Source organism: Tenebrionibacter intestinalis (assembly GCF_016632365.1).
GTDB classification, from domain to species: domain Bacteria; phylum Pseudomonadota; class Gammaproteobacteria; order Enterobacterales; family Enterobacteriaceae; genus Tenebrionibacter; species Tenebrionibacter intestinalis.
Genome location: NZ_JAEPBH010000029.1, coordinates 1 through 57,671, shown reverse-complemented (window position 1 = coordinate 57,671; position 57,671 = coordinate 1). Strand labels below are relative to the sequence as shown.

Genomic DNA, 57,671 nt, shown 5'->3' with positions numbered 1-57,671 from the left:
GGCATCCTCCGGGCCGTTAGCCGTTACGTCGGCCTGGAGTAACACTGTGTCTCCCAGCGCTTGCCGCACCGCCTGTGCGCTGAAGGTGTACTTTTCGAACTCTTTACAGGCGATGCACCAGTCGGCGTACAGGTCGAGCATGACGGGCTTTCCCTTTGCGTTTGCCAGCGCCTGCTCAAGTTCCGCTACGTTGCCGATGCGCGTAAAATTCAGGTGTGACTGCTTTAGCGCTGCCGGCGCGCCAAATGCCCAGTCCTGTAACGGGCGGGCGCAAACCAGCGCTGCGCCGAGCAGTAAAATTTGCGCTATGCGCACTGTGCGGCGCGGGCTGCCGAGGCTGACAATAAATGCCCAGCCGAAAAATGCGACGCTTAGCGCACTCCACATTCTCAGCCCCCAGGTTTCACCCAGCACGCGTTCCAGCAGGAATACCGGCAGCGCCAGGATCACAAAGCCGAATGCGATTTTCACGTTCTCCATCCACGGCCCGCTTTTTGGCAACAGCCTGTTGCCAAAGACAGTAATCAGGATAAGCGGCAACCCCATACCTAATGCATAAAGATACAGTGTGCCGCCGCCCAGTCCTAAATTCCCACTTTGAGCAATGTAAAGAAGAATGGCGCTCAGCGGCGCGGTGGTACAGGGAGAGCAAATTAACCCGGAAATGGCTCCCATCGCGAACACGCCGCCAGCAGAACCGCCCTGCTGGTGATTGCTTATCTGCGTAAGGCGCGTTTGCAGCGAAGAAGGAAGTTGAAGCGTAAATAGCCCAAACATTGACAGCGCCAGCAGAATAAAAAGCAGCGACAGACCAGCCAGTACATAGGGATGCTGTAGCGCGGCCTGGAACTGTAGCCCGGCTGCGGCTACAACCAGGCCAAGCGCAGTATAGGTAAGCGCCATGCCCTGTACGTAAATAAAGGCAAGCAGCAGCGCTCGGGCAGTGGACAGCCGTCTGCGGCCGCCAAGAACGATACTGGAAATTAGCGGATACATCGGCAGTACGCACGGCGTGAAAGCGACGCCGATACCGATAAGCAACGCCCAAAACGCGGAGAAGGGAAGCGTCGCCGTGGCAACTGGCGCGGCGTGTGGGGGATTTACTGGCGTGCTTTCGCTGTTGTGCGCAGAGGCGCTGGCATCGGCGTGTGAGCCTGGCGCGTTTGCCCCGGCGCGCCCGGTTTGCGCGGCTATAACACTCAACGGTACGGTTTTGGTTTCCGGCGGATAGCAGAAGCCCGCTTTGGCGCAACCCTGATAGGTGACGCGCACGTTAGCGCCTGCGTCGGCGCTCAGTAGCCGCAGCGTCAGGCCCGGCGATTGGGTGTAAATTTCGCTTTTACCGTAAAACTCGTCCTCATGCCATTCGCCTGCGGGTAGCGTAAAGTCAGCAAGCGTTGCCCCAATGGGGTCAATATTAATCTGTTGACGATATAGGTAATACCCCGGTTTGATCTGCCATTTCAGCGTGAGTTGCTCTCCTCGCTGTTGAAAATCAAATGCAAATGCCTGGTCAACCGGAACAAACAGGCTTTCTCCCGGGCGGTCAAACAACCCGGCGAACGCCGGAGTGGTGAACAACAGAAAAATTAACGTAAAGACGCGTAGAGCCATGAGAGGTATTCACTATTTCCTTGAATGACGGGAAGCGCCAGCAGTTCCGGCGTTTGATACGGATGGTTCGCTTTCAGATAAGCCAGAAGCCTGTCAAGATTATCTTTGTCTGTTTTGATAATCATCTGCACTTCATATTCCTGCTCCAGTTTGCCCTCCCAGTAATACATTGAAGTGGCGCCAGAGAGCAGCGTGGCGCAGGCGGCAAGCTTTTCTCTGAGGATCTGCGAAGCCAGCTCCTGGGCCGTAGGTTCATCAGGCGCGGTACAAAGCACGACAACAGCATCAGGTGTAGCCATCGCGAATCTCCATATCAGCTTATTTCGTGCGCTGACTATATCACGAGCATCCGAAGTACGGCGAAACGATGATGTAAACGCGGGTAACCTGAACGCCTTCTTCTTTGAGGGGGAGGGGAGAATAACAATCTTTGGTCCGAAACATCAGGAAAATGAATTATAAAAATCAAAGTATTGCTTTCTTGCTGATGGTTGCGAAGAGGACAAAACCGCGTTTTGCCCTCTGAGTTTGCTGACAAAACCTATCCTGTCGCAAACAGGATGGATGAAACACAACAAAAAAAGGAAAATCAACGCATTGATTTTCGCCTGCTTACCACAAAGAAGAAAAAACCCCGTTTTTTCCTTCATTGACAACACGCTGAGAGGACAAAACCGCGTTTTGTCCTCTTTGTCACCCTATCCTCTTTTGTAGGGGAGGCGGATTAAATCAGGATACCGCCAACGATAAAGCCGAAAATAACGCTCAGGGCAATAGCTATGACGCCCGGAATCAGGAAGGAGTGGTTAAACACATACTTGCCGATGCGCGTAGAACCGGTATCGTCCATCTCTACCGCTGCTAACAGTGTTGGGTAGGTTGGCAGCACGAACAGGGCGGAAACGGCGGCGAATGACGCCACGGCGGTAAGCGGCGTTACGCCAAGCATCAGTGCGGCAGGCATCAGCGCTTTAGCGGTAGCGGCCTGAGAGTAGAGTAATGTAGCAGCAAAAAACAGCACGACCGCCAGCAACCAGGGGTAGTTATGCAGCAGATCGCCCGCCACGGCCTGGATGTCGCTGATGTGGTGCTTAACGAAGGTGTCGCCCAGCCAGGCCACGCCGAGTACGCACACGCAGGCGCTCATGCCGGATTTAAACGTTGGCGCATTAAGAATTTCACCGGTATCAGCCTTACAGGTCAGGCAGATAAGCGTAGCGATAGTCAGCATGAATACGACGATTGCTTCATTACGCGGCAGCACCGGATTGGTGATAAGGCCAACGGTATCGCTGATGGCGGTGGCATAGAACATCACCGCCACTATTCCGACCAGGAAAAGTAATACCGCCCGGCGCGCGTGGGGCTTGATTTCAAATTTGCGAGAGCCGCGCAGGGTGACTTCGCCTTTTGCCAGACGCTCCTGATAAACCGGGTCGTCTTTCAGCTCGCAGCCGAGAAAGTTACACACTGCGGCCGTCAACAGGATGGCGATGAGCGTTGTTGGTATGCAGATAGCCAGCAGCGTCAGGTAACTTACGCCCAGCGGCTCCAGAATGCCGGCGAAAAACACCACGGCCGCAGAGATTGGCGAGGCGGTAATCGCAATTTGCGAGGCCACCACCGCAATCGATAGTGGGCGTGACGGACGGATGCCCTGCTCTTTCGCCACTTCCGTAATGACCGGCATGGTGGAAAACGCGGTATGGCCGGTACCGGCCAAAATGGTCATAAACCAGGTGACCAGCGGTGCGATAAACGTGATGTATTTGGGATGACGACGCAGCAGGCGTTCGGCAAGGCTTACCAGGTAATCCATACCGCCTGCAACCTGCATGGCGGCGATGGCGGCAATGACCGCCATGATTATCTCAATGACGTCGAAGGGGATAGCGCCGGGGGGGATTTGAAAAAACAGCGTCAACGCCAGTACGCCCAGGCCGCCGGCAAAACCAATACCGATACCCCCCAGGCGAGCCCCAAGGTAGATCGCCAACAGAACGACGACGAGTTCTGCACCAAACATAATGAACGTCCTTAAAATTTAATAGGTTGAAAATAAAATGTTGAAGTTTCGTATCCGCAGTAAATAAAAAAGGCACGTCACTTTGGACGTGCCCTGGCGTTATTCGGTATGTCGTTTACTGTTCGCTTTCATCGGTATAACGTTTTGCTTTGTAGGCAGGATGGCGTAGGTTATCAACAGAGAATATATCATCCAGCTCGGTCTCAGTTAGCAGGCCGCGCTCAAGCACCACTTCACGCACGCTCTTGCCGGTTTCGGCGCAAATTTTTCCCACGATATCGCCGTTATGGTGACCAATAAACGGATTCAGATAGGTAACGATACCGATAGAATTATACACATAACCTTCACACACTTCTTTGTTTGCCGTAATGCCGTTCACGGTTTTTTCCAGCAAATTGTAGCAGGCGTTGGTCAGGATATGGATAGATTCAAATAGCGCCTGGCCGATAACCGGCTCCATGACGTTCAACTGTAACTGTCCCGCTTCGGAGGCCATCGTTACCGTGGCGTCGTTGCCGATAACTTTAAAGCAGACCTGGTTAACCACTTCCGGCACGACCGGATTGACTTTGGCGGGCATGATGGATGAACCTGCCTGCAGTTCCGGCAGGTTAATTTCATTCAGGCCAGCGCGCGGGCCGGAAGAGAGCAGGCGCAGGTCGTTGCAAATTTTGGAGAGCTTGACCGCCAGGCGTTTGAGCGAGCTGTGGACCATAACGTAAGCGCCGCAGTCGGAGGTGGCTTCAATCAGATCTTCTGCCGGCACCACCGGTAAGTTACTTACCTCCGCCAGCTTCTGAACCGCCAACTGCTGATAGCCATCCGGGGTGTTCAGGCGGGTGCCGATAGCGGTAGCGCCGAGGTTAACCTCAAGCAGGAGTTCAGCGGTGCGTAACAGGTTTTTAGTTTCTTCGTTAAGTAATACGCGAAATGCATGGAATTCCTGGCCCAGGGTCATCGGCACGGCATCCTGTAACTGCGTGCGGCCCATCTTCAGGATGTTATCGAACGCCTGCGCCTTGCGGCCAAATCCTTCTCCCAACTGCCCAATGGCATCGACAAGCTTAACAATAGAGGCATAGACCGCGATGCGAAAACCGGTTGGGTAAGCATCGTTGGTGGATTGACATTTGTTTACATGGTCGTTTGGATTGAGGTATTGATATTCGCCTTTCTGATGGCCCATGATCTCCAGACCGATATTTGCCAGCACTTCATTGGTGTTCATATTTACAGAGGTGCCGGCGCCGCCCTGATAGACATCGACCGGGAACTGATCCATACATTTGCCGTTATTCAGCACTTCGTCACAGGCGCAGATAATGGCGTCAGCCACGCTGCGGGGAATGGTTTGCAGCTCACGGTTTGCCAGAGCGGCGGCCTTTTTAACCATGACCATGCCGCGCACAAATTCAGGGATATCGCTGATCTTGCTGTTACTGATATAGAAGTTTTCAATCGCTCTCAGAGTATGGATGCCATAGTAAGCGTCCGCCGGTACTTCCCGGGTACCCAACAAATCTTCTTCGATACGAATGTTATTTAGCATGTGAACCTTCTCATTGAAAGCTGCCGAAAATAATACCAGTACGCACAAAGTATATGTGGTTGTGCGGCGATTGGACCGAGGATTATCCCCATGACTGGCCCGTTTTTCACGATCATATTCTGTTGGCGCTGAAAAGCAGTAATCTGGATCACTTATTTTCCCGGTCGCCTTATCAGCGTTACTGATATGTGATACGTATCACTGAGCATGAAAGTAATATTAATGTTTTACTGCGTCAGGACTTGATTTCAGGTTAATGCGCCACCACTACCCGAACATGCTGTAATGCAAACTGATATTTTTTGCGGTCGCCGCGCGGCCGCCCCGATGACCTGGAGCTGCTGGTGCGCTGGATTCCTCTTCTTACAATTTTTCTCTATGTCTACATAGAGATTTCAATCTTTATACAGGTAGCGCATGTGTTAGGCGTGTTGCTGACGCTTATCCTGGCGATCTTCACCTCGATTCTGGGCATGTCGCTGGTGCGTAACCAGGGGCTGCGCAACTTTATTCAGATGCAGCGTAAGATTGAGGCGGGTGAAAGCCCGGCTAACGAGATGGTGAAAAGCATTTCGATTGTTATCGCCGGCGTGCTGCTGCTTTTGCCCGGTTTTTTCACCGACTTTATCGGGCTGCTGTTTTTACTGCCCCCGGTTCAAAAGCTGCTAACGCTGCGTCTGCTTCCTCATTTGCGCTTTACTATCCGCACGCCTGGCGGTTTTAGCAACGACCGCGGGAATACCTTTGACGGGGAATTTCAGCGCAAAGACGATGGGCCGAACCGGCTTAACGATAGCGATCGTGACGATCGCTAAAAAAAATGAAAAATTTTTCGTTATCCCCCTTGAAGCGAGAAATATACAACCCCATAACTCCCGTCACCTGTCGGGCGCATAACGCGCCCGCTGTGACCAACACTACTGATACGGACTTTCTCATAGGAGAGCTATCAATGAAAATTCGTCCATTGCATGATCGCGTGATCGTCAAGCGTAAAGAAATCGAATCCAAATCTGCTGGCGGCATCGTTCTGACTGGCTCTGCTGCGGGCAAATCTACTCGTGGCGAAGTGCTGGCCGTTGGCAATGGCCGCATCCTTGAAAATGGCGAAGTGAAGCCGCTGGACGTAAAAGTTGGCGACGTCGTTATTTTCAACGATGGCTACGGCGTTAAAGCAGAGAAGATCGACAACGAAGAAGTGCTGATCATGTCTGAAACTGACATCCTGGCGATTGTCGAAGCGTAATTTCACGCGCGAATACACTGAACATACGAATTTAAGGGAAAGAAATCATGGCAGCTAAAGACGTAAAATTCGGTAACGACGCCCGTGTAAAAATGCTGCGCGGCGTTAATGTACTGGCAGATGCAGTAAAAGTGACCCTGGGTCCGAAAGGCCGTAACGTAGTGCTGGACAAATCCTTCGGCGCACCGAGCATTACCAAAGATGGCGTATCCGTAGCGCGTGAAATCGAACTGGAAGATAAGTTCGAAAACATGGGCGCGCAGATGGTGAAAGAAGTGGCTTCCAAAGCGAACGACGCGGCGGGCGACGGCACCACTACTGCAACGGTGCTGGCGCAGGCTATCGTAAACGAAGGCCTGAAGGCCGTCGCTGCGGGCATGAACCCGATGGATCTCAAGCGTGGTATTGATAAAGCCGTTATCGCCGCTGTTGAAGAGTTGAAAGCGTTGTCTGTACCGTGCTCTGATTCTAAAGCTATCGCTCAGGTCGGCACTATCTCTGCAAACTCCGATGAAACCGTAGGTAAACTCATCGCTGAAGCGATGGAGAAAGTTGGTAAAGAAGGCGTTATCACGGTAGAAGAAGGCACCGGCCTGCAGGATGAACTGGACGTGGTTGAAGGCATGCAGTTTGACCGCGGTTATCTGTCCCCTTACTTCATTAACAAGGCAGAAACCGGCGCCGTTGAGCTGGAAAGCCCGTTTATTTTGCTGGCGGATAAGAAGATCTCCAATATTCGTGAACTGCTGCCGCTGCTGGAAGCCGTTGCGAAAGCCGGTAAGCCGCTTTTGATCGTGGCTGAAGATGTGGAAGGCGAAGCGCTGGCGACGCTGGTTGTGAACACCATGCGCGGTATCGTTAAAGTGGCTGCGGTAAAAGCGCCGGGCTTCGGCGACCGTCGTAAAGCCATGCTCCAGGATATCGCTATCCTGACCGGTGGTACCGTTATCTCTGAAGAGATCGGTATGGAGCTTGAGAAAGCGACGCTCGAAGATCTGGGCCAGGCCAAGCGCGTTGTTATCAACAAAGACACCACCACTATCATCGACGGCGTGGGTGAAGAAGCGGCAATTCAGGGGCGCGTAACGCAGATTCGTCAGCAAATTGAAGAAGCGACCTCTGATTACGATCGTGAAAAACTGCAGGAGCGCGTAGCGAAACTGGCTGGCGGCGTTGCCGTTATCAAAGTAGGCGCCGCAACTGAAGTTGAAATGAAAGAGAAGAAAGCCCGCGTTGAAGACGCGCTGCATGCAACCCGCGCTGCGGTGGAAGAAGGCGTTGTTGCCGGCGGCGGCGTGGCGCTGGTGCGCGTGGCGGCCAAGATTGCCAGCCTGACCGGCCAGAACGAAGACCAGAACGTGGGTATCAAAGTTGCGCTGCGCGCAATGGAAGCGCCTCTGCGTCAGATTGTTTCTAACGCCGGTGAAGAGCCGTCTGTAATTGCAAACAACGTGAAAGCAGGCGAAGGCAACTACGGCTACAACGCTGCGACTGAAGAATACGGCAATATGATCGACTTTGGTATTCTGGATCCGACCAAAGTGACCCGTTCTGCGCTGCAGTATGCTTCTTCCGTTGCGGGGCTGATGATCACTACCGAGTGCATGGTGACCGACCTGCCGAAAGATGATAAAGCCGACTTAGGCGCTGCTGGCGGTATGGGCGGCATGGGTGGCATGGGCGGCATGATGTAGTGCGACGAGAGTCGCATTCCTCTGCGTAACTAACTGAATAAATTGAGAATTTACCTCTCTAACAGTTAACTTACGCGCCCTTGGTGAGCGGGGCTTGCCCCGCTCCCAAAACCCTTTAGCGTAGCATAAGGTGGAGTCGCTTCGGCGGCGGAATACGCACCCGTAGTTTGGGTTACCTTTCAGCAATGAACTGTGACGCGTTCATTGTCTTCACTCTGTCATCTGCGGCAGTTTACTCTGCGCGGAGTGCCCAGCAGGGCAGGCGTCGGTGACTCCAAAATCGACGTTACATCCTTAACGATTATGGCGCGGTTTGCCATACATCATCACTTCATCCTTTCATGGATTCATGAACAGGACGGGATCGTTTTGCTCGCGATCTTCACAAGAGGAATGCAGCGTAAGCTGTACGGGTGATTGTTCTGTTGCTTTTTCTTGAGCAGAAACAGCAAAGAAGAACCCATTGTTCAGCCAACGGTGAGGCTAATCCATATGATCCGGTTGACGAGTTGTACTTCGAACAGCGGCAGGTTAAGCGCTGGAAAGAAGGTAAAATGCAGCGAGGAAAACTGAGATTAATTTGGGAGCGACAGGGTCATCGATGTCCGATCTGCCACCAGATATTCAGAGATAATGATGATTGGGATATCCATCACATTATCAGACGAGTAGACGGCGGTGGTGATGAAATCGATAACTTAATGATGTTGCATCCTAACTGTCATCGGTTGGTGCACAATAATTGATAGTAAATAGGATGTTTATTATGATGAGTATTCAACCCTTTACGGGAAATTCAAGGAGGTGTATTTTGACCAAACTTTTGAATTTCCCCAAATTGCACTTGGCGTAGGCGCGCTGAGGCTTGGTCGAGAGGGGAGAATACGAGAGCTAGCAGGAAAAGGTTGCCCAAAGGGCTGGCAAAGAAGAGAGTGATTCAAATCTTAGCTCAATCCTTTACCTTGAGCGCCTACCCAAGGTTAGACTGTGATGGAGTTGGAGTAAGACCAAGATAGCGTATTCCCCGCGCGTGCGGGGACTAGCGTGAATGCAAAATCTTCGCTCCGCTCTCACCTCTATCAACATAGGATAGTTGTTAGATTCATCATATAGACTCGCGTTACTGGCACTAGCTAACTCTAACGTTGTCGGCCCAAACAGTAGTGCGGGCTTATAAAGGCTTGAGCCGTATGCGGGGAAACTTGTATGTACGGTTCTTAGGGGGCGGCGGCGCAGTAATGCGCTGCTGCTACCCAACATCATTGCCCGAATCCCCCCTCCCCTGGGGGGATTGCGCAAACCCGAGGTCTTGCCTGGCTTTGACCGTTAAGTTTGTGAAGGAAGCCGTAACGCGTAGCGCTGCGGCTTCTTTTTTTACCACGTAGTATTGTTTCTTCCCGGGGCCGCCGGCACAACGTTGCGCGCTATCGCTATTAGCGCATTTGATTTTTCCAGGGGCGGGGGAGAGCGCAGGTTGCAGCCTCAGTTATGCCGCCAGATACCGTTTGCCTGACTGAACCCGGGCTGTCAGCGGACTCGCTTTTCAGTCTGTAAACCATTCGCGCTAACGTCAAACGCAGCAGATTAAACGTCAGCCTCCACCACGGCGATTTTCCAGCGCTATCCGTACCGCACGTACTTTTTTGCCTGCGCATATCCGTTACGCACGCGGTATGCTTTACCTGCGGCGCATTTTCCTCATGTCTGGCGCTGCGCCGTACGTATGTATAATTGTACGGTGTAGCATGGTATAAGGTCGTATCGTCTGGGCAAAGTTTGTGATTAAGAGGAATAACATGCACGTTAAACTTTCAGCAGGAATGGTTGCTGCAGCGCTGCTGCTGGCAGGATGTAGCAGCAGCAACTCGCTGACGGCAGCAGGCAAGAACGTTCGCTTTGTTGAAGAACAGCCGGGTAAAGCGTGTACCCTGCTGGGGCAGGCTGTTGGCGAGCAAAGCAACTGGTTCTCCGGGCCGAATGGCGAAATGGGAGGATCAATGCGTGGGGCGGCAAATGCGTTGCGTAATCAGGCCGCTGCGATGGGAGGCAATGTTATCTATAACGTTAACAGCCCGTCGCAAAACTTGCTTTCAAGCTTTGTGCCGACCGCCAGCAAAATGACGGGTCAGGTATACCGCTGTGCAAAATGATTTCGTTAAAATGCCGTGCATTGCCGCACGGCATTTTTTCTGCCTTAGTTCATCAAGCCGTAATGAGCTGTTGCTCATTCAGCCCCATACTGGCGCAGCCTACTAAAGTGATGGAGCACTCATCGTTAAAGGAGATGTACATATCGTCGCCTTTTACGGTAGCGTACTGCCACAAGCTGTTATCATCCTCGATTAGCGAGTTACCCATAAATACCAGCTTATCGTCGGCGCCGAACTCGTAAATAGTATCGTGGCCGAAGCTTTCGCCGGTAACCATGACAATATCGCTACCGCCGCCGGTATAGATGACGTCGTCGCCCTGGCCTGCGGCGAAGACCTCGTCACCTGTAGTGCCGATAAGCGTATCATCGCCTTCGTAGCCGAACAGGAAGCCGCTTTGTCCGGCCGCCGGTTTGGCAGCGGTGACCAGCGAGTCGCTATTAAGGCTTGCCTCTGACGTGGCGTCCCAGGCTTTAAAGCCCGTTTTGCCTGCGTAAGTAAAGGCTATGCCGCTATCCGTCACGGAGCCGTTAATCTCATGCCAGCCCAGGCCAAAAAGGCCGGTGTAGCCGCCTTTAATTTGTTCGACGCTGTTAAGCACAGAGACGTTACCGTCTTTGTCGCGTGCCCAGATATCGCCGTGGCTGTCCTGAGTCCATGACCAGAAGTCGAACTGCGCCTGCGTATCGAAGGTATCCGTGCCTTCCCCGCCGCTGATAAAGTTAAAGCCGCCTTTGTCGCGGAAGGTGTCATTGCCGGCGTTGCCTTCCAGGTAATCAATACCCTTACCGCCCTGGATTAAATCGTCGTGTTCGCTGCCGAGAATAAATGTAGGCCCGGTATGTTTCTCAGCGTATCGATTAAGATCCTGTACCCACGTAGACCCTCTTGTGGTATCCGACAGGGCCGAGACGACAATAGTGGAATCCTGATTCGTGTAATTGTAGAACTCAGAGTCCACAATGCGTGGGATAAGATCCTGATAGAGGAAAGGCAGGTGTGAGAGCCACGAGGGTATATTTAATATCGAAGCGGGCAGAACGTTCCACACATCTGAGGCGTAATAATCGTTAAAGTTAACGATATTATCGGTAGAGGATTCATGCGGCGCATCATGGGTAAACAGGGAAGAGAATTCCAGATCTGAACCGTTTAACACCCTGAATACCGGATCGTTCTCAAAGCCAATATTCAGTACTTTTCCGCCTTCTTCATACTGCGTGGGCGAAGCGTAGGCGACGTAGTTAGCCTGTGAGTAAAACCCACCCCACAGGCTGTCGCTCTGCGAGGCCAGGCTATTTACCGCCAGCCCCCCCAGGCTGTGACCGCTAACGACAACTTTGTCGTCCGTTAAACCGTTCTTATTGGCAAATTCCGCCACTTTCCCTAATAAATTACCGAAAGCTTTTATCGCATAGGTGTCAGAAAATTCGGCGGGGCAGATACCGGCCTGAAGGTCGTTGATAATATCCCCGACTAAATCAGATACCAGCACTTCACGCGGACCGCTGCTTCCGCGAAAAGCCACGCCGATTTGCGTCAGATTGCCCGCATCGTCATATTTACCCAGAATTTCTACCTGAGCCGTTCTGTAGCCGTCTGTTTCGCCATAAAATGTGCCGCGAAAGTCGGTTCTTCCGAAATAGCCCAGCTCCTCTGCGCTAATAGTAAACCAGCCTGCGTCGGTTGACTATTTGTTGGGCTTTAGCCTCTGAGTCGGGGTTCCACGGAATCCCGGGGATACCGCCCTGTGATTCCGTATTGCCAAACAATGCCGTAAGCAGCGTCAGCGGCAGCCCCAACCCAAACCCGGTATGTTGATAGCCGTTTGCAAAACCATCATCGAGATTATGGTAGGCATACATAGCTATTGCCAGCGCATCCTTAACCACTTCTCCTGATGCGTTGTTGTCTAATCCTGATAAGTTGAATATAGCCAAAATCTTTCCTTATATTAACTGGTTAATTCAAGAAATAATTGATGTGAGTTAAGTGCCTACTTAAAACAACGCTTATTACATGTATTAACACCTCCTGTTTAAGTCCTTATTTATTCGTATTCGTTTTTTTATTATTAAGCCATTTTTTTGCCAGACTCTTACGTATGAATTACGAGTGGGAATGCCTGAAAAAGCGAAAAGCATCATGCTCGTATAGCCGATTCGCCTGGAGATTTTCTCCTGGCGATAAAAGGGGAATGCTGAAATACCCTCCTGATGCGTCGTTATCAGAGATTATATTCAGTAAGCATAAAAGGGTATTGTTCGTATTGTAGATAGATGGCATCCCTTTCTTTAATTACCGGCTTCTGCAATGCCTGTATATGGCACAGATGCGTTATGTGTGACCCGCTAAAGAAGTGGTAAATATTAATCAGCGTTATTATTCTGTAGGCCCCTGGTGAGAGAGAATCAATGCCGGATTGCGTTCTTATTAATATTAAATAACAAGTCAGTAACGTCCGTGAGTATGGCATATTTAGCTCCTGGATAGGCTTTCTCTTTATGACTAAAGAAAATGCCTCAGCGCAGATAAGTTAGCCTGATATTAGCCTGTCAGGCGTTATTATGTTTGAATTTGTAAGCGATTGACGCTCGTCATTTTTTTAGTAATACTGCCGAATTTTTTATTATTCCATGTAATTGGTTTTTGTGTTTTAGCCGTTCACTTGCTGTCATGCACAAGGACCCGACAGGAGCGCTAACTTACTTGGTGTGAAACTTATTTTCGCGTTTCAAGAAATATAACGTAATAAAGCGCAAAGGGTGAAACTCAGAAGTGTTAATTTTTTCATAAAGTAAAAAATGATTATATATAGTGCGATCTTTTACGCTCACAGCTAAGCCGGGGAAGGAAAATAATAAATGCAATTATCTGATGTAAAAGTTATTAGTCGTGAAAAGGAGTGTTATTTTTATTTCTGTTGTTAACAGAAGTACCCGCAGTAACGGAGCGCGTCGGTCGTGCAACTGAAGTATGCTGACATAACAATGAAAACTGCGTGGGGTGCGCTACCTGCCGCCAGGAAAAGCCGCGCACTGCTGCGNGTGGGGTGCGCTACCTGCCGCCAGGAAAAGCCGCGCACTGCTGCGCGGCTCAGATTGTTGACAAAGAAGGAAAAAACGGGGTTTTTCCTTCTTTGTGGTAAGCAGGCGAAAATCAATGTATTGATTTTCCGTATTTTTTCTTGTGTTTCATCCATCCTGTCTGCGACAGGATGGGGTTTGTCAGCAGTCTCAGCCGCGCACTGCTGCGCGGCTGAACTACGTGTCGGACGAATACGGCCTGAAAAGCCTGTCAGCTATATCAGGAAAATTAAGCGGTTGATTTTCGCTGATTAACATCATTCTGGGCCGCGGCGCTGCCGGGCGGATTTTTCGTCAGGCGGCGATAAGTTGATTATCATCCAGGCCGGTATTGGCGCAACCTACCAGCGTGATGGAGCATTCGTCATTAAAAGAGATGTACAAATCGTTGTCCTTTGCGGTGACGTATTGCCACAGGCTATTTTGATCCTCAATGAGCGAATTGCCCATAAAAACCAGTTTATCGTCGGTGCTGAAGTTATAGATGGTGTCGTGGCCGAAATCTTCACCAAAAACCATCACGATATCCTTGCCGCCGTTGGTATAGATAATGTCGTCGCCCTGGCCGGCGGCAAATACCTCATTGCTGAGGGTGCCAACCAGTGTATCATTCCCTTCATAGCCAAAAAGGAAGCCGCTTTGATTGCCCTGTGTTAAGGTGCCGGCGACGTATGAATCACTATCCAGGCTTGCCTGTGCGGTGTTATCCCAGGCTTTAAAACCGGATTTGCCTTCATAAGTAAAAGCAATACCGTCCCGGGTGACCGTACCGTTAATTTCATTCCAGCCGATACCGAACCAACCGTGATAACCGCCTACAATTTGCTCAACGCTGTTAAGTATAGATACGTTGCCATCCCTGTCGCGCGCCCAAAGGTTGCCGTTACTGTCCTGTGTCCAGGACCAGAAATCGAACTGTGTCTGAGTATCAAAGGTATCGTTGCCTTCGCCGCCTGAGATAAAATTATAGCCGCCAGTATCGCGGAAGGTGTCGTCGCCGGCGTTGCCTTCCAGATAATCGATTCCTCTGCCGCCTTTGATAAGATCGTCCTTATCGGTTCCTACTATAAATGTCGGCCCTTCGTGCGGGCGAGCAAAATAATTAAGATCCTGCACCCAGGTACTGGCGCGCATTTCATCAGAGAGGCTGGCCACAATGATCGTTGAGTTCAGATTGGTGTAACCATAATATTCTGAATCCAGGATAGCATTCATGGTTTTTTCATACCATAACGGAGCATGGCCATTTTCCCAGAACCCAAAGTTTAAAATGCTATATATATTGTAGTGCGCGTAAAAATCATTAAATGAAACCAGATTATTCGTGCAGGTTTCCAGGGGCTTATCATGAATGAACAGGGATTCCGACGTCAGGCTGTCATTTTCCGCGAGGCGATAAACCGGATCGTTCTCAAGGCCGAAGTTCAGCACCTTATCGTCCAGATTGTTCTGCGTTGGCGAGGCGAGCGCGATATAGGCCGAATCTTCAAAGAAACCGCCCCATTTACCCAGCGCAGAGCCAGACGCCATTGAGTTTACGCAAAGGCCGCCCTGGCTGTGGCCAGAGATAATCATATCTTTACCGGTAAGGCCGTTTTCAGTGGCAAAGTTGACAATATCATTCAGCAATCCATTAAATGCGTGATAGATATAGCTGTGAATGGCATTTTCTGGCCCCAGAATATCAAGGCCATAAGTAAGCATGTCGCTGAGTGTATTCAGAAAAAGATTAGGATCGTCTGGCGAACCACTGGTGCCCCAGAAGCTCAGCCCAATATTCGTCAGCTTGCCCTGCTCATCATATTTGCCCAGTACGCTAACCTGTACGCCCCAGTTTACGAATAACTCGCCGTGATAGGTATGGTCAAAATCGGTATAATTAGTGCCGCTATAGCTGATCTCTTCCGGTTTAAGCATGCGCCAGGCGCCGTCCGGATTATAGGTTTCAGGCGTGCTGTCCATTTCCTCCGACAGGCCCAGCCCGTCGTACATAAAGTGATTAATCGCCATAACGTCCGTCATTAGCGACTTAGTGTCAAAATCGCGATAGGTGAGTATTCCCATGGTCCTTTTCCTTTTGGAATTAAATAAATATAAAGTTTGTACTTATTGTTTTTTTGGTGGTGAAAGCGATTTTATTAACTAAAGTAGCGGTCTATCTTTTTGAGTTCCTCCTGGGTTAAGCGCCCGGCGTGATAATGGAGCATCAGCCATGAGCGGATGTAGTTATATTTTTCGGTAATTAAGTCCTTACGCGCGCTGAAAAGCTGTTGCCGGGCATTAAGTATGTCCAGATTGACTCGCTGACCTGCGACGACGCCTTTTTGCGTGGCATTGAGCTGGAGTTGAGCGGCTTCAACGGCCAGGCTATAAGCCCGTAGCCTGGCGGCTGCGCCTGCGCTCTGTTTCCAGGCTTTATACAGCTCGTTGCTGGTGCTGCGTAGGGTGTTTTCCAGTTCATACTGACTGCGGCCAAGTTCAGCCCCTGCCTGTCGGCGGGCTGCGTTGGTGCGCCCGCCGGCATACAGCGACATGCTGACCTGTATGCCGACGCTGGTCGTGTCGTAATGCCGGTCGATACTGGTATCCGTTGCCGAATGACTTAACGCGCGTGAGGCATAAACGCTAACCTGGGGTAAATACTCTGCCTTTTGCGCTGACAGGTTATAACGTGATTGTTCAACCTGATGTCTGGCGTTGGAAACGGAAGCATTGTTTGTCAGCGCTAGCTTTTGCCAGTCTTCATAACTTGTCGGCAGTAATGGGAGTGGCGTGAAGCGGTCTGTCACTTCTGTTTTTAACTGAGACAGACGCGTCAGCGGGTGACCTACAACAGCGGCCAGCGCCCGGCGGGCAACGTCCAGTTCGTCCTGGCAGGCGAGCGTTTCCGTTTCAGCTATTCTCAGGCGCGTTTCGGTTTCCAGCACTTCTGTGCGCGTGCCTTCGCCGGTTGCGAGCAGGCGTGTATTCACTTTAAGCTGCTCGCGTAACGCCGCCTCGCTGTGACTGGCAAGTTCCCGTTTTTGTATGGCCAGACTCAAATCGAGATAGAGATTAACCGTGCGCACGGCAAGCTCCATCTCTTTATCACGCAGGCGCGCGTCGGCCATATAGCCCTGCTCAACGGCGGCACGGTAGCGTGACCATGCGCCGTAGTCAAAAACAGGCTGCGTAACGCCGATGGAGCCGTTATAGCTGTCGTAATGACGAACGCCAGTCGTTGTACGGGCGCGCCCGCTTGCCGTTGTCTGCGGTTCTTCCCTGATTTGCTTGTTGTATGGCGCATTCTGATAATTCAGGCGCACCTGCGGCAGCATTTCCGAACGGGCGATATTTTTACTCTGGCTATCAGCCTGCCACGCTTTTTGCGCTGCAAGCCAGGCGGGATCCTGCTCCAGCGCCATAGCGTAAAGCTCTTTTACGCCGACCCTGGGCTGCGCGACGGCAGGCGCAGGGGCGGCTGCAACGGCTGCCAGAAAAAGCAGCCATCCGCGCATCCTGTGTGACATTTTACTCCTCCGTGAGCGCCGTACTGGCCCGGTCGATAACGGGTTTAAACAGGTAGTTCAGTAGCGAACGTGTACCGGTACGGATCAAAATTTCTACCGGCATGCCGGGGCGGATCGTGTGATGTGACAGCAGCGCTTTACCTTTCCCGGTCGCCTCTACCTGGATCTGATACCAGACTTCGCCGCTTGCCCTGTCCTCCAGGCGGTCTGCTGAAACGAGCGACACCCGTCCAGGAATAACCGGCGTATCGTTTTGGTTGAAAGCGCTGAAGATCATGTTGACCTCAAGCCCCGGGTGCACTTTATCAATAAGGTGAGCAGGAAGTTTGGCATCCACTATCAGCGGGGCATTGACGGGGACGATTTCCATTAGCCTGTCGCTGGGGGTAACCGTATTGCCTGCGTTAAACACAGTAATGCCGATAACGCGCCCTGCCGTGGGCGCTGTGATGGCGGTATGCTGTAATTCAAACTGCGCCGTGTGCAGTTCGCTACGGTAATTGCTTAATGTCGTCTGCGTTTCGGCCAGTTGGCTTTGTATTTCCTGCTGATTGCTGGTAACTAAATGCTGAATGCGCTTTTGCAGCTCCGCCTTATGCTTTCTGGCCTGGCCTGCTTCGCCGCTCATTTGTTCGATTTGGCTTAATATGTCTGACTGCTGGCGCTCAAGCTCCAGCCAGCGGTTGCGTGGTAAAAAACCTTCTTCCATCAGTTCCCGCATGCCGCTGAGCTGACGCGCAAGACTGGCGCTGCTTTGGCGCTTTTGCGCCAGGGCGCCCGATAGCCCCCTGAGTTGGGCATCAATGCCGGCAAGGGTTTGCTCGTTGGCGGCAATTTCGTTTTTTAGCGTCTGGGTTCTGGCGATAAACAGTGAACGCTGCAGGGCCATTAGCGGCTCCGCTTCGGCGGCAAACTCCGGCTCCGAGAGCGTCGGTGGAAACACGGGCCCGACCAGGCCGTCACGTTCGGCAAGTAGCCGGGCTTCGGTGGCCAGGGCGGAGATATAGCTGGTGCGCAACCGGTTATATTTTGCCTGTGCGAGAACGCGATCAAGCTCTATCAGCGTATCGCCTGCCTCAACCAGGTCGCCTTCTTTCACGCGGATACTGGCAACCATGCCGCTGACGGGCGCCTGCACGACTTTTCTGTTTCCGGTGACGATAACGGTGCCGGTTGCCGGTACGCCTTTATCAAGCGGCGCCAGCGCAGCCCAAACCAGCAGCCCAAAAAAACCGATACCGGCAACTATCCAGCCGAGGCGTAAATAATGCTTCTCGTTGGCCGTGCGCCCTGACGGTATGTTTTCCTGAAGTGACGACATTATTCATTCCTTGATTATGGTCATAGGTTACGGCGCGGGAGCGCCTGCAGCCTGTTTTTCCCCTTCGCCGTTCGCCGCGGCGGGTTTTTTATCCGCAGTATTCGCCGCCAGTATTTGCTGCGTTGGGCCATACTGCGCAACGGTTCCTTTTGCCAACACCAGCAGCTTGTTTGTGGCGTAGAGCATGGTCTTACGGTGTGTAATCAGTACGACAGTGACCTTTTGCTGCTTTAGCTTTGCAAGCGTTTGCATAAGCGCGCTAAGCCCTGCGTCGTCAAGGCTTGCGTCCGGCTCATCCAGCACCACCAGTCGGGGGGTGTCGTACAGCGCGCGCGCAAGCGCGATGCGCTGCTTTTGGCCGCCGGACAAGCCTGCGCCTTCATCGCCAAGCAGGGTGTCGTAGCCGGCGGGCAGATGGAGGATCATTTCGTGTACGCCTGCCATGCGGGCGGCGTCGATCACTTTCTGCGGGTTCGGCTGGCGAAAGCGGGCGATATTCTGGGCGACGGTGCCGGCAATGAGCCCGCACTCCTGCGGCAACCACCCGAGATAGGGGCCGAGTTCCTGCTTCGGCCACTGGCGAATATCTGCGTTATCCAGGCGCACAATACCTTCGCTGAGCGGCCAGATACCCAACAGCAGGCGTGCAAGCGTGCTTTTTCCACAGCCGCTATGTCCGACCACGCCGAGGATATCGCCTGGCGTCAGGGAAAATGAAACCTGTTTGAGCAACTGACGTTCACGATCGCCAGGCGCAGATGCGCTGATTTTTTCCACGCTAAGGTATCCCTGCGGCGGCGTAAGGCTAAGGGCAGAGGTGGGCGGAGGGTTATCGGTAAGCAGGCGATGCGTGCGCTCCAGCGCCCCCCGGGCGCTTTTCCATTGCTTCCAGACGCCGATAACCTGTTCAATGGGCGAAAGCGCCCGCGAAAGCAATATGGAGCCGGCAATCATCATTCCCGGCGTCATCTGACCTTCAATAACAAGCAGTGCGCCAAGACCGAGTATCATTGACTGCAGCGTCATGCGGATAAATCGCGTGCCTGATGAGATAGCGGTATTGCTGGCGCTGGCCTGCTGCTGGTGGTCAATAAAGGATTTTTGTACTGTTTGCCAGCGTTGACGCAGCGCCTCAGACATACCCATTGCTTCAATCACGTCGGCCTGACGAATGTACGAACTGGCCAGCCAGTTTGCTTTTCTGGCGTCGGTTGCGGCATCCTGTAGCGGTTTATGCGTGAGTTTTTCATTGACGATTGCCAGTGCCAGTAACATTACGGCGCCGACCAGTGAAAAAACGCCCAGCCAAACGTTAAACATAAAAATAATGAAGATATAAACAGGGAACCAGGGCGCATCAAAAAAAGAGAACAGGGCGTTGCCGGTTAAAAACTGACGCAGCGATGTGACGTCGCTTAATGCATTGCTGCCTGAAAGCTGAGGATGACTGAGGCGTTGTTGGTATTCCGCATTAAATACTGCTTCGCTGAGATCCCGATCGATTTCTTTACTGGCGTGAATGGCAATCATGCTGCGGATGTAGTCAAGTAATGCTGATACGCAAAAAATAACAATAATTATAATGCTCAGCATGAGTAAGGTTATTTCATTGCGTGACTGGAGAACGCGGTCATAAACCTGCAACATATAAATACTGGGTGCGATTGCCAGTATGTTGATAACAGAAGAGAAAAATGCAATACCCCACAGCGTATTTTTACGCTTTTTTATTATGTCGCGCAAAAGCAACGTCCATGTCTGCGGCATGTGTAACCTCCTGTTTGCAGATAGCAATATAACAGCGCTGAGCCATCAGCGCAGCCTCAGTTAATTAAAAGCAGTGTCTGTTTTTCTGACGTTAAAGTGTGCGGTATTTAAGCCGGGCTTTTACTTAAATAGGGTATCGAGGGTGCGTACCTTAACTGATTTTGTAAAATAATACTATTTCATTCCTGCCTGTGTAATTAACTCTTTTGGAGTGCCCTTTGTGTTAAGGAAGGAAAATTTGCCTATAACAAAAAAGATGAAATGCTAAGATTATCTGAAGTGTGTGAGGAGACGTCATTAACAGAAGAAGCTTCCTCTGATCCGTTGGAATAAACAATCTAATGATAATACAGCCGGTTGTAGGGTTAAATTAACATAGAACGCGAGGCGATGAGTTAAATAGAAAATTAGTAATACTGATAAATAAGTTAAAAAGTACTGGCCGGATAGACGGCCAGTAGCGGGAGAGTGAACAGGATTCAGTGTTGCCGTAGATGTAAATCGAGCAGTGTTTTGCTGGGTTCGCCGCCTATTTCACGCGTAAGTCTGGGGACAAGGTAGCCTGAAACCCGCGACATCAGGTCGCGCATAATCTGGCGCGCTTCATCATCGCTTACCAGAAAATGGGCCGCGCCCTGCACTTTATCAAGCACGTGAAGATAATAAGGTTGTATGCCGGCGTCAAACAACGCATTGCTGAGCGCTGCCAGCGTTTGCGCGCTGTTATTGACGCCACGCAGCAAAACGCTCTGATTGAATAAGGTGACGCCAGCGCGCTTCAGGCATCGCATGGCGGTACGAAAGGCCTCGTCGATTTCGTTTGCATGATTAATATGATTGACCAATATCACCTGAAACCGGGACCGGGAAAGCCGCTCAACCAGCGCGTTGGTAATGCGCGCCGGGATAACAACCGGCAGGCGGCTGTGGATGCGCAGGCGTTTGATATGCGGCTGTGCTTCCAGAGCGGAAATTAGCCAGTCCAGCTCGCTATCTTTCGCCATCAGCGGATCGCCGCCTGAAAGAATAATTTCGTCCAGCTCTGCGTGGGCTGCGATGTAATCGATAGCCGTTTGCCAGTTTCGTCGATTGCCCTGGTTTTCCGCATACGGAAAGTGGCGGCGGAAACAGTAGCGGCAATTCACCGCGCAGCCGCCTTTAACCAGCAACAGCGCGCGATTATGGTATTTATGCAGCAGGCCCGGTACCGCATTTTGCTGCTCTTTCAGCGGGTCTGTGGTAAAACCCGGCGTGGCGATAAGCTCCTCTTGCGCCGTCAGCACCTGACGCAGCAGCGGATCGTCAGGATCGCCTTTTTTCATCCGGGCGGCGAATGCACGCGGTACGCGCAGGGCGAAAAGGCGGCGCGCTTCGCGTCCTGCAAGCAAATGCGGTCCTGCATCTATATTTAAAAAGCGCAACAGTTCGTCAGGATCGGTAATTACATCGGCAAGTTGCGACAACCAATCTTCTCTGGCGGGGGCGTTTAGAGTTACAATGTCTGCCATTTTTTTGGCTAGCTACCAGTTAACAATTTTCAGAGGGCCATTATGGCGACTTATTCTAGCAACGATTTTCGTTCCGGTCTTAAAATCATGTTGGACGGCGAGCCGTACGCGGTCGAGTCCAGCGAGTTTGTCAAGCCAGGCAAAGGCCAGGCGTTTGCACGCGTTAAGCTGCGCCGCCTGCTGACCGGCACCCGTCTCGAAAAGACCTTCAAATCCACGGATACCGCCGAAGGCGCTGATGTAATGGATATGAACCTGACTTACCTGTACAACGACGGTGAGTTCTGGCACTTCATGAACAACGAAACCTTCGAACAGCTAGCCGCAGATGCAAAAGCTATCGGTGATAACAGCAAATGGTTACTGGAGCAGGCTGAATGCATCGTAACGCTGTGGAACGGCAACCCCATTGCCGTGACCCCGCCGAACTTTGTTGAACTGGAAGTCGTGGATACCGATCCCGGCCTGAAAGGCGATACCGCAGGCACCGGCGGCAAGCCGGCAACGCTCAGCTCCGGCGCTGTGGTAAAAGTCCCGCTGTTTGTACAGATTGGTGAAGTGATCAAAGTAGATACCCGCTCCGGCGAGTACGTTTCGCGCGTTAAATAAATACGCCCGCTATGACGGCGTGGCAGGCCTGCCACGCCGTTTTTACTTCCGTTTTCTCTTTTCCTCGCTTGTGCTGGCACGCCTCTGTTTACTCAAAATTGTGGATGTAATCTTTTGAGTTTTCAGGCGCTTTATGAAAAAAAAACGCGCCGAAGCACGACTGGCGCAATATTGGCTATGCTTTATGTGGCTGTTCCACATAACTAACTTTGGCAATAAAAGGAAAAGTTTATGGTCAAGAAAACAATTGCGGCGTTCTTTTCTCTCCTGGTGCTGTCTTGCGCGCTTACCGCTTGTAATACCACTCGCGGCGTGGGTGAAGATATTTCCAGCGGCGGTTCGGCAATCTCTGGCGCCGCAACCCGCGCGCAACAGTAAATAACACCAGGCGGTACGGCTGTGTTTTGCCGTACCGCTGCGCCCTTTTTCAGACAGGTATTGAAAAAAAACGCCGTACAGGCAAAATAACGCCTCTCACCTGACCCTGTGGGACGACCCGCAGGCGTATCTTAATTATGGGGACGGCCCCTTTATTCGGGAATCCGTTATGTCCTGGTTTGTGCTTCTTATCGCTGGTTTACTTGAGGTCGTCTGGGCCGTTGGCCTGAAATATACCCACGGTTTCAGCCGCCTGGCGCCGAGCGTTGTGACCATTGCGGCAATGGTAGCCAGCATGGCGCTGCTCGCCTGGGCGATGAAAACGCTGCCGGTGGGTACGGCCTATGCGGTGTGGACCGGTATTGGCGCCGTTGGCGCAGCCGTTGCCGGTATTGTGTTGTTGGGAGAATCAGCAAGCCCGATGCGCATTGCCAGCCTGCTGTTTATTGTGGCGGGGATAATTGGCCTGAAGCTCAGCGCTCACTAGCCGAAGGCGGTTGCTTTATCCAACGTAGCTGGCTGACATCAAAGCCCTGTCGTTGCGCCTGTTGTACCAGCGCGTTGCGGGTTTGCGCGTCAAGTCTGGGCGAGCGCGACAAGATCCACAGCCAGCTACGGTTCGGGCCGCATACCAGCGCGTGCTGGTAGTGCTTATCCAGCGCAATAACGTTATACCCGCCCCAGAACGGGCCGAAGAAAGAGACTTTCAGCGCAGCATGCCGCGTTGAGCCGGTAAAGCGAGCAGTGCCTTCGCTCTCTTTCCAGCGCTGGCGGGCAGGATCGTAGCCGCGGTTAAGCACGCGGATATCCCCATCCTCTTTCAGGCTGTAAGTGGCGGTTACCTGCTCCAGATTTTTTTCGAAGCGGTTATCCAGACGCGCAATTTCATACCAGGTGCCGAGGTAACGCTTTACGTTGAAGTTTTTTACCACGCTTACGTTTTTCGGCGCAGTAGGTGTACGGCATGCCACGAGCAGGCAGGCTGCCGCAACCGCAGCGAGGGGCCACAGGCGCATAAGAACTCCTTATTATCGGGGTTCTGAAAGTGTAGCCTGGTAGAGGGAGGCGAGAGAAAAACGGCCGCAGACGCGCCCCGGATTGATGACAAAGCAGGCAAAAATACGGTTTGCCCGCTTTGTGCGTTTCAGGCGTAAATTAATGGCATAACAGGCCCGGCCTGCCGGACGGTTCTTTACCGCTACAGGGCGCAGGCGCGCGCCCTGCGACTATACAGTAATCACGCCGATGAGCGTAACGACGGTCAGAATCGACGCCAGCCCGTAGAACACCCATTTGCCGGACGGCACGTGGATTTTCAGATCGTGCATAGCGTGGTGGATACGGTGCAGCCCGCACCACAGCGGGAGTACGATCGTCAAAAACAGGAAAAGGCGGCCGATGCCGCTCTGGATAAAGGCGAGGATGCGCTCATAGCCCAGCGCCTCGCCGGGAAACAGCCCCAGCGGCAGCAGAATGCCTGTCAGCAGTATGACCACTGGCGCGACGATCGCGCTCCACATACCGCCCGCGCCGAACAGCCCCCAGAATACCGGTTCACTGGAACGTTTTGGGTTTGCGTTAATCATGGCGTCTCCTTACCAGAACAGGGCAACAAACAGAATAATAATCGTCACAGCAAGCGTGACGCCCCACAGTCCTTTAATTACCGGACCCGGCCCGGCTTTCTCGTCTTTAATCACAATATTGGCCGCTTTGGGCGCCAGTTCGAACCAGGTTTTGGTGTGCAAAAGCGCCGCTGCCAGGGTGATTAAATTCAGGATAACGACAATGGGGTTTTGCAGAAAACCGACGAACCCGGCCCAGGTTTCGGGGCCATTTTTCAGCGCGAACAGGCCGAAAATCAGCACAATGCTGAACCAGACGGCCGGGATCGCCGTGCTTTCACGCAACATATAAAAGCGATAGTAGCCAAGCTTTTGCCACCAGTTTGCCTGCATGGTTCGCACATAAGGCTTACGTTTTGTGATCATTGCGCGCTCCTTTAGCGTGGCTTCAACGTAGCAATCAGAAAATCTTTCGAGCTTTCCACTTTCCCCTGCTGGATAGCGGCAGCCGGATCGACGTGTTTTGGGCACACTTCGGAACAGAAGCCGACAAAGGTACAGCTCCATACGCCGTTTTGCCCGTTGAGCTGCGCCATGCGCGCCTGCTTGCCGCGATCCCGGCTATCCAGGTTATAGCGATGGGCCAGAGTGATGGCCGCGGGGCCAATAAATTCCGGATTTAAACCAAACTGGGGACAGGCCGCATAGCACAGCCCGCAGTTGATGCAGCCGGAGAATTGATGATACTTCGCCATTTGCGCGGGAGTTTGTTTATTCGGTCCCCGATCCGGGGTGCGCGGGTTGCCGATAATATACGGCTTGATCGCCTCCAGGCTTTCGATAAAGTGCGTCATATCCACGACCAGATCGCGCTCAATCGGGAAATTGGCCAGCGCTTCAACTTTCATGCCGTTTGGATAATCACGCAGGAAGGTTTTACAGGCAAGCTTTGGCACCTTGTTTACCATCATGCCGCAGGAGCCGCAGATGGCCATGCGGCATGACCAGCGGTAACTCAGATCCGGCGCAAGGTTATCTTTGATATAACCCAGCGCGTCCAGCAGTGAAGTTTGTTCATCCCACGGCACCGGGTAAAATGCGCTGTGCGGTGCATTGTCTGTTTGCGGGTTATAGCGCACGATTTCGATTTTCATCTGCTGCATTTCAGCCATTCGCCGTCTCCTTCTTCTCTGTCGCTTCGGCTTCTGCGCCGTATACGCGTTTGGCTGGCGCAAGCGTCGTAATTTTTACGTCGCTGTATGTCAGATGGATGGTTCCGTCTGCCCTGCGACAGGCCAGGGTATGTTTGAGGAAATGGACGTCGTCACGTTCGGTACAGCCTTCATCCAGGCGCTGGTGCGCGCCGCGCGACTCTTTACGCGCCATTGCAGAGTGTGCCATGCATTCAGCCACGTTCAGGCCGTGACCCAGTTCAATGGCGTAGAGCAGGTCGGTATTAAAGACGCTGGCGTTATCGTTGATGCGTACGCGTTTGTAGCGTTCCTGGAGTTCGGCCAGCTTATCAATGGTTTTTTGCATCAATTCCGGCGTGCGGTAGATACCGCAGCCTTCCTCCATTGACATGCCCATTTCGTCGCGGATTTTAGCCCAGCTTTCATTGCCTTCCTGCTGCGCCAGCGCTTTCAGGCGCTTTTCCACATCCGCAGCCTGGGCGTTGAGCGCCGCATCGTTGGCTTCAGGCGTCTGGCCTGCGCGCTCGACGGCCTGCTCGCCCGCCAGGCGGCCAAACACCACCAGCTCCGCCAGTGAGTTCGAGCCCAGGCGGTTTGCGCCATGCAGGCCCACGGAAGAGCACTCGCCCACAGCGAACAGGCCCCGAATGCGGGTTTCACACAGTGGATTGGTTTCAATGCCGCCCATTGTATAGTGCGCGGTGGGGCGAACCGGAATCGGTTCTTTTACCGGATCGACGCCGACATAAGCCTTTGCCAGTTCGCAAATGAACGGAAGGCGCTCCAGCAGTTTCTTTTCACCCAGATGGCGCAGATCGAGATGGACCACATCACCGCGTGGCGTAGAGATAGTGCGCCCTTTACGCCACTCGTGCCAGAAGGCCTGAGAGACCTTATCGCGCGGCCCCAGTTCCATATACTTATTTTTCGGCGCGCCGGGTGGCGTTTCCGGCCCCATGCCGTAGTCCTGTAGGTAGCGATAACCTTCTTTATTAACCAGGATGCCGCCTTCGCCGCGGCAGCCTTCGGTCATCAGAATGCCAGAGCCAGGCAGGCCGGTCGGGTGATATTGCACAAATTCCATATCGCGCAGCGGCACGCCGTGATTGAGCGCAATGCCCATACCATCGCCGGTTACGATACCGCCGTTGGTGTTATAGCGATAAACGCGGCCTGCGCCGCCTGTCGCCATGACTACCGCACCGGCGCGAATCTGCACCAGCGTACCTTCCATCATGTTCATCGCCACCAGGCCACGGGCCTGGCCGTCGTCTTCGAGAATGTCGAGCACAAAATGCTCATCAAAGCGTTGAATCTGTGGAAACTGAAGGGAGGTTTGAAACAGGGTGTGCAGCATATGGAAGCCGGTCTTATCTGCGGCAAACCAGGTGCGTTCAATTTTCATGCCGCCGAAGCGGCGCACGTTGACGGAACCATCCGCGCGGCGGCTCCAGGGGCAGCCCCACTGCTCAAGCTGCGTCATCTCCGTGGGGCAGTGATGCACAAAGTAATCCACAACATCCTGCTCGCATAACCAGTCGCCGCCGGCCACGGTATCGTGGAAGTGATAATCAAAACTGTCGTGATCCTGCGCGACGGCGGCGGACCCGCCTTCAGCGGCAACGGTGTGGCTTCGCATCGGGTAAACTTTTGATATCAGAGCAACTTTAGCCTGTGGGTTCGCCTGGGCGGCTGCAATCGCGGCTCGCAGCCCAGCCCCCCCGGCCCCTACAATAGCGATATCGGCTTGAAAGGTTTGCACGACATTCCTCCAGATAATGTTTTGATTAGCAGCCACACTTCAGAGCCGAACGTTATATAGCCATTCTTCTGGCCGCAGATGCGTCGCTGAATTTAGGGTTTGGTACATTGCGTAACCACGGTCACTGGCGTTCAAATCGTTTGTTCAATTTGACGCACTAAACGTTTCACATTGTTGCTCTGATATTCCATGCGCCTGTTGCGTTCTTATTTGAACGATTCGGAGATAGCCCACTCTTCGGATGGCAGGTAATGCAAAAGCGTTTTCTTCTGCCCCTTTGTGGGTATGGCAGTATAACCTTGTGAGTGGCGGTGAAAATTGATGTGTTCGATTTTTTCAGGAATTGATGTTGATTCGTCACAAATTTTGATAAAGCAGCCGGCGTTTTTGCTCCGATGGTCGGTGACGAAAAAGCGCTGCGCAAAATTTGTCTCGCCTGGACGTTGCGGGTAGACTCTGCGCCTTATTTATATCTGGAGAGTTCCTTATGAGCGAAACGGCAAGCTGGCAGCCGAGCGCCTCCATCCCCACATTATTGAAACGTGCCGCGATACTGGCGGAAATTCGCCGCTTCTTTACTGAGCGCGGCGTACTGGAAGTGGAAACGCCCTGCATGAGCCAGGCTACCGTAACCGACATTCACCTGACGGCATTTGAAACGCGTCTTGTGGCTCCTGGCTATGGGCAGGGCGTGCCGCTGTGGCTGATGACCAGTCCGGAATACCATATGAAGCGCCTGCTGGCGGCAGGCAGCGGACCTGTTTATCAGCTATGCCGCAGCTTTCGTAACGAAGAAAAAGGGCGCCATCATAACCCGGAATTTACCATGCTGGAATGGTATCGCCCCTGCTATGACATGTACCGCCTGATGAATGAGGTGGACGACCTGCTGCAACACATTCTGGAGTGCGAGGCGGCAGAGTCGCTTTCCTATCAACAGGCTTTCATGCGCTACCTTGATATTGATCCTCTTTGCGCCGATAAAACACAGTTGCGCGAAGCGGCAGCGAAGCTTGATCTGAGCAATATTGCGGATGCGGAAGAAGATCGCGATACGCTACTTCAGCTTTTGTTTACGATGGGCGTGGAGCCGCAAATTGGTAAAGAGCGCCCGGCGTTTGTTTATCACTTTCCGGCCAGCCAGGCGTCACTGGCGCGGATCAGCATGGAAGATCATCGTGTGGCGGAGCGTTTTGAGGTTTATTTCAAAGGTATTGAGCTGGCCAACGGTTTTCATGAGTTGGCTGATGCGGATGAACAACGCCAGCGTTTTGAGAAAGATAACCGTAACCGCGCCGCTTGCGGGCTGCCGCAGCGCCCCGTTGACCTAAATTTGCTTGCGGCGCTGGAAGCCGGGTTGCCGGACTGCTCTGGCGTGGCGCTGGGCGTCGATCGTCTGATCATGCTTGCGCTGAAGGCGGAAAGCCTTGAAGAGGTTATGGCTTTTACGGTCGATCGCGCCTGATTTAGCGATGCGATCGTTCTCTTTTTCATACCTTCGCCTTATCTTTTCCTGCCCGGAGAATTTACGCGGCAGGAAAGGGCGCAAACTAACGGCTGCTGCCCGCTGGCGTTGGTTTTATAGCCTGTAGAAAGCCCGACTCCTGAGGCCGTGGCGCAGGCTTTGATGGCAAATGGCTGCGCCCCTTTGCTTACGGGAAAAGGCGCTTTATATTCCGCCCTCGCTTTTGCGACCGGCTGAGCGTAACGTTGCGGATCTGTTGGCGGGCCTTTCCAGACGCATCTGGAACGGGGGGAACGGCATGTCAATGCCATGTTCACGAAAGCCCTGCAATATGAGCTGATGCAGTTCATGGCGTAGCGGCATACGGTGCCCCATCTCGGCGGCGTAAATACGCAGTTCAAAAAGCTGAATGCCCTGTTGTAAATCCACCAAAAACGCTTCCGGATTGGGCATTTCCAGCACATAAGAGCAGTTTCTCGCGGCCGTGAGAAGCACCTCGGTGACTTCTTTGCTGTCGGCTTCGGCGGGGGCGGGGATGGTGAGCACGATACGCGTCATGGTATCCGACAGTGACCAGTTGATAAACTGTTCGGTAATAAATGCCTGGTTTGGCACGATAATTTCCTTGCGATCCCAGTCGCTAATGGTTGTGGCGCGCGTGTTGATTTTTGTGATGCTGCCGGTCAGATCGCGTATTGTTACGGTATCCCCGATACGGATCGGTTTTTCAAATAAAATTATCAGGCCGGAAACGAAGTTAGCGAAGATTTGCTGCAAGCCAAAACCAAGCCCCACGCCGAGCGCCGCCACCAGCCATTGTAGCTTCGACCACTCAATGCCAATCATTGAAAACCCCATCAGGCCGCCAATGAGCATCAGAAGATATTTGGTGATGGTCGTAATGGCATAGCCGGTGCCTGGCGTCAGGTTAAGATGTTGCAATAGCGCCAGCTCCAGCAGCGCGGGTAAATTGCGTACAAGCTGGGCGGTGATAATAAACACCAGGATAGCGATCAATACCGCGCCAAGGGTGATAGGCTCGTTGATACTCTCTCCGCCCTGGCTGGTGGAGGTCACGTCCCATAGCGTGATATTTTCCAGAAAGCCAAAGGCGGAGTGAATTTCTGACCATAGCACTATCACGGAAACCAGCGCGATGAGCATCAGAATTGAGCGTACCAGACGAAGCGACTGAACGCTGATAGCATCCAGATCGACGACCGGCTCTTCAACTTCGCTACCGCCGTCGGTGCTGTGCTGATGGGCCGCGTCTTCTTCGCCGCGGGCACGTTGTGCGAGCATGTCCGCACGGCGCTGCCTGGCGCGATCGAATGCCAGCCGGCGGCGCTGGATAAGCATCCAGCGGCGAATAATATGGTACACCACCAGCAGGAAGAACCAGATAGCAACCGATGTTTCAAGCCTGGCCAGCAGCGCTTTGGCGGTAGCGAGGTAGCCTACCGAGGCGGCGAGCATGGCTAACAGCGGCGCGCCAGTCAACAGGTTCCATAGTATGCGGTTCAGGAGATTGTCATTGTTGCCTTCGCTATCGATATACAATGGAATACCGGCGCGCTTAAGGCTTAGCGTCACGATCGCCACAGCCCCGCAGATCAGCATAAAGCACAGACGCCCCAGCGAGGAAGAAAACTCCTGATCGTTGAGATTATCAAACATGATAAGCGCCATGATCAGCGGGACAATAAAACCCACGCTCATTATGTAATAGCGCATAGCCCGCGCCACCTGTTCACGCGGCCAGCCGAAATGGACCACAAACAGCCCGTCAGGACGAGCCAGCGTGGCGCAGATCATCACAACCCATAGCAGCGGTACCGTGGCCGTTACGCCGTTGCCGATGGCAACGGCAAGCGGATAGGGCCAGGCTTCACGCAGGCCGTGGCCGAGCGTCGCCCACAGTACCGGTAGCGGTAAGGCTACCAGCACCGACCAGAATACCGTACGTAGCGTTAGCCAGAAGTGATCCTGCGTGACCTTGCCCACCCGGGCGCTACAGCGTTCCAGAAAGGCGGTAAAGTGACGGCGGGAGCTGATGCTAACCCCCACCAGCAGCAGCGCGCCGAACAGCGGCAACAGCGTATCGCGGCTGGTTAGCATCATTGCTGTGGCTTTGCCAAGCTGGCTGAAGGTATTCAAAGACAGCAGGCGGCGTAAATCCTGCACGATTTGCAGCGGCCAGGAAAGCCCAATAGCGCTGACGTCAGACGTCCAGAACAGGTAGCGATGCGTGGCTTCGTTAATCTCCCGGAGCGCTTCTTCAAGCTGACCGTTTCCCACCTTCAGCTTAGTGAGTTCCAGAATGAGGGTATCGCCGCCCTGGAGCAGTGAGTTGAGCAACTCGCGTTGCGTTTGCAACTGTGCTTCAAGTATCCGGTTTTGTTCTGCGGTGAGCATGTTGCCGTTTGCCTGGCGCACATGGCGTAGTTGGGCTTGTTTTCCTAACCGTTCCTCATAGCGCAGGCGCTGAACGCGCAACTGCGCCAGTTCAGTATCCAACTGCTGGGGTTTGGGCATCTCCGGCAGGCGCGCGACCTGCGCGCGCAGCGCTTCGCCAAGCACGTTTGAAACGCCGAGCCACTGTGACTGTTCGCGCAGGGTATTCAGCGCCTGGCGCACTTGCATAGTCTGCCGGGCTGCCTGACGTTGTTGGGACGCGACGAGGTCCATGCGCTGCGCCTGCTGGTTTAGCGCCTGCGATAACTCACGGTTAACGCGAAATTGCGCCACAATATCCGGCGGCAGGTTGGCGCTGTTTTCCGCCATCATTTCCGTGGATTCCAGCGCCTGTTCGGCCTCGCGCTGGCGCAGGTTATTAAGTTGATTGCGCAGGGACTGTAAATAAGCGTCAAGCTGGCTGGCCTGCTTTTGCGCCAGCTCAGCGCGCAGCCGCGCCAGCTCCTGGCGGTTGCTGGCGGATAGCTGGGCCAGCTCAAGTTCATCAACCTGAGATTTCAGGCGCGCGGCTTCGGCCTGGTTTGCCTGAAGTTGAGCAATGGCCAGCGGCGTGCTGCCGCTCTGCTGGGCGGCGATACGGCGCTCCAGCTCGTTAAGCTGGCGGCGGGCGTCGGTCTGTTGCTGCGGTAGCTGGCTAAGGGAGTCGGTAATTTCCCGGTTGCGCTCCTGTTCCAACTGTAACTGGCGGCCTTTATCAAGCAGTTGACTACTGGTTTGCAGTATCTCCTGATTAAGCACCTCAGCAGACTGGCTGCCGGTGTACTGGCGCGGAGCGTCGCTGAGGTTATTTAACTGCTGGCGCAGCGTTTGGGAAAGCCGGGGAAAGTTATCAATAACTTTCTGATACTGAGCGGCGCGCTCCAGCGAGGCCTGACGTTCTTCCAGAGACTTTAGCGCGCTTTCCAGCGCAGTAATAATTTCAACCTGCCCGGGCTGGTTTTTTGCCTCTTTAGCCTGCTGTAGATCCCGGGCTAATTGCCCGGCATCAGGCACGGAAGCGGCGTGCGCCCCCAGGCTGAGGCTTATTGCCAACAGCAACATTAATATCAGGCGCACGTCGCGTTACCTTTGGTGAGACTTGCTTAGCGGTCTTTTTTGTTGTCTGGCGCGCGGCTATCGCTGCGCTGAGCGGTTTGCTCATCGCTTGTCGATGCGTCCGGCGCCTGGGCGGGCGCGCAAGCGCTACCTTTCACGGCTTTTGCAGCGTCCTGCTCAGCGTGAGGCTTTGCGGCCCTCTTCGCCTTTGGCTTTTCTGCCTGTGCGGCAGCGGCGGGAGCTTGCCCGGCGCTGTCGTGCTCCGCTGCTTTGGGCATTGTGCCGGCAGGCAACGGCTGCGCGGCTTCGTTATGCTCCTGAGCCTGCGCAGCTTCAGCCGTTACGCCGGTGTTTTCGACGTCCTGAGCGAAGCGGTCTGCGTCGGCTGCTTTGGCGTCTTCGGCTGCTTTGGCCATCTGAACGGAAATGGCCAGCGGCTGGCCGAGACGGGTTACGGACAGGCTTTGTAACTGTTCAGTTAGCTTAACGCGACCGGGAGCAAACAGGTTAATAACGGTTGAGCCGAGCTTAAATCGGCCCATCTCCTGGCCTTTAAGCAGAGCAATGCAGTCTTCGCTCTCTCCGCCTGGCCATGTCCAGCGTTTAATAATGCCTTCGCGCGGTGGCGTGACGGTGCCGGCCCATACGGTTTCGATGCTGCCGACAATTGTCGCCCCGACAAGAATCTGCGCCATCGGACCAAATTCTGTATCAAACAGGCAGATAACGCGTTCGTTACGCGCGAAAAGGTTCGGCACATTTTGTGCGGTGAAATGGTTGACCGAAAAGAGGTCGCCCGGCACATAAATCATTTCACGCAGGATACCGTTGCACGGCATATGCACGCGGTGGTAATCGCGTGGAGACAGGTAGGTTGTGGCGAAACAGCCGTCGCGAAACAGCGCCGCCATCTGATAGTTGCCGGCCAGCAGCGCTTCCAGCGTGTAGTGATGCCCCTTAGCCTGTAGGATTTTATCCTGTTCAATAACGCCAAGCTGGCTGATAACGCCGTCTGCGGGCATAACCAGAGTGGCGGGATCGGTATCTACGGGACGTACGTCTTCGCGCAGCGGGCGTACGAAAAAGTCGTTAAAGGTGCGGTAGCTGGCGGTATCGGGCTTCTGCGCCTCTTTCATATCGACTTTATAACATTTCACAAACAGGTCGATAGCCAGTTTCGTCAGCCATCCGGCGCGTTTACTTGCTCCCCAGCCAGCCAGGCGAGTGAGCCACAGTTTAGGCAGAATGTATTGAAGCGAAAGCTTAATGTTGTTTAACAAGGTAGCCTCCAGGCCGGTGTTGTTGCCAGTCCTTACCCGAACAGGCGAGAGCCGGGTATTAAAAAAACAGTATGATGCTGAAATATACGTCAGTCGCCAGCTTCAGAGAAATTTTTACGTGTCTTTATTTGCGCCATGCTTTCCAGAATTCGATGATAATTTTCAAAGCGCGTTTCAGCGATATCGCCGCGCGCCACGGCTTCACGAATGGCGCAACCCGGATCGGTGTCATGACGGCAGTCGCGATATTTGCAATGGCCTAAATAGTCATGAAATTCAACGAAACCCTGGGTGATTTGTTCCGGCTCAAGGTGCCACAGCCCAAATTCTCGCACGCCGGGGGAGTCGATAACATCGCCGCCGCTCGGAAAGTGATACAGACGGGCTGCGGTGGTGGTGTGCTGGCCGAGTCCTGAGACATCGGAAACATCGTTAGTCAGTATTCGCTGCTCTTCGAGACCCAGTAGCGCATTAAGCAGGCTTGATTTCCCTACGCCGGATTGCCCGGCGAAAATACTGGTTCGCCCCGTTAGCGCTTCTTCCAGCGGTTTTAGCCCTTCGTGATGGCGGCTGGATACCATGAGCACCCGGTAGCCAATATGGCGATAGATAGCCATTTGCTCTTCAACGAATGCCATGCCGGCATCATCCAGCAAATCGATTTTGTTAAGCACAATCAGCGGTTCGATGCCAAGCGTTTCGCAGCCGACGAGATAGCGATCGATAATGTTCAGCGATAGCTCCGGCAGGATGGCGGAAACAATAACAATCTGATCTATGTTGGCCGCAATCGGTTTGACGCCGTCATAATAATCCGGGCGGGTCAGCACCGAACGACGCTCGTGCACGGCTTCGACGATGCCTTTAACCAGCACGCCCTGCGCGGCCGTTTTACCGGGGCGCCAGACTACGCGGTCGCCGGTGACCAGCGAGCGAAGCGTGCGGCGGATATTACAGCGGTGGACCACGCCGTCAGCGGTTTCCACATCGGCATGCATACCGAAGCGGCTAATGACTGTGCCGTCCTGCGGTTCGCCGAACAGGCTGTCGTCTATATCGGTCTTTTCAGGCCGGCTAAGCCGACGCTGGTGGTTGGCGTTTACGCGGCGCTGCTGGCCTTTCGAAAGTCTGTTTTTGCTCAATCGCTCTGGCTCCTGGTCGCTGCGGACAGACAAAACCTCTATGATACACGCTATTTTATACGAAATAACCTGGCAGCGCTGATGGGGCTGTCGTGAAATGGGGGGAGAAATGCCTGTGAGTGGAAATGAAAATAACCTGATTTGGATCGATCTGGAAATGACCGGTCTCGATCCCGAGCGCGATCGTATTATCGAGATAGCTACTCTGGTGACCGATGAAAATCTGAACATCCTGGCTGAAGGTCCGGTTATGGCTGTGCATCAGTCTGCGCAGCAGCTAGCGCTGATGGACGAATGGAATGTGCGTACCCATACCGGCAGCGGGCTGATAGAGCGCGTCAAGGCCAGCGCGTTTGATGAGCAGGCGGCGGAGCTGGCGACCATCGCGTTCCTGCAAAAGTGGGTTGCGCAGGGAAAATCGCCCATTTGCGGCAACAGCGTCGGCCAGGATCGCCGATTTCTGTTTAAGTATATGCCGCGCCTGGAAGCCTATTTTCACTATCGTTATCTGGATGTCAGTACGCTTAAGGAGCTGGCGCGCCGTTGGAAGCCGGAAATTCTGGCGGGTTTCAAAAAGCGTAATACGCACCAGGCGCTGGATGATATCCGGGAATCGGTTGCTGAGCTTGCCTGGTATCGTGAACATTTTATCCAGCTATAGTCCCGCGTACTGACCCGCAGGCGTCAGGCCATGCGCAAGGCGTGGCGAATCGGCATTGTGATGAAGAAATCGGCAGTTGCGCATAAAGCGAAAAAATTTGTGGCTAAATGCCTTGCAGCCCGAATGAATTCTCGTATAATGCGCCTCCCGTACCGGTACAGAAAGTTGCGGTACGTAGAGCGGGAATAGCTCAGTTGGTAGAGCACAACCTTGCCAAGGTTGGGGTCGCGAGTTCGAGTCTCGTTTCCCGCTCCAGAATGTTATACTGTTTTAGTCTGAATGAAGCTGAGCTGCATTAGCAGCAAAAGCCAAAATACGCGGGAATAGCTCAGTTGGTAGAGCACAACCTTGCCAAGGTTGGGGTCGCGAGTTCGAGTCTCGTTTCCCGCTCCAGACTTTAACGGCTTTCGGTTTTACGCGTTCTGTACTGCGCCAGCAGCAGAAGCCAGAATATGCGGGAATAGCTCAGTTGGTAGAGCACAACCTTGCCAAGGTTGGGGTCGCGAGTTCGAGTCTCGTTTCCCGCTCCAGAATTTTCTCCGTCGCGCCCCTTTAATTAACGTCTGAAGGCCTGAACAACCAGGCTGTCCTGATAATGCCTTAAGCGTATGAGGACGGATGCAGTATAAGTAAACGCGTTATACGTCAGGTGCGTCTGCAAGGCAGAAATGCGATTTTCGCGTAATTTTGTTTTTCGATACTTTTATACACAAGTTGACATTGCGGTTTGCTTCCCGGTTTACGCGCTTTGCAAACCGTTGTAAACAGACTTATCCACAGGTTCTTATTTTTCTTTCCCTGCTCTCGTCAGAAACTTCCTTTTACGTATATAACGTAACTTCTTGTTTTTACATTAATTAAATTTATGTGTTTTTGTTAATGTAGTTGCCTGAAACATTTTTTAGTATTGAATGACAACGGTTTTTTATTTTTATGCACACGTTGTGGATACGTTACGCATCGCGTGGCAGCCCCTTTTCCACGGCTCTGATAAGCCGCTGTTTTTTGGGGGGCTGAAGCGTGATCGCGTTATCGCTGCGCCGGGCGATTTGCCGCGCAATTGCCCAGTCGATGTGCTCATCCAGTAGCGGATGCTCGCCCCGTCGCTCTTGTAACGCAAGTAAAATAGCTTCATCCCACGGGGCGTTGCCCAGCGCAACGGCGATATTTCGCAGCCAGCGTAAATGCCCAATACGTCTAATGGGCGATCCTTGCGTCACCGTCAGGAATTTTTCTTCACTCCACTTAAACAATTCCAGTAGCGGCGGGGCGTGCAGCAGCTTGCGGGGGCTGAAATCCTCTTCCTGCGTTAATTGTGAAAACCGGTTCCAGGGGCAGATAAGCTGACAGTCGTCGCAGCCGTAAATACGATTGCCCATAAGCGGGCGCAGTTCTACAGGAATTGCCCCCTCCAGCTCAATGGTGAGATAGGAAATGCAGCGTCGGGCGTCTACTACGTAGGGCTCGACGATAGCGCCTGTCGGGCAGGTTGTGATACAGGCCGTACAGCGGCCGCAGTTTTCCTCTGTTGGGGTATCGACCGGCAAAGGCAGATCGATGAGCAGTTCGCCAAGAAAAAAGAACGAACCTGCGTCACGGCTGAGTATAAGCGAATGTTTGCCTGTCCAGCCAAGCCCGGCTTTTTCCGCCAGCGGGCGTTCCAGCAGGGGCGCGGAATCAACAAAAGGTCTAAAATTCAGCGAAGCGCAGTGTTGCTGGATAATTTCGCCCAGTCTCTTTAACCTGTTTCGTAATAGCTTGTGATAATCGCGACCCAGCGCATAGCGGCTGATGTAGCCCAGCCCGGTGTTCTTCAACGTGCTGGCGAAGGCTGCGTTGGCAGGGAGATAATTCATGCGCACGCTGATGACGCGCAGCGTGCCGGGCAGGAGTTCGTGGGGCCTTGCGCGCATCATGCCGTGGCGCGCCATCCACGCCATTTCGCCGTGGTATTGCTTATCCAGCCATGCCTGGAGCGCGGGTTCGCTGGCGCGCAGGTCGGTATCGGTAATGCCTACCTGCTGAAAGCCGAGCTCCTTGCCCCATTGCCTGATATTTTGCGCTAACTGATTGAGATCGAGGGGCTGTGACATGACGGACCATAACCTGAAAAATAACGCCGCGAGTATACCACATCAGGTCTGGCTTGCAGACTGGCTGCCTCGGGCGGAAAAAGAGGCGGCTGATGCGTTGGGTTTAACGTTATATGAACTGATGCTGCGTGCCGGCGAAGCGGCGTTCCAGGTTGCGCTGCGGGCTTACCCGAACAGCCGACACTGGCTGGTTCTCTGCGGCTGCGGTAACAACGGCGGCGATGGTTACGTTGTGGCGCGGCTGGCGCAGGCCGCCGGTATTGCGGTAACGTTGTTGGCGCAGGAAAGTGACAAACCGTTGCCGGAAGAGGCCGATACCGCCCGTACAGCCTGGCTGAATGCCGGCGGGGCTATTCATTGCGCCGATATTCCCTGGCCGGCAGATATCGATCTTATTATCGACGGGCTGCTGGGCACCGGGCTTAACAGCGCGCCGCGCGAGGCGGCGGCAAGGCTGATTGATTGCGCTAATCGCCATCCTGCTCCGGCTGTCGCGCTCGATGTTCCTTCTGGCCTGCTGGCGCAAACCGGGGCTGTGCCGGGCGCGGCTATCCACGCTAATCATACTGTGACGTTCATCGCGCTTAAGCTTGGCCTGCTTACGGGGAAAGCGCGGGACGTTGTAGGTAAACTGCATTATCATGCGCTTGGCCTGGAATCATGGCTTCAGACGCAGCCTGCGCCCGTTACCCGCTTTGATGCGCGTCAGCTTGCCGGCTGGCTGCCGCCCCGCAGGCCAACGGCGCATAAAGGCGATCATGGGCGGTTGGTTATCATCGGTGGCGACAGAGGTACCGCAGGCGCTATCCGCATGGCCGCTGAGGCGGCCCTGCGCGCCGGCGCAGGACTGGTGCGCGTACTGACGCGCAGTGAGCATATCGGGCCGTTGCTAACGGCGCGCGCGGAATTGATGGTACACGAGCTGACGCCTGAATCGCTTGAAGAGAGTCTGCAATGGGCCGACGTGGTTGCGATTGGCCCGGGCCTGGGCCAGCAAAGCTGGGGCAAAAAAGCCTTACGCAAAGTTGAAAATTTTCGTAAGCCGATGCTCTGGGATGCAGACGCCCTTAACTTGCTGGCAAACAATCCGGATAAACGTCAGAATCGAATCCTCACGCCGCACCCCGGCGAGGCCGCACGATTGCTTAACTGTACCGTTGCGCAGGTTGAAAACGATCGCCTGGCGGCGGCAGAACGGATAGTCAGGCGCTACGGCGGTTGCGTGGTGCTTAAGGGCGCAGGCAGCCTGATTGTCAGCAACGATGGGCATATTGGGATTGCCGATGTTGGAAATCCGGGTATGGCAAGTGGTGGCATGGGGGATGTGCTCTCCGGTATCATCGCTGCCCTGCTGGCGCAGAAACTGTCACTCCGGGATGCCGCAAGCGCGGGCTGTGTGGCGCACGGCGCGGCGGCAGACGCGCTGGCCCGGCGCTACGGCGCCCGCGGTATGCTGGCTGGCGATGTCATTAATGCGCTTTACGCTTTTGTTAACCCGACTGTGAGCTGACCTGTCATGATGAACCGAGTAATTTATCTTCCCGATGAGTCTGCAACGCTGGCGCTGGGCGCACGCCTGGCGCAGGCCTGCCAGGGCGGCGTCGTTTTTTGGCTGTATGGCGATCTCGGCGCGGGGAAGACAACCTTCAGCCGCGGCTTTGTGCAGGCGCTGGGGCATAAAGGCGCGGTAAAAAGCCCGACCTACACGCTGGTAGAGCCTTATGCGCTGGAAAAGCTGACGGTTTATCACTTCGATCTCTATCGCCTTGCCGACCCTGAAGAGCTGGAGTTCATGGGGATCCGTGATTATTTTGATCGCAACGCCATTTGTCTGGTGGAGTGGCCGCAGCAGGGGGCGGGGGTATTGCCCAATCCGGACGTTGAAATCCATTTACTTTATCAGGCGCAGGGCCGCGAGGCGCGGTTAACCGCCGTTTCTCAGGCCGGAGAGTCGCTATTGTCGCGTCTGGCTGTATAACAGGAAGACAGAACATGTATTGCGCTAAACGTTGGTTGTTCGCCGCGCTGTTGGTGTTGTGCGCACCGCTGCACGCGGCAAGTTTATCTGATATTCGCGTCTCCAATGGCGAAGCGCAGGCGCGCATCACATTCAGCTTTGCCGGCGATCCGGAATATACCTTCACGCAGCAAAGCGCGCGTACGATGGCGCTGGATATTCGCCAGAGCGGCATTATTCAGGGGTTGCCGCTACAGTTTAGCGGCCATAACCTGGTCAGGAGCATTCGCGCCGGACAGGCGCAGGATACGCAGTCGCTACGCCTGGTGGTCAATCTGACGCAAAACGGTAAAATTCGCGCGGCGAAGCGGCGCAGCGGCGAGGGCTATCTGGTTATTTTTACCATTGATGCCGATGCGTCGCTGCCGGTTGCGGCGCAGCGGGAAAAGCGGCCAGTACCGCCGCCGCAACGCTTGCAGGAACCGGCGCGTAACCCGTTTAGCGCCGCCAGCGAACGCACAACGGCGGTGGTAAGCAGCAATACCGCCGTGCGTCCGGCGCGCGCTGCGAAAGCCGCTTCCGCCTCCGGGCAAGTGATTGTCGCTATTGATGCCGGGCATGGCGGCCAGGACCCCGGGGCGATAGGCGCAGGCGGCACACAAGAGAAAAACGTTACTATCGCCATTGCCCGCAAGCTGAAAAGGCTGCTTAATGCCGATCCGCTGTTTAAAGGCGTGCTGACGCGCGATGGCGATTACTTTATTTCAGTCATGGGGCGTTCAGACGTGGCGCGTCGCCAGAACGCCAATCTGTTAGTTTCCATTCACGCTGACGCAGCGCCCAATCGCGATGTGACCGGGGCATCGGTATGGGTGCTGTCAAATCGCCGCGCCAACAGCGAAATGGCCGGCTGGCTGGAACAGCACGAGAAGCAGTCCGAGCTGCTGGGCGGCGCGGGCGATGTACTGGCAAACAGCCAGGCCGACCCGTATCTCAGCCAGGCCGTGCTGGATTTACAGTTCGGTCATTCACAGCGCGTTGGTTATGCTGTCGCGACCAGCGTACTCAATCAGTTACAGGGTGTGGGCGTCCTGCATAAACGTCGCCCGGAGCACGCCAGTCTGGGCGTGTTGCGTTCGCCGGATATTCCGTCATTGCTGGTGGAGACCGGTTTTATCAGCAATAGCGCTCAGGAAAGAATGCTCGCAAGCGATAGCTTCCAGCAGCGTATCGCTGAGGCGATTTACCAGGGGTTGCGCAATTATTTTATAGCGAATCCGTTGCAAACCGCGCCGCCATCAGGGGCGGCGGCGCAGATTGCCAGCGCAGCCGAGCCGTTAGTGGGCGCTAACTAAGCGCCGATTCAAGGAGAAACAATGCCAATTCAGATCTTAACGCCGCAGCTTGCCAACCAGATCGCCGCAGGCGAGGTGGTGGAACGCCCTGCGTCGGTTGTAAAAGAGCTGGTGGAGAACAGCATTGACGCTGGCGCGACGCGTATTGATATTGATATTGAACGCGGCGGCGCGAAACTTATCCGCATCCGCGATAACGGCTGCGGCATCGGTAAGGATGAACTGGCGCTGGCGCTGGCGCGCCATGCCACCAGTAAAATCGCCACGCTCGACGATCTGGAAGCTATTGTGAGTCTGGGCTTTCGCGGCGAGGCATTGGCCAGTATTAGCGCGGTGTCGCGCCTGACGCTGACGTCGCGTACCGCCGCCCAGCAGGAAGCCTGGCAGGCCTACGCTGAAGGTCGCGATATGGCAGTTACGGTAAAGCCCGCCGCTCATCCGCAGGGCACCACGCTTGAAGTGCTCGATCTGTTTTACAACACGCCGGCGCGCCGCAAGTTTATGCGGACTGAAAAAACGGAGTTTGGTCATATCGATGAAGTGGTGCGGCGTATCGCGCTGGCGCGCTTTGATGTTTCCATCAATCTGAATCACAACGGGAAGCTGGTGCGTCAGTACCGCGCAGTGGCGCAGGGCGCGCCGCGCGAACGCCGCCTTGGCGCTATTTGCGGCGCGGCATTCGTAGAGCAGGCGCTGGCCATTGAATGGCAGCACGGCGAGCTGGCGCTGCGCGGATGGATAGCCAACCCGGCGGGAATAACGCCAGCGCTGGCGGAAACGCAATATAGCTACGTGAACGGGCGCATGATGCGCGATCGTCTGATTAATCACGCGATTCGTCAGGCTTGCGAGGAGAAGCTGGGAAGCGACAGGCTGCCTGCTTTTGTGCTCTATCTGGATATCGATCCGCACCAGGTGGATGTGAATGTACACCCGGCGAAGCATGAAGTGCGTTTTCATCAGTCCCGGCTGGTGCATGACTTTATCTATCAGGGGGTGCTGAGCGCTTTGCAACAGCAGACCGTACCGCCCTTACCGCTGGCTGATGAAAACGGCGCGCCGCTGCCTGCGTGGCAACCGGAAAACCGTGCCGCAGCAGGGCAGAATCATTTCGCCCAACCGATAGAGCCGGTTTCGCGCCGGGCGGCGAAAGGGGAGGAAAACCGTAACGCGTTGCGCGAACCGCCGACGAGCAGTTATGCGGGAGGCGGCGCGGCGCGCGGGAGCGAGGCGGGCTGGCCGCACGCGACGCCGGGATATCAGAAGCGTCAGGGCGCCCTGTATGAAAAACTACTACAAACGCCGGATGCGCCCGCCGCAGCGCCTACAGGCAAGCAGCCCGATATGCAACGCGCCGACGTTCTGGCAGGCCACAGCCAAAGTTTTGGCCGCGTGCTGTCCGTGCTGAAACCGGATATGGCGCTGCTCGAGCGCGACGGGCAACTGGCGCTGTTGCTGTTGCCCGTCGCGCAACGCTGGTTACGTCAGGCGCAGTTGGCGCCGGGGGAAGAAAAGCTGCGTGCGCAGCCGTTGTTGATTCCGGTACGCTTTAAGCTGGATGACGCTGAGCTGAAAACGCTGGCGCGTTGGCAGCCACAGTTGGCGCAAACCGGCATGGAATTCGCCGTTGAGTCGCGCCATGTGACTGTGCGCGCAGTGCCTTTACCCTTGCGACAACAAAATTTACAAATCTTGATTCCTGAACTGATAGGCTACCTTGCCCGCCAGGCGGATAACGATACTGCACGCATCGCCCGGTGGCTTGCCCGGCATCTGACGAGCGAGCACGGCGAGTGGAGCCATGCACAGGCGATTGCTCTGCTGGCTGATGTGGAGCGTCTGTGTCCGCAGTTGGTGAAGTCGCCGCCAGAAGGGTTATTACAACCGATTGATTTACAACCGGCGATGAACGCGCTTAAGCATGACTGAAGTCGAAAAAATAAATAAAGCGGATCTGCCAAAAGCCATTTTTCTTATGGGGCCGACGGCTTCAGGGAAAACGGCGCTGGCCGTCCAACTACGTAAGATTCTGCCCGTTGAGTTAATAAGCGTTGATTCGGCGCTTGTTTACAAGGGCATGGATATTGGTACGGCAAAGCCTGGCCCTGACGAGCTGGCGCAGGCGCCGCACCGTTTGCTGGATATACTTGACCCGGCGCAGGTCTATTCTGCGGCAGATTTTTGCCGCGATGCGCTGGCTGAAATGGCAGACATCACCGCTGCCGGGCGTATTCCGCTGTTGGTAGGCGGCACAATGCTTTATTTCAGGGCGCTGCTGGAAGGGCTTTCACCGCTGCCTTGCGCAGATCCAGCCGTACGTAGCCGTATTGAACAACAGGCGGCAGAGCAGGGATGGGATGCGCTACACCGGCAACTGCAGGATATCGATCCGGCGTCGGCGCAGCGTATTCACCCAAACGATCCGCAAAGGCTCTCCCGGGCACTGGAAGTTTTTTTTATTTCGGGTAAAACTTTAACGGAGCTGACGCGTACGTCGGGAGACGCTCTGCCGTATCAGGTGTATCAGTTCGCCATCGCCCCGGCGAGCCGTGAACTGCTCCATCATAAGATTGAGCAGCGTTTTCATCAGATGTTGGCTTCGGGTTTTGAAGCCGAGGCGCGGGCGCTTTTTGCCCGCGAAGACTTGCATAGGGATATGCCTTCCGTCCGTTGTGTGGGGTACCGTCAGATGTGGTCCTATCTGAGGGAGGAGATCACATACGATGAGATGGTTTATCGCGGCATTTGCGCAACGAGGCAACTGGCTAAACGTCAGATGACGTGGCTACGCGGTTGGAAAGAGGTTCACTGGCTGGACTCTGGCAATCCAAAGTCAGCTCTTGACGAAGTGGTGCAGGTTGTTAGTGCGTAACATTAATGAACGTGTACAATTAAGGCGTCTCGTGTGCAAATTTTGACATATTTTTCAGAGCCTGTAGGTTCGCAAGTATAAACAACAAGCTATAAGGAAAAGATAGAATGGCTAAGGGGCAATCTTTGCAAGATCCGTTCCTGAACGCATTGCGTCGGGAACGCGTTCCGGTTTCTATTTATTTGGTGAATGGTATTAAGCTGCAAGGTCAGATTGAGTCTTTCGATCAGTTTGTCATCCTGTTGAAAAACACGGTCAGCCAGATGGTCTATAAACACGCAATTTCTACTGTCGTGCCTTCTCGTCCGGTTTCTCACCACAGTAACAATACCGGTGGCGGGTCCAGTAGTTATCATCACAGTAATAATAACGCGCAGCCGTCGTCTTCTGCGCAACAGCAGGACAGCGACGATACCGAATAAGGTAACCGGGCTGTCGTTCCATGTCGGGGGACCAGGTTATCTGCGTTCCCCGCTGGTATTTTTGAGAGGTTATACGCTTGTTTGACCGTTATGATGCCGGTGAGCAGGCGGTGCTGGTCCACATCTGGTTTGTGCAAGACAAAGACATGGAAGATATCCAGGAATTCGAATCTCTGGTTTCTTCCGCAGGTGTCGAGGCTTTGCAGGTGGTTACCGGTACCCGTAAGGCTCCGCACCCTAAGTATTTTGTTGGTGAAGGCAAGGCAGCAGAAATTGCTGATGCCGTTAAAGCCACCGGCGCATCAGTTGTGCTCTTCGACCATGCGTTGACCCCGGCTCAGGAACGTAACCTTGAGCGGCTGTGCGAGTGCCGCGTTATTGACCGCACTGGCCTGATTTTAGATATTTTCGCCCAGCGTGCGCGTACTCATGAAGGTAAGCTGCAGGTTGAGCTGGCGCAGTTGCGCCATCTGGCGACGCGTCTGGTGCGCGGCTGGACCCACCTTGAGCGCCAGAAAGGCGGTATTGGGCTGCGCGGCCCCGGTGAAACGCAACTGGAAACCGACCGCCGCCTGCTGCGTAATCGCATCAGTCAGATCCTTTCTCGCCTTGAAAAAGTTGAAAAACAGCGCGAGCAAGGCCGACGCGCACGCACGCGCGCCGACGTGCCGACCGTTTCTCTGGTGGGCTACACCAACGCCGGTAAATCCACCCTGTTTAATAGCCTGACGTCGGCGCAAGTGTACGCCGCAGACCAGCTTTTTGCGACGCTGGATCCGACGCTGCGTCGCATTGACGTTGCTGATGTCGGCGAAACTGTGCTGGCTGATACGGTTGGTTTTATCCGCCATCTTCCGCATGATTTGGTCGCGGCATTTAAGGCGACGTTACAGGAAACCCGACAAGCCACGCTTTTGCTGCATGTGATTGACGCCGCCGATCTGCGGGTGAAGGAAAATATTGAAGCCGTAGAGTTGGTGCTTGAGGAAATTGATGCCAGGGAACTGCCAACGCTACTGGTTATGAACAAAATCGATATGCTGGAGGATTTTGTGCCGCGTATCGACAGAAATGAAGAAAATATACCGGTGCGGGTCTGGCTTTCTGCGCAGACCGGCGCTGGTTTGCCACTACTTTACCAGGCTTTGACAGAGCGCCTTTGCGGTGAGTTAGCACAGCATACGCTGTTGCTCCCGCCGCAGGCAGGGCGGCTGCGCAGCCGGTTTTATCAGCTTCAGGCGATAGAAAAAGAGTGGATGGAGGAAGACGGCAGCATTGGGCTACAGGTGAGATTGCCTGTAGTCGACTGGCGGCGACTCTGTAAGCAAGAACCGGGGCTGGCGGATTACCTTGTGTAAACCTTGCCAGCCTGCCTGAAGACTTTCTTCCCAATTGGGGATATCAGGCACTTCTGGGCTGCATCGCAACGATGGCTGAACGACTTTCCCGGCGCCTGGCGTCAGGGGCGGAAACGGCGGTTTGTCATGTAACGGCGCAGAATGTGTGAAAGGTATATCACCGCACAACAATTATGGAGCATAAACATGGCGTGGAATCAGCCCGGTAATAACGGACAGGACCGCGACCCGTGGGGAAGCAGCAAGCCCGGCGGCGACTCTGGGGGAAATAAGGGCGGCCGCGAGCAGGGGCCGCCCGATCTGGATGATATTTTTCGTAAGCTGAGTAAAAAGCTCGGCGGTATCGGCGGCGGCAATAAAGGCGGCGCTCAGGGGCCGCGTGGCCAGACCGGCGGCAAAGTGATTGGCCTCGTTGCCGCTATTGCGGTTATCGGCTGGGCCGCCAGCGGTTTTTATACCATTAAAGAAGCCGAACGCGGCGTTGTAACGCGTTTTGGCAAATTCGATCATCTGGTTGAGCCTGGCCTTAACTGGAAACCGACTTTTATCGATGACGTGCGTGCGGTTAATGTGGAATCCGTGCGTGAACTGGCAGCCTCCGGCGTAATGTTGACGTCTGATGAAAACGTTGTGCGCGTGGAAATGAACGTGCAGTACCGCGTGACCGATCCGCAGCGCTATTTATACAGCGTTACCAGCGCCGATGACAGCCTGCGCCAGGCTACGGACAGCGCGCTGCGCGGCGTTATCGGCAAATATACGATGGATAAAATTCTGACGGAAGGCCGCACGATTATTCGTAGCGACACGCAGCGCGAACTTGAGGAAACGATCCGACCGTACAATATGGGCATTACGCTTCTGGACGTCAACTTCCAGGCGGCGCGTCCGCCGGAAGAAGTGAAGTCTGCGTTCGACGACGCCATTGCGGCGCGTGAAAACGAGCAGCAATATATTCGCGAGGCCGAGGCTTATACCAACGAAGTGCAGCCGCGCGCCAACGGCCAGGCGCAGCGTATTCTTGAAGAGGCGCGCGCGTACAAGACGCAGACTGTGCTGGAGGCGCAGGGCGAAGTGTCCCGCTTCGCGCGTATCCTGCCGGAGTACAAAGCAGCGCCGGAAATTACCCGCGAGCGTCTCTATATCGAAACAATGGAGAAAGTGCTCAGCAATACCCGCAAAGTGCTGGTTAACGATAAGGGCGGCAACCTGATGGTGTTGCCGCTGGATCAGATGCTTAAAGGCGGGGCGCAGGCCGACGTAAAGCGCGGTAGCGACAGCGATCTGCTGCGTCTTCCGCCTGCGGCAGACAGCAGCAAGCGCGCTAATCGCCCTGCGTCATCCAACAGTGGCGATATCATGGACCAGCGCCGCGCGAATGCGCAGCGCAATGACACCCAGCGCCGGGGGAGAGAATAACGATGCGTAAGTCAGTCATTGCCGTCATTATCATTGTGCTGATCGCACTTTACGCCTCGATTTTCGTGGTGAAAGAGGGTGAGCGCGGCATTACGCTGCGCTTTGGGAAAGTTGTGCGCGACGATGAGAACAAGCCGCTGGTGTATGTGCCGGGCCTGCATTTTAAAGTTCCCTTTATCGAATCGGTAAAGAGGCTGGATGCGCGTATCCAGACGATGGATAACCAGGCGGATCGTTTTGTTACTAAAGAGAAGAAAGACCTGATCGTCGATTCTTATATTAAGTGGCGCATCAGCGATTTTAGCCGTTACTATCTGGCTACCGGCGGCGGCGACGTCTCTCAGGCGGAAGTGCTGCTCAAACGTAAATTCAGCGACCGTCTGCGTTCTGAAATTGGTCGTCTGGACGTCAAAGATATCGTTACCGATTCACGCGGTCGCCTGACGCTGGAAGTGCGCGAAGCGCTAAACTCCGGCTCTGCGGGCACGGAAGATGAAGTGGAAACGCCGGCGGCCGATGACGCCATTGCGAAAGCGGCGGAGCGCGTGGCGGAAGAGACGAACGGCAAAGTTTCGGTTATCAACCCGAACAGTATGGCGGCGTTGGGAATTGAAGTCGTGGACGTGCGTATTAAGCAGATAAACCTGCCGACTGAAGTGTCTGAAGCGATTTACAACCGTATGCGCGCCGAGCGTGAAGCGGTTGCGCGTCGCCATCGTTCACAGGGCCAGGAAGAAGCGGAGAAATTGCGTGCGGCGGCGGATTACGAAGTGACCCGCACGCTGGCGGAAGCCGAGCGCCAGGCGCGTATTACGCGCGGTGAAGGCGATGCTGAGGCGGCGAAACTGTTTGCCGATGCGTTCAGCAAGGATCCGGACTTTTATGCCTTTATCCGCAGCCTGCGTGCTTACGAGTCCAGCTTCAGCTCTCAGCAGGACGTAATGGTGCTTAGCCCGGAAAACGATTTCTTCCGCTATATGAAGACGCCGACGCGTAGCCAGCGCTAGCCGCTGGGTAAAACAGGTAAAGTAAGTCATTACTGACCCGCCTGTAGCAGCGACGGCAGGCGGGTATGAATAGTCGCAAAGAGGCATTTTCCCCCTCTTTGGCCGCAACCTGAAGCCGGACGCGTTCCGGCTTTTTTTGTGTTAATGGAATGAGAATGAACACGACTTTGTTAGGCGCGCTGGCGTTGGTGCTGGTCCTGGAAGGGCTTGGCCCGATGCTATTTCCTTCGCTGTGGCGGCGCATGATTAGCGCGATGACAAGCCTGCCGGATACGGTGCTGCGCCGCTATGGCGGCGCGCTTGTCGTTGCAGGTTTTGTTATTTACTACATGTTGCACAGCGCGATGAGCTGAACTGAACTGGCGTAAGAAAGGGGTATTTTTTCTGCCATTAAGGGCTGAAACTCAATAAAACCGATGGTAGAATCCATTTTTAAGCAAACGGTGATATTTCAAAATGGGTAACAACGTCGTCGTACTGGGCACCCAATGGGGTGACGAAGGCAAAGGAAAGATCGTCGATCTTCTTACTGAACGGGCCAAATATGTTGTGCGCTACCAGGGGGGCCATAACGCAGGTCATACGCTGGTTATCAACGGTGAAAAAACCGTCCTCCATCTTATCCCCTCAGGTATTCTTCGTGAGAATGTCACCAGCGTCATCGGTAACGGTGTGGTGCTTTCCCCTGCTGCGCTGATGAAAGAGATGAACGCGCTGGAAGCCCGCGGTATTCCGGTTCGCGAGCGTCTTTTGTTATCTGAAGCCTGTCCGCTCATCCTTGATTACCATGTGGCGCTGGACGTTGCGCGTGAAAAAGCGCGTGGAGCTAAAGCCATCGGCACTACCGGGCGCGGTATTGGCCCGGCTTATGAAGATAAAGTGGCGCGCCGCGGCCTGCGTGTGGGCGATTTGTTCGATAAAGCCGCTTTTGCCGACAAACTGAAAGAAGTGATGGAATATCACAACTTCCAGCTAGTGAATTTTTATAAAGTTGAGCCGGTTGACTACCAGAAAGTGCTGGACGATACGATGGCGGTTGCCGACATACTGACCAGTATGGTGGTTGATGTCTCCGAGCTACTGGATCAGGCGCGCCTGCGCGGCGATTTCATTATGTTTGAAGGCGCGCAGGGTACGCTGCTGGATATCGATCACGGTACTTATCCTTACGTGACCTCCTCTAATACTACCGCTGGCGGCGTCTCTACCGGTTCCGGCGTTGGGCCGCGCTATGTCGATTACGTGCTCGGTATTCTGAAAGCCTACTCCACCCGCGTGGGCGCCGGTCCGTTTCCAACCGAGCTGTTCGATGACGTGGGCGAATTCCTGTGTGAAAAAGGCAATGAATTTGGCGCGACGACCGGCCGTCGCCGTCGCACCGGCTGGCTTGACGCGGTGGCGGTACGCCGCGCCGTGCAGATCAATTCGCTGTCCGGCTTCTGCCTGACCAAGCTGGACGTACTGGATGGTTTGAAAGAAGTGAAAATCTGCGTGGGCTACCGCCTGCCGGACGGCCGCGAAGTAACTACTACGCCGCTGGCGGCCGATAGCTGGGAAGGTATCGAACCCATTTATGAAACCATGCCGGGCTGGTCTGAATCCACTTTCGGCGTGAAAACGCGCAGCGGCCTGCCGCAGGCGGCGCTGAACTACATCAAGCGCATTGAAGAGGTGACTGGCGTACCGATTGATATTATTTCCACCGGGCCAGATCGTAGCGAAACAATGATTCTGCGCGATCCGTTCGACGCGTAATTTCACCTTTTGGGCGCGTAAACGCGCCCAAATTACGTTTTTTTCCTACTAAACTTACCCGTCATTATTAAATAAGTTAGCCGGTTTGCGTCTGGCTGGTTTATCATCATCAGACTATTATCCGCTTTAAGAGAGCGCTTTTGACGGTCTCTGCTTCGAGGTTACTGTGCAGTTAACGAGTTTTACCGATTACGGCCTTCGTGCATTAATTTATATGGCTTCCCTGCCCGAGGGGTGTATGACCAGCATTTCAGAAGTCGCCGAAGTGTATAATGTGTCTCGTAACCACATGGTAAAAATCATTAATCAACTCAGTAAGGCGGGTTACGTCACTGCGGTGCGGGGTAAGAATGGCGGGATACGCCTTGGCAAGCCGGCGCAGGAGATTCGCGTTGGCGATGTAGTGCGTGACATGGAGCCGCTGTCGCTTGTGAATTGTAGCCATGAGTTTTGCAATATTACCTCAGCCTGTCGTCTCAAGCTGGCTCTCTCCGGCGCGGTGCAGAGCTTCCTTCATGAACTGGACAAAACCACGCTGGCCGATTTAGTGGTGGAAAATAAGCCGCTATACAAATTATTGCTGGTGGAATAGCGCCTGAGCCACTGGCCCGCTGACAATGGAGGAACCTCAATGTCACAAGATCCCTTTCAGGAACGAGAAGCAGAAAAATATTCCAACCCTATCCCAAGCCGGGAATTTATCCTCGACCATTTATCCAAACGCGAAAAGCCCGCCAGCCGCGATGAACTCGCCGTTGAGCTTAACATTGAAGGCGAAGAGCAGCACGAAGCGCTGCGTCGCCGTCTGCGTGCCATGGAGCGCGACGGTCAGTTGATCTTTACCCGACGTCAGTGCTACGCGTTGCCGGAGCGTCTTGATCTGGTAAAAGGCAAAGTTATTGGCCACCGTGACGGCTACGGTTTCCTGCGTGTGGAAGGGCGCAAGGACGATCTTTATCTGTCCTCTGAACAGATGAAAGCCTGTATACACGGCGACGAAGTGCTGGCGCAGCCGCTGGGCGCTGACCGCAGGGGCCGCCGTGAGGCGCGTATTGTGCGCGTTCTGGCGCCGCGTACCGGGCAAATTGTGGGCCGCTACTTTACCGACGCGGGCGTGGGTTTTGTTGTGCCGGATGACAGCCGTCTTAGTTTCGATATTCTGATACCGCCTCAGGAAATCCAGGGCGCGCGTATGGGATTTATGGTTGTCGTCGAGCTAACCCAGCGCCCAACTCGCCGCACCAAAGCGATAGGGAAAATTGTTGAAGTATTGGGCGACAACATGGGTACCGGCATGGCGGTTGATATTGCGCTGCGTACTCACGATATACCGTACGTCTGGCCGCCGGCCGTTGAGCATGAAGTGGCAGGCCTGAACGAGCAGGTGCCGGAATCCGCGAAAGCCGGGCGCATTGATTTACGCTCGCTGCCGCTTATCACTATCGACGGTGAGGACGCCCGCGATTTTGATGACGCTGTTTACTGCGAGAAAAAACGCGGCGGCGGCTGGCGTTTGTGGGTGGCTATTGCCGATGTCAGCTATTACGTGCGCCCGCATACCGCGCTGGATAATGAAGCGCGCAGTCGCGGTACCTCGGTCTATTTTCCGTCGCAGGTCGTGCCGATGCTGCCGGAGGTATTGTCTAACGGCCTGTGTTCGCTCAACCCGCAGGTGGACCGCCTGTGTATGGTTTGCGAAATGACTATTTCCGCACGCGGGACGCTATCGACATACAAATTTTATGAAGCGGTAATGAGTTCGCACGCTCGTCTGACTTACACCAAGGTGTGGCATATGCTACAGGGCGATGCCGAACTGCGCGAGCAGTATCATCCGCTGGTGAAACCTGTCGAAGAGCTGCATCGCCTGTATAAAACGCTGGATGAGGCCCGCGCCGGGCGTGGCGGCATCTCGTTTGAAAGTGAAGAAGCCAAATTTATTTTTAATGCCGATCGCCGTATTGAACGCATTGAGCAGACCGTACGTAATGATGCGCACAAGCTGATTGAAGAGTGCATGATCCTTGCTAACGTCGCGGCAGCGCGCTTTGTGGAGAAGCATAAAGAGCCTGCGCTGTTCCGCGTACACGATACGCCGACGACGGAAGCGATTAATGCGTTTCGCTCCGTGTTGTCTGAACTGGGCCTTACGCTACCGGGGGGCGATAAGCCGCAGCCGAGCGACTACTCTGCTCTGCTGGCGTCGATTGCCGATCGCCCCGATCATGAAATGTTGCAAACCATGCTGCTGCGTTCCATGAAACAGGCCATTTATGATCCCGAGAACCGCGGACACTTCGGTCTGGCGCTCTCTTCTTACGGCCACTTTACTTCGCCGATTCGCCGTTACCCGGATCTGTTGCTGCACCGGGCTATTAAATATCAGCTCGCGAAGCTCGACGGCAATGAAGCGCGCCTGGCGCAAAACGGCGGCTGGCATTACAGCGTGGAAGAAATGCTGCAACTGGGCGAGCATTGTTCTATGACCGAGCGCCGCGCCGATGAGGCGACGCGTGACGTGGCCGACTGGCTGAAGTGCGATTTTATGCTGGACCAGGTAGGGCAGGTATTCCACGGTGTGATTTCCAGCGTGACGGGCTTTGGTTTTTTTGTGCGCCTGGATGAACTGTTTATCGATGGCCTGGTGCATGTCTCATCGCTGGATAACGACTATTACCGTTTTGATCAGATAGGCCAGCGTTTGATTGGCGAGTCTGGCGGGCAGACCTATCGCCTTGGCGACCGTGTGGAAGTGAAGGTGGAAGCGGTGAACATGGATGAACGTAAGATTGACTTCTCGCTAATTTCCAGCGAACGGGCGCCGCGCGGAGCAGGAAAAACTGCGCGTGAAAAAGCCAAAAAAAGCGCCGGTAAAGGCGCGGGAAAACGTCGACAGGCGGGCAAACGCGTAAATTTCGAGCCGGATAGCGCTTTTCGTAGCGAAAAGGATAAAAAAGCGCCGAAGGCAAAACACGTAAAGAAAGAGAAGAAAGCCAAAACGCCATCAGCCAAAACCCGTAAAATAGCGGCCGCGACGAAGGCGAAGCGCGCGGCGAAGAAGCAGGCGCAGTAGCGTGCCGCGCGGGCGCGGCGGCAACCGTTGTTGATGACAAACTGAACTAATGAGCAGCATTCATGAGTGAAACCATTTACGGCATCCATGCGGTGCAGGCCCTGCTGGAACGCGCGCCGGAGCGCTTTTTGCAGGTATTTATCCTGAAGGGACGAGAAGATAAGCGCCTGATGCCGCTGATCCAGGCGCTGGAAGCCCAGGGGGTCGCCATTCAGGCGGCAAACCGCCAGTGGCTGGATGAAAAAGCGGAAGGCGCCGTGCATCAGGGGATTATCGCGCGAGTGAAGCCAGGCCGCCAGTATCAGGAAAACGATCTGTCGGATCTGGTGGCGGCGCAGGCGCGGCCATTTTTGTTGATCCTGGATGGCGTCACCGATCCGCATAACCTCGGCGCCTGCCTGCGCAGCGCCGATGCCGCAGGCGTACATGCAGTTATCGTACCGCGGGATCGCTCGGCGCAGTTGAATGCTACGGCGAAAAAAGTAGCCTGCGGCGCGGCGGAAACGGTGCCGCTGATTCGTGTGACCAACCTGGCGCGCACGATGCGCCTGCTGCAGGAAGAATATAATGTGTGGATCGTCGGCACCGCAGGTGAAGCTGACCATACGCTGTTTCAGAGCAAGCTTGACGGCCCGCTGGCGCTGGTGATGGGCGCTGAAGGCGAAGGTATGCGTCGCCTGACGCGTGAGCGCTGCGATGAACTTATCAGCATTCCAATGGCCGGTAGCGTCTCCTCGCTGAATGTTTCTGTCGCAACGGGCATCTGCCTGTTTGAGGCGGTGCGTCAGCGCGCGTGATCTACAGCCCTGCCGCTTTCAACGACGGCGTTTGTTTTGTGCGCCGTCGTTCTGATTTGTGACTTCTCCCCAGGGCAGCGCGCCCGGCTAACGTCCATACTTTAGCCAGCGTTTGTAGGGAGGATACCCATGACATACCGGCAAACCCATACCGTTTTTAACCAACCGATACCGCTGAATAACAGCAATCTTTTCCTGTCTGACGGCGCGCTGCGCGATGCCGTGGCGCGCGAAGGCGCAGGCTGGGATGTCGAACTGTTGGCCAGTATAGGTCAACAGCTTGGCGCCGCTGAATCGCTGGAGCTGGGGCGGTTGGCTAATACGCACCCGCCGGAACTGCTGCGCTACGATCCCGGCGGCCGTCGGCTGGATGACGTGCGCTTTCATCCGGCCTGGCATCTGCTTATGCAGGGGCTGTGCGCTAACCGTGTGCATAACCTGCCGTGGCAGGAAGCGGCGCGTAAAGGCGCGTTTGTCGCCCGCGCAGCCCGTTTTGTGCTGCATGCTCAGGTTGAAGCCGGGACGCTTTGCCCAATAACCATGACTTTTGCCGCCACGCCGCTGCTTAGCGCATCAATGCCCGCACCGTTTTCCGCCTGGCTTAAGCCGTTGCACAGCGATCGCTACGATGCTCATCTGCAACCGGGTGAGCGTAAGCGCGGGCTGCTGATAGGGATGGGGATGACGGAAAAACAGGGGGGATCGGATGTGTTGAGCAACACCACGCACGCTATGCCGCTGGCGCAACGCGGGCCTGGCGAACCATACCGCCTGGTGGGGCATAAATGGTTTTTCTCCGTTCCACAAAGCGATGCTCACCTGATACTGGCGCAAACGAAGGGCGGTATTGGCTGCTTCTTCCTCCCGCGTTTTTTGCCGGATGGCGTTCGTAACGCCGTGCGGCTTGAGCGTCTGAAGGATAAACCCGGCAATCGCGCTAATGCCAGCGCGGAAGCGGAGTTTGACGGCGCCATTGGCTGGCTGATAGGGGAAGAAGGCGAAGGTATGCGCCAGATCCTGAAAATGGGCAGTATGACGCGTTTTGACTGTGCGCTGGGCAGCCATGGCCTGATGCGGCGCGCGCTTTCGGTGGCGCTTTACCACGTGCATCAGCGTCAGGCATTTGGCAAGCACCTTATCGATCAGCCGTTGATGCGTCAGCAGATTGGCCGTATGGCGCTGTGGATGGAGGGCCAGACCGCGTTTCTGTTCCGGCTGGCCCGCGCCTGGGATAGCCGCGACAGCGAACACGAGCGCGCCTACCTGCGCGTTTTCACGCCGGCGGCGAAATTTACGGTATGCCGCGCGGGTATTGATTTTGCTGCAGAATGTATGGAGGCGCTTGGCGGCAACGGTTATTGCGAAGAGAGCGAGCTGGCGCGTATTTACCGTGAAATGCCGGTGAACAGTATCTGGGAAGGCGCAGGGAATATTATGTGCCTCGACGTGCTGCGCGCGCTGGCAAAGCATCCTGGCATTGTCGATATGCTTAACGCCGAATTTGATGAAGTTCGCGGTCAAAATCGCCATTTCGATCGCGCGTGGCGGCAGTTGCAACAGCGGTTACGTACGCCGCGTGAAAGCCAGGGGCGCGTTATTACGCGACAACTCGCGCAGCTTGCCAGCGCAGCGCAACTGTTACGATATGCCTCGCCGCCGCTGGCTGCCGAATGGTGCCGCATGGTGCTCGATCCGCGAGGAGAGGCCATGCTGGCGGAAAGAACGCTGGATGATGTCCTGTTGCGTGCAACCGGCGCCGTGGCGGTTCAGGCATAAATTATGGCCTGCACGCGCCAGCTATCGGGAACGGCGTTCTCCTGCATATGAATAATTCGGTACCAGGAGGCGCCGCGCTCGTCGGCCTTTTGGGCGACGATATATTCCATCTCTTCCGGGTTGCCGCCGACGGCGTTAACTGAAATTATGCCAATTTCGTTAAGTCCGGTTACGCAGTCTGCGCTGGCCTCTTCCGCGGGCCTTGCTGCCGTAGTGATAAGTTCAGCGGTACAAAAAGTTGTGGGCAAAGCAAATAATTGTGCCATAAAGCGCTCCTTTCTTACTTTTACCCTGCCAGATTTCAGGGCTGTCCGTTGTGTTACTGCGTCCTTACCAATCTGTTATGGCATCCTTTATGCGCGCGCCATCATAGAGGGCGTGAAAAGCGGCTTTCTGCTAGCGATACAGAATGGCCTGCGTATACCATTGTCCTGGTACGACGGTTTCATCATTAACGACGATAAGGTAATAGCTGGCTTGCGCCGCCGTTGCTTTCGCACGGATCGCGGCTTCGCCGTCAGATGGCGCGCCGCGCGCTATAGCGCTCACCGTACCGATTTTTTTTAAACCCTGGGTTTGACTACGCTGTACTTCCTGTGGCGCGCCGCTGGCGGCAGGCGCAGGCTGCGGCGCGCTTTGCAAAGCGCTGCAGGCCGTCAGCAGAGGTAACATGAGCGCCGACAAGGGCAGCCACCGTAGTTTCATTCTGTTTTCCTTTTTTACTCAGTGTAGTCATGGCGATATTGCAGCGGTGGGGAATGTTCCAGAAATGCTGCCCGTGCCGCGCTTTTTTACTCGATTCAGCAAAAAAAGGTTAGCTGCCGCACACTGTCGCCAACGATGGCGACTTATTTTGCTAAAGCGAGTAGGTAAAATCACGTGCTGCGCGTATGTATATTATGAGGCGGGGGAGCTTATGATTGAATTGGTGAGTGAACGGCTGGCTTTGCGCCTTTTTTACTTTGCTGATATAGCCTTATGGCGGCGTTTTAATGCGTTGCGGCGGGCCAAACGATACGGCACGCGCCTGTAAGGCATAATGGGATGGTATTTTTACGCTACAGGTAGTAACAGATGTCGCGATGCATGCGGTTTTATTTGCCAGCGGCGTTGTGTTTATTGGCCTGTGCAAGTAGAATGGCGCGTCAATTTTTCGGCCGACTTAAACACGTTCCTTGCCTCCCCGGGCCCCGGCTGACCCAGACAGGAGGCTGATTAATCCGTAAGGAGCAAATCGATGCGTCATTACGAAATCGTTTTTATGGTCCATCCTGACCAGAGCGAACAGGTTCCGGGCATGATCGAGCGTTACACTGCCGCCATTACTGGCGCAGAAGGCAAGATCCACCGTCTGGAAGACTGGGGCCGCCGTCAGTTAGCTTATCCGATCAATAAACTGCATAAAGCTCACTATGTTCTGCTGAACGTAGAAGCGCCGCAGGAAGCGATCGATGAGCTGGAAACTAACTTCCGCTTCAACGACGCCGTTATCCGCAGCATGGTTATGCGTACCAAACACGCAGTGACCGAAGCATCTCCGATGGTTAAAGCGAAAGACGAGCGCCGCGAGCGTCGTGAAGAATTCGCTTCTGACAGCGCTGATGCTTCTGATAATGCTGGGGATTCTGAAGAGTAATAACTGATGGCCAACCGTCTGGCGCTGTCCGGCATCGTGTGCAGGGCGCCCCTTCGTAAGGTCAGCCCATCAGGAATTCCTCACTGCCAGTTCGTGCTTGAGCATCGTTCCGTGCAGGAGGAGGCCGGTTTTCACCGGCAGGCGTGGTGCAGAATGCCGGTTATCGTTAGCGGGCAGGAAAACCAGGCCATTACTCACAGTATAACGGTCGGCACGCGCATCACCGTTTCAGGTTTCATCAGCAGCCATCAGGCGCAAAATGGAATAACTAAACTGGTATTGCATGCCGAGCAGATTGATTTGATAGATTCTGGAGACTAGCCAAATGGCACGTTATTTCCGTCGTCGCAAGTTCTGCCGTTTCACCGCGGAAGGCGTTCAAGAGATCGACTATAAAGATATCGCTACGCTGAAAAACTACATCACCGAAAGCGGTAAGATTGTCCCGAGCCGTATCACCGGTACCCGTGCAAAATACCAGCGTCAGCTAGCCCGTGCTATCAAGCGCGCGCGCTACCTGTCTCTGCTGCCGTACACTGATCGTCATCAGTAACCGGCCACGGTCCACTAATACGACTTTGAGAGGATAAGGTAATGCAAGTTATTCTGCTTGATAAAGTAGCAAACCTGGGAACCCTGGGCGACCAGGTAAACGTTAAAGCGGGCTATGCTCGTAACTTTTTGGTTCCGCAGGGCAAAGCTGTGCCGGCTACCAAAAAGAACGTAGAGTTCTTCGAAGCTCGTCGCGCTGAGCTGGAAGCCAAACTGGCTGACGTTCTGGCGGCGGCTAACGCTCGTGCTGAGAAAATCAACGCACTGGGCACGGTTACCATCACGTCTAAAGCGGGCGATGAAGGTAAACTGTTCGGTTCTATCGGTACTCGCGACATCGCTGATGCTGTATCTGCGGCTGGCGTTGACGTGGTTAAGAGCGAAGTTCGTTTACCGAACGGCGTTCTGCGCGCTACCGGTGAGCATGAAGTGGAATTCCAGGTTCACAGCGAAGTCTTCGCTAAAATTATCGTGAACGTCGTTGCTGCATAAGCTCGCGTCATGGTGTTAAAAAGCCCGCCTAAGCGCTGAGGAATCCCCAGTAATGGGCGGGTAAAAAAG

At 54.4% G+C, this 57,671-nt stretch carries 49 protein-coding genes, 3 tRNA genes and 2 pseudogenes (1 of these 54 running past the window's edge); 32 read left to right on the top strand and 22 right to left on the bottom strand.

What is annotated here, in order from left to right:
* From JJB97_RS11970 to aspA, 4 genes are all read right to left on the bottom strand, one after another.
* Positions 1-1,614, bottom strand: the 5' portion of a protein-coding gene (locus JJB97_RS11970; protein ID WP_238714232.1) for a protein-disulfide reductase DsbD. 144 nt of this gene lie to the left of the window's left edge; 1,614 of the gene's 1,758 nt are visible here — the first part of the coding sequence; it begins with the start codon at positions 1,612-1,614; the stop codon falls past the left edge of the window.
* The gene (cutA, locus tag JJB97_RS11965) at positions 1,590-1,913 is read right to left on the bottom strand and encodes a divalent cation tolerance protein CutA (RefSeq protein WP_238714231.1); all 324 of its coding nucleotides are present in this window, start codon (positions 1,911-1,913) and stop codon (positions 1,590-1,592) included. The genes JJB97_RS11970 and cutA overlap by 25 nt, the downstream gene beginning before the upstream one ends.
* A 425-nt stretch (positions 1,914-2,338) precedes the next feature.
* Entirely contained in the window at positions 2,339-3,640 is a 1,302-nt protein-coding gene (locus JJB97_RS11960; protein WP_238714230.1) for an anaerobic C4-dicarboxylate transporter, read from the bottom strand.
* Between the two features lie 115 nt (positions 3,641-3,755).
* Entirely contained in the window at positions 3,756-5,192 is a 1,437-nt protein-coding gene (gene aspA / locus JJB97_RS11955) for an aspartate ammonia-lyase (RefSeq protein WP_238714229.1), read from the bottom strand.
* A gap of 344 nt (positions 5,193-5,536) precedes the next feature.
* On the opposite strand from aspA, the gene JJB97_RS11950 reads away from it, so the two are divergent.
* The 5 genes from JJB97_RS11950 (at position 5,537) to JJB97_RS11930 (ending at position 10,282) form a co-directional block, all read left to right on the top strand.
* Entirely contained in the window at positions 5,537-6,007 is a 471-nt protein-coding gene (locus JJB97_RS11950) for an FxsA family protein (RefSeq protein WP_238714228.1), read from the top strand.
* A 137-nt stretch (positions 6,008-6,144) separates the two neighbouring features.
* Positions 6,145-6,438 (top strand): co-chaperone GroES, encoded by a 294-nt coding sequence (locus JJB97_RS11945; protein WP_238714227.1) that lies wholly within the window; start codon positions 6,145-6,147, stop codon positions 6,436-6,438.
* A 47-nt stretch (positions 6,439-6,485) separates the two neighbouring features.
* Entirely contained in the window at positions 6,486-8,132 is a 1,647-nt protein-coding gene (groL, locus tag JJB97_RS11940; RefSeq protein WP_238714226.1) for a chaperonin GroEL, read from the top strand.
* 413 nt (positions 8,133-8,545) lie between these two features.
* A complete protein-coding gene (locus tag JJB97_RS11935) occupies positions 8,546-8,878 on the top strand; it encodes an HNH endonuclease (protein WP_238714225.1) in 333 nt (110 codons plus the stop codon).
* A gap of 1,050 nt (positions 8,879-9,928) precedes the next feature.
* Positions 9,929-10,282 (top strand): DUF4156 domain-containing protein, encoded by a 354-nt coding sequence (locus JJB97_RS11930; protein ID WP_238714224.1) that lies wholly within the window; start codon positions 9,929-9,931, stop codon positions 10,280-10,282.
* A 52-nt stretch (positions 10,283-10,334) separates the two neighbouring features.
* Here JJB97_RS11930 and JJB97_RS18635 read toward each other — a convergent pair whose 3' ends face one another.
* From JJB97_RS18635 to epmB, 7 genes are all read right to left on the bottom strand, one after another.
* Positions 10,335-11,933, bottom strand: coding sequence for a polyurethane esterase (locus tag JJB97_RS18635; RefSeq protein WP_451923534.1), 1,599 nt, complete (start codon positions 11,931-11,933; stop codon positions 10,335-10,337).
* A 10-nt stretch (positions 11,934-11,943) separates the two neighbouring features.
* Positions 11,944-12,222 (bottom strand): hypothetical protein, encoded by a 279-nt coding sequence (locus tag JJB97_RS11920; protein ID WP_238714222.1) that lies wholly within the window; start codon positions 12,220-12,222, stop codon positions 11,944-11,946.
* A gap of 1,440 nt (positions 12,223-13,662) precedes the next feature.
* On the bottom strand, positions 13,663-15,432 hold the full coding sequence (locus JJB97_RS11915) for a polyurethane esterase (protein WP_238714221.1): 1,770 nt from the start codon (positions 15,430-15,432) through the stop codon (positions 13,663-13,665).
* A 74-nt stretch (positions 15,433-15,506) separates the two neighbouring features.
* Complete coding sequence (locus JJB97_RS11910) at positions 15,507-16,877, bottom strand: TolC family outer membrane protein (protein WP_238714220.1); 1,371 nt, start codon at positions 16,875-16,877, stop codon at positions 15,507-15,509.
* 1 nt (position 16,878) lies between these two features.
* A complete protein-coding gene (locus tag JJB97_RS11905; RefSeq protein WP_238714219.1) occupies positions 16,879-18,198 on the bottom strand; it encodes an HlyD family type I secretion periplasmic adaptor subunit in 1,320 nt (439 codons plus the stop codon).
* A 27-nt stretch (positions 18,199-18,225) separates the two neighbouring features.
* The gene (locus tag JJB97_RS11900; RefSeq protein WP_238714218.1) at positions 18,226-19,965 is read right to left on the bottom strand and encodes a type I secretion system permease/ATPase; all 1,740 of its coding nucleotides are present in this window, start codon (positions 19,963-19,965) and stop codon (positions 18,226-18,228) included.
* Positions 19,966-20,444: 479 nt separating this feature from the next.
* Positions 20,445-21,473, bottom strand: a complete 1,029-nt coding sequence (gene epmB, locus JJB97_RS11895) for an EF-P beta-lysylation protein EpmB (RefSeq protein WP_238714217.1) — start codon at positions 21,471-21,473, stop codon at positions 20,445-20,447.
* Between the two features lie 42 nt (positions 21,474-21,515).
* Here epmB and efp point away from each other — a divergent pair, with 42 nt between their 5' ends.
* From efp to sugE, 3 genes are all read left to right on the top strand, one after another.
* Positions 21,516-22,082 (top strand): elongation factor P, encoded by a 567-nt coding sequence (efp, locus tag JJB97_RS11890; RefSeq protein ID WP_238714216.1) that lies wholly within the window; start codon positions 21,516-21,518, stop codon positions 22,080-22,082.
* Positions 22,083-22,313: 231 nt separating this feature from the next.
* Entirely contained in the window at positions 22,314-22,460 is a 147-nt protein-coding gene (ecnB, locus tag JJB97_RS11885; RefSeq protein ID WP_238714215.1) for a lipoprotein toxin entericidin B, read from the top strand.
* A 169-nt stretch (positions 22,461-22,629) separates the two neighbouring features.
* Positions 22,630-22,947, top strand: coding sequence for a quaternary ammonium compound efflux SMR transporter SugE (sugE, locus tag JJB97_RS11880; protein WP_238714214.1), 318 nt, complete (start codon positions 22,630-22,632; stop codon positions 22,945-22,947).
* Here the strand turns inward: sugE and blc are convergent.
* From blc to frdA, 5 genes are all read right to left on the bottom strand, one after another.
* On the bottom strand, positions 22,934-23,476 hold the full coding sequence (gene blc, locus JJB97_RS11875) for an outer membrane lipoprotein Blc (RefSeq protein ID WP_238714213.1): 543 nt from the start codon (positions 23,474-23,476) through the stop codon (positions 22,934-22,936). The two genes, sugE and blc, sit on opposite strands and share 14 nt — an antisense overlap.
* A 210-nt stretch (positions 23,477-23,686) precedes the next feature.
* A complete protein-coding gene (gene frdD, locus JJB97_RS11870) occupies positions 23,687-24,046 on the bottom strand; it encodes a fumarate reductase subunit FrdD (protein WP_238714212.1) in 360 nt (119 codons plus the stop codon).
* Between the two features lie 9 nt (positions 24,047-24,055).
* The gene (frdC, locus tag JJB97_RS11865) at positions 24,056-24,451 is read right to left on the bottom strand and encodes a fumarate reductase subunit FrdC (RefSeq protein ID WP_238714211.1); all 396 of its coding nucleotides are present in this window, start codon (positions 24,449-24,451) and stop codon (positions 24,056-24,058) included.
* Positions 24,452-24,462: 11 nt separating this feature from the next.
* A complete protein-coding gene (locus tag JJB97_RS11860; protein WP_238714210.1) occupies positions 24,463-25,197 on the bottom strand; it encodes a succinate dehydrogenase/fumarate reductase iron-sulfur subunit in 735 nt (244 codons plus the stop codon).
* Complete coding sequence (gene frdA, locus JJB97_RS11855) at positions 25,190-26,980, bottom strand: fumarate reductase (quinol) flavoprotein subunit (protein WP_238714209.1); 1,791 nt, start codon at positions 26,978-26,980, stop codon at positions 25,190-25,192. The genes JJB97_RS11860 and frdA overlap by 8 nt, the downstream gene beginning before the upstream one ends.
* Positions 26,981-27,467: 487 nt before the next feature.
* Here frdA and epmA point away from each other — a divergent pair, with 487 nt between their 5' ends.
* On the top strand, positions 27,468-28,445 hold the full coding sequence (gene epmA / locus JJB97_RS11850; protein ID WP_238714208.1) for an elongation factor P--(R)-beta-lysine ligase: 978 nt from the start codon (positions 27,468-27,470) through the stop codon (positions 28,443-28,445).
* A gap of 204 nt (positions 28,446-28,649) precedes the next feature.
* Here the strand turns inward: epmA and mscM are convergent, their stop codons facing one another.
* From mscM to rsgA, 3 genes and pseudogenes are all read right to left on the bottom strand, one after another.
* A complete protein-coding gene (mscM, locus tag JJB97_RS11845) occupies positions 28,650-31,976 on the bottom strand; it encodes a miniconductance mechanosensitive channel MscM (protein ID WP_238714207.1) in 3,327 nt (1,108 codons plus the stop codon).
* 371 nt (positions 31,977-32,347) lie between these two features.
* Positions 32,348-33,235, bottom strand: a pseudogene (gene asd / locus JJB97_RS11840) (archaetidylserine decarboxylase); the annotation flags it as partial.
* An 89-nt stretch (positions 33,236-33,324) separates the two neighbouring features.
* Positions 33,325-34,377, bottom strand: coding sequence for a small ribosomal subunit biogenesis GTPase RsgA (gene rsgA, locus JJB97_RS11835; RefSeq protein WP_238714206.1), 1,053 nt, complete (start codon positions 34,375-34,377; stop codon positions 33,325-33,327).
* A gap of 115 nt (positions 34,378-34,492) precedes the next feature.
* Here rsgA and orn point away from each other — a divergent pair, with 115 nt between their 5' ends.
* The 4 genes from orn to JJB97_RS11815 all read left to right on the top strand — a co-directional run bounded on the left by orn (position 34,493) and on the right by JJB97_RS11815 (position 35,568).
* Positions 34,493-35,038 (top strand): oligoribonuclease, encoded by a 546-nt coding sequence (gene orn, locus JJB97_RS11830; protein WP_238714205.1) that lies wholly within the window; start codon positions 34,493-34,495, stop codon positions 35,036-35,038.
* 179 nt (positions 35,039-35,217) lie between these two features.
* Positions 35,218-35,293: transfer RNA gene (locus JJB97_RS11825), tRNA-Gly, on the top strand.
* A 62-nt stretch (positions 35,294-35,355) separates the two neighbouring features.
* Positions 35,356-35,431: transfer RNA gene (locus JJB97_RS11820), tRNA-Gly, on the top strand.
* Positions 35,432-35,492: 61 nt separating this feature from the next.
* Positions 35,493-35,568, top strand: a tRNA-Gly gene (locus JJB97_RS11815).
* Between the two features lie 423 nt (positions 35,569-35,991).
* On the opposite strand, the gene queG is transcribed toward JJB97_RS11815, so the two are convergent.
* Positions 35,992-37,131 (bottom strand): tRNA epoxyqueuosine(34) reductase QueG, encoded by a 1,140-nt coding sequence (gene queG, locus JJB97_RS11810; protein ID WP_238714204.1) that lies wholly within the window; start codon positions 37,129-37,131, stop codon positions 35,992-35,994.
* Here queG and nnr point away from each other — a divergent pair.
* The 15 genes and pseudogenes from nnr (at position 37,130) to JJB97_RS11735 (ending at position 54,922) form a co-directional block, all read left to right on the top strand.
* Positions 37,130-38,679: pseudogene (gene nnr / locus JJB97_RS11805) on the top strand (bifunctional ADP-dependent NAD(P)H-hydrate dehydratase/NAD(P)H-hydrate epimerase). The gene queG and the pseudogene nnr sit on opposite strands and share 2 nt — an antisense overlap.
* Complete coding sequence (gene tsaE / locus JJB97_RS11800; RefSeq protein ID WP_238714202.1) at positions 38,648-39,109, top strand: tRNA (adenosine(37)-N6)-threonylcarbamoyltransferase complex ATPase subunit type 1 TsaE; 462 nt, start codon at positions 38,648-38,650, stop codon at positions 39,107-39,109. The pseudogene nnr and the gene tsaE overlap by 32 nt, the downstream one beginning before the upstream one ends.
* 14 nt (positions 39,110-39,123) lie before the next feature.
* Positions 39,124-40,443 carry an N-acetylmuramoyl-L-alanine amidase AmiB gene (gene amiB / locus JJB97_RS11795; protein ID WP_238714201.1) on the top strand — a complete coding sequence of 440 codons (1,320 nt, stop codon included), beginning with the start codon at positions 39,124-39,126 and terminating at the stop codon, positions 40,441-40,443.
* 21 nt (positions 40,444-40,464) lie between these two features.
* The gene (gene mutL, locus JJB97_RS11790; protein WP_238714200.1) at positions 40,465-42,372 is read left to right on the top strand and encodes a DNA mismatch repair endonuclease MutL; all 1,908 of its coding nucleotides are present in this window, start codon (positions 40,465-40,467) and stop codon (positions 42,370-42,372) included.
* Positions 42,365-43,315, top strand: a complete 951-nt coding sequence (gene miaA, locus JJB97_RS11785) for a tRNA (adenosine(37)-N6)-dimethylallyltransferase MiaA (RefSeq protein WP_238714199.1) — start codon at positions 42,365-42,367, stop codon at positions 43,313-43,315. Before mutL ends, miaA begins: the two co-directional genes overlap by 8 nt.
* A 107-nt stretch (positions 43,316-43,422) precedes the next feature.
* Positions 43,423-43,737 carry an RNA chaperone Hfq gene (hfq, locus tag JJB97_RS11780; protein WP_238714198.1) on the top strand — a complete coding sequence of 105 codons (315 nt, stop codon included), beginning with the start codon at positions 43,423-43,425 and terminating at the stop codon, positions 43,735-43,737.
* Between the two features lie 77 nt (positions 43,738-43,814).
* Positions 43,815-45,095, top strand: coding sequence for a ribosome rescue GTPase HflX (gene hflX / locus JJB97_RS11775; protein ID WP_238714197.1), 1,281 nt, complete (start codon positions 43,815-43,817; stop codon positions 45,093-45,095).
* Positions 45,096-45,281: 186 nt separating this feature from the next.
* On the top strand, positions 45,282-46,514 hold the full coding sequence (hflK, locus tag JJB97_RS11770) for an FtsH protease activity modulator HflK (RefSeq protein ID WP_238714196.1): 1,233 nt from the start codon (positions 45,282-45,284) through the stop codon (positions 46,512-46,514).
* Between the two features lie 2 nt (positions 46,515-46,516).
* On the top strand, positions 46,517-47,521 hold the full coding sequence (gene hflC / locus JJB97_RS11765) for a protease modulator HflC (RefSeq protein ID WP_238714195.1): 1,005 nt from the start codon (positions 46,517-46,519) through the stop codon (positions 47,519-47,521).
* Positions 47,522-47,676: 155 nt separating this feature from the next.
* Positions 47,677-47,874, top strand: coding sequence for a DUF2065 domain-containing protein (locus tag JJB97_RS11760; protein WP_238714194.1), 198 nt, complete (start codon positions 47,677-47,679; stop codon positions 47,872-47,874).
* 103 nt (positions 47,875-47,977) lie between these two features.
* Positions 47,978-49,276 carry an adenylosuccinate synthase gene (locus tag JJB97_RS11755; RefSeq protein WP_238714193.1) on the top strand — a complete coding sequence of 433 codons (1,299 nt, stop codon included), beginning with the start codon at positions 47,978-47,980 and terminating at the stop codon, positions 49,274-49,276.
* A gap of 166 nt (positions 49,277-49,442) precedes the next feature.
* Positions 49,443-49,868 (top strand): nitric oxide-sensing transcriptional repressor NsrR, encoded by a 426-nt coding sequence (gene nsrR, locus JJB97_RS11750; protein WP_238714192.1) that lies wholly within the window; start codon positions 49,443-49,445, stop codon positions 49,866-49,868.
* Positions 49,869-49,907: 39 nt separating this feature from the next.
* A complete protein-coding gene (rnr, locus tag JJB97_RS11745; RefSeq protein WP_238714191.1) occupies positions 49,908-52,349 on the top strand; it encodes a ribonuclease R in 2,442 nt (813 codons plus the stop codon).
* A gap of 62 nt (positions 52,350-52,411) precedes the next feature.
* Complete coding sequence (gene rlmB, locus JJB97_RS11740; protein ID WP_238714190.1) at positions 52,412-53,146, top strand: 23S rRNA (guanosine(2251)-2'-O)-methyltransferase RlmB; 735 nt, start codon at positions 52,412-52,414, stop codon at positions 53,144-53,146.
* Between the two features lie 129 nt (positions 53,147-53,275).
* Complete coding sequence (locus JJB97_RS11735; RefSeq protein ID WP_238714189.1) at positions 53,276-54,922, top strand: isovaleryl-CoA dehydrogenase; 1,647 nt, start codon at positions 53,276-53,278, stop codon at positions 54,920-54,922.
* Here the strand turns inward: JJB97_RS11735 and JJB97_RS11730 are convergent.
* Positions 54,913-55,188 carry a YdgH/BhsA/McbA family protein gene (locus JJB97_RS11730; protein WP_238714188.1) on the bottom strand — a complete coding sequence of 92 codons (276 nt, stop codon included), beginning with the start codon at positions 55,186-55,188 and terminating at the stop codon, positions 54,913-54,915. The two genes, JJB97_RS11735 and JJB97_RS11730, sit on opposite strands and share 10 nt — an antisense overlap.
* A gap of 130 nt (positions 55,189-55,318) precedes the next feature.
* The gene (gene bsmA, locus JJB97_RS11725) at positions 55,319-55,627 is read right to left on the bottom strand and encodes a biofilm peroxide resistance protein BsmA (RefSeq protein WP_238714187.1); all 309 of its coding nucleotides are present in this window, start codon (positions 55,625-55,627) and stop codon (positions 55,319-55,321) included.
* Positions 55,628-56,159: 532 nt separating this feature from the next.
* Between bsmA and rpsF the strand changes: the two genes are divergently transcribed.
* The 4 genes from rpsF to rplI are packed head-to-tail and all read left to right on the top strand — an operon-like array spanning position 56,160 to position 57,602.
* Positions 56,160-56,558 carry a 30S ribosomal protein S6 gene (rpsF, locus tag JJB97_RS11720; protein WP_238714186.1) on the top strand — a complete coding sequence of 133 codons (399 nt, stop codon included), beginning with the start codon at positions 56,160-56,162 and terminating at the stop codon, positions 56,556-56,558.
* 6 nt (positions 56,559-56,564) lie between these two features.
* A complete protein-coding gene (gene priB, locus JJB97_RS11715; RefSeq protein WP_238714185.1) occupies positions 56,565-56,879 on the top strand; it encodes a primosomal replication protein N in 315 nt (104 codons plus the stop codon).
* A 4-nt stretch (positions 56,880-56,883) separates the two neighbouring features.
* Complete coding sequence (rpsR, locus tag JJB97_RS11710; RefSeq protein WP_000135199.1) at positions 56,884-57,111, top strand: 30S ribosomal protein S18; 228 nt, start codon at positions 56,884-56,886, stop codon at positions 57,109-57,111.
* Positions 57,112-57,152: 41 nt separating this feature from the next.
* Positions 57,153-57,602 (top strand): 50S ribosomal protein L9, encoded by a 450-nt coding sequence (gene rplI, locus JJB97_RS11705; RefSeq protein ID WP_238714184.1) that lies wholly within the window; start codon positions 57,153-57,155, stop codon positions 57,600-57,602.
* Positions 57,603-57,671: the final 69 nt, after the last annotated feature.

Coding starts and splice junctions, on each gene's coding strand:
- JJB97_RS11860 (WP_238714210.1), bottom strand. CDS start 25,197: ATGGCTGAAATGCAGCAGATGAAAATCGAAATCGTGCGCTATAACCCG.
- hflC (WP_238714195.1), top strand. CDS start 46,517: ATGCGTAAGTCAGTCATTGCCGTCATTATCATTGTGCTGATCGCACTT.
- blc (WP_238714213.1), bottom strand. CDS start 23,476: ATGCGCCTGTGGCCCCTCGCTGCGGTTGCGGCAGCCTGCCTGCTCGTG.
- JJB97_RS11905 (WP_238714219.1), bottom strand. CDS start 18,198: ATGTCGTCACTTCAGGAAAACATACCGTCAGGGCGCACGGCCAACGAG.
- mutL (WP_238714200.1), top strand. CDS start 40,465: ATGCCAATTCAGATCTTAACGCCGCAGCTTGCCAACCAGATCGCCGCA.
- epmB (WP_238714217.1), bottom strand. CDS start 21,473: ATGGCAGACATTGTAACTCTAAACGCCCCCGCCAGAGAAGATTGGTTG.
- JJB97_RS11945 (WP_238714227.1), top strand. CDS start 6,145: ATGAAAATTCGTCCATTGCATGATCGCGTGATCGTCAAGCGTAAAGAA.
- queG (WP_238714204.1), bottom strand. CDS start 37,131: ATGTCACAGCCCCTCGATCTCAATCAGTTAGCGCAAAATATCAGGCAA.
- rplI (WP_238714184.1), top strand. CDS start 57,153: ATGCAAGTTATTCTGCTTGATAAAGTAGCAAACCTGGGAACCCTGGGC.
- JJB97_RS11730 (WP_238714188.1), bottom strand. CDS start 55,188: ATGGCACAATTATTTGCTTTGCCCACAACTTTTTGTACCGCTGAACTT.
- JJB97_RS11755 (WP_238714193.1), top strand. CDS start 47,978: ATGGGTAACAACGTCGTCGTACTGGGCACCCAATGGGGTGACGAAGGC.
- rpsF (WP_238714186.1), top strand. CDS start 56,160: ATGCGTCATTACGAAATCGTTTTTATGGTCCATCCTGACCAGAGCGAA.
- groL (WP_238714226.1), top strand. CDS start 6,486: ATGGCAGCTAAAGACGTAAAATTCGGTAACGACGCCCGTGTAAAAATG.
- priB (WP_238714185.1), top strand. CDS start 56,565: ATGGCCAACCGTCTGGCGCTGTCCGGCATCGTGTGCAGGGCGCCCCTT.
- miaA (WP_238714199.1), top strand. CDS start 42,365: ATGACTGAAGTCGAAAAAATAAATAAAGCGGATCTGCCAAAAGCCATT.
- sugE (WP_238714214.1), top strand. CDS start 22,630: ATGTCCTGGTTTGTGCTTCTTATCGCTGGTTTACTTGAGGTCGTCTGG.
- JJB97_RS11915 (WP_238714221.1), bottom strand. CDS start 15,432: ATGGGAATACTCACCTATCGCGATTTTGACACTAAGTCGCTAATGACG.
- JJB97_RS11910 (WP_238714220.1), bottom strand. CDS start 16,877: ATGTCACACAGGATGCGCGGATGGCTGCTTTTTCTGGCAGCCGTTGCA.
- aspA (WP_238714229.1), bottom strand. CDS start 5,192: ATGCTAAATAACATTCGTATCGAAGAAGATTTGTTGGGTACCCGGGAA.
- rlmB (WP_238714190.1), top strand. CDS start 52,412: ATGAGTGAAACCATTTACGGCATCCATGCGGTGCAGGCCCTGCTGGAA.
- JJB97_RS11735 (WP_238714189.1), top strand. CDS start 53,276: ATGACATACCGGCAAACCCATACCGTTTTTAACCAACCGATACCGCTG.
- hflK (WP_238714196.1), top strand. CDS start 45,282: ATGGCGTGGAATCAGCCCGGTAATAACGGACAGGACCGCGACCCGTGG.
- JJB97_RS11900 (WP_238714218.1), bottom strand. CDS start 19,965: ATGCCGCAGACATGGACGTTGCTTTTGCGCGACATAATAAAAAAGCGT.
- bsmA (WP_238714187.1), bottom strand. CDS start 55,627: ATGAAACTACGGTGGCTGCCCTTGTCGGCGCTCATGTTACCTCTGCTG.
- JJB97_RS11760 (WP_238714194.1), top strand. CDS start 47,677: ATGAACACGACTTTGTTAGGCGCGCTGGCGTTGGTGCTGGTCCTGGAA.
- epmA (WP_238714208.1), top strand. CDS start 27,468: ATGAGCGAAACGGCAAGCTGGCAGCCGAGCGCCTCCATCCCCACATTA.
- hfq (WP_238714198.1), top strand. CDS start 43,423: ATGGCTAAGGGGCAATCTTTGCAAGATCCGTTCCTGAACGCATTGCGT.
- JJB97_RS11930 (WP_238714224.1), top strand. CDS start 9,929: ATGCACGTTAAACTTTCAGCAGGAATGGTTGCTGCAGCGCTGCTGCTG.
- amiB (WP_238714201.1), top strand. CDS start 39,124: ATGTATTGCGCTAAACGTTGGTTGTTCGCCGCGCTGTTGGTGTTGTGC.
- JJB97_RS11960 (WP_238714230.1), bottom strand. CDS start 3,640: ATGTTTGGTGCAGAACTCGTCGTCGTTCTGTTGGCGATCTACCTTGGG.
- frdC (WP_238714211.1), bottom strand. CDS start 24,451: ATGATCACAAAACGTAAGCCTTATGTGCGAACCATGCAGGCAAACTGG.
- efp (WP_238714216.1), top strand. CDS start 21,516: ATGGCGACTTATTCTAGCAACGATTTTCGTTCCGGTCTTAAAATCATG.
- ecnB (WP_238714215.1), top strand. CDS start 22,314: ATGGTCAAGAAAACAATTGCGGCGTTCTTTTCTCTCCTGGTGCTGTCT.
- cutA (WP_238714231.1), bottom strand. CDS start 1,913: ATGGCTACACCTGATGCTGTTGTCGTGCTTTGTACCGCGCCTGATGAA.
- frdD (WP_238714212.1), bottom strand. CDS start 24,046: ATGATTAACGCAAACCCAAAACGTTCCAGTGAACCGGTATTCTGGGGG.
- rnr (WP_238714191.1), top strand. CDS start 49,908: ATGTCACAAGATCCCTTTCAGGAACGAGAAGCAGAAAAATATTCCAAC.
- rpsR (WP_000135199.1), top strand. CDS start 56,884: ATGGCACGTTATTTCCGTCGTCGCAAGTTCTGCCGTTTCACCGCGGAA.
- tsaE (WP_238714202.1), top strand. CDS start 38,648: ATGATGAACCGAGTAATTTATCTTCCCGATGAGTCTGCAACGCTGGCG.